44 protein-coding genes, 1 tRNA gene and 2 pseudogenes (2 of these 47 only partly in view) are annotated in these 57,671 nt (G+C 41.2%); 21 read left to right on the top strand and 26 right to left on the bottom strand.

What is annotated here, in order from left to right:
* Together CDG79_RS02140 and CDG79_RS02135 are read left to right on the top strand one after the other, a co-directional pair.
* Positions 1–3,992: the 3' portion of a PAS domain S-box protein gene (locus CDG79_RS02140; RefSeq protein ID WP_094340145.1), read on the top strand. The gene continues 376 nt to the left of window position 1, outside the view; only the last 3,992 of its 4,368 coding nucleotides appear in the window; its start codon lies off the left edge, out of view; it ends in the stop codon at positions 3,990–3,992.
* A 538-nt stretch (positions 3,993–4,530) separates the two neighbouring features.
* Positions 4,531–5,163 carry a LuxR C-terminal-related transcriptional regulator gene (locus CDG79_RS02135; RefSeq protein ID WP_094340184.1) on the top strand — a complete coding sequence of 211 codons (633 nt, stop codon included), beginning with the start codon at positions 4,531–4,533 and terminating at the stop codon, positions 5,161–5,163.
* Positions 5,164–5,322: 159 nt separating this feature from the next.
* Here the strand turns inward: CDG79_RS02135 and CDG79_RS02130 are convergent, their stop codons facing one another.
* Both CDG79_RS02130 and holA read right to left on the bottom strand, forming a co-directional pair.
* Positions 5,323–5,805 carry a DUF4168 domain-containing protein gene (locus CDG79_RS02130; RefSeq protein ID WP_094340143.1) on the bottom strand — a complete coding sequence of 161 codons (483 nt, stop codon included), beginning with the start codon at positions 5,803–5,805 and terminating at the stop codon, positions 5,323–5,325.
* Between the two features lie 109 nt (positions 5,806–5,914).
* A complete protein-coding gene (gene holA / locus CDG79_RS02125) occupies positions 5,915–6,904 on the bottom strand; it encodes a DNA polymerase III subunit delta (RefSeq protein WP_094340140.1) in 990 nt (329 codons plus the stop codon).
* Between the two features lie 166 nt (positions 6,905–7,070).
* Between holA and CDG79_RS02120 the strand changes: the two genes are divergently transcribed.
* The 8 genes and pseudogenes from CDG79_RS02120 to CDG79_RS02080 all read left to right on the top strand — a co-directional run bounded on the left by CDG79_RS02120 (position 7,071) and on the right by CDG79_RS02080 (position 14,387).
* Positions 7,071–7,859 (top strand): DUF1868 domain-containing protein, encoded by a 789-nt coding sequence (locus tag CDG79_RS02120; RefSeq protein ID WP_189524849.1) that lies wholly within the window; start codon positions 7,071–7,073, stop codon positions 7,857–7,859.
* Positions 7,860–8,285: 426 nt separating this feature from the next.
* Positions 8,286–8,645 (top strand): hypothetical protein, encoded by a 360-nt coding sequence (locus CDG79_RS02110; RefSeq protein ID WP_094340135.1) that lies wholly within the window; start codon positions 8,286–8,288, stop codon positions 8,643–8,645.
* Positions 8,646–8,733: 88 nt separating this feature from the next.
* Positions 8,734–8,937 (top strand): annotated as a pseudogene (locus CDG79_RS02105) (phosphate ABC transporter ATP-binding protein); the annotation flags it as partial.
* Between the two features lie 425 nt (positions 8,938–9,362).
* On the top strand, positions 9,363–10,142 hold the full coding sequence (locus tag CDG79_RS02100; RefSeq protein WP_094340132.1) for a phosphate ABC transporter ATP-binding protein: 780 nt from the start codon (positions 9,363–9,365) through the stop codon (positions 10,140–10,142).
* Positions 10,143–10,328: 186 nt separating this feature from the next.
* Positions 10,329–11,606 carry an IS1/IS1595 family N-terminal zinc-binding domain-containing protein gene (locus CDG79_RS02095; RefSeq protein WP_094340130.1) on the top strand — a complete coding sequence of 426 codons (1,278 nt, stop codon included), beginning with the start codon at positions 10,329–10,331 and terminating at the stop codon, positions 11,604–11,606.
* An 81-nt stretch (positions 11,607–11,687) separates the two neighbouring features.
* Positions 11,688–12,392 carry an SDR family oxidoreductase gene (locus tag CDG79_RS02090; RefSeq protein WP_094340128.1) on the top strand — a complete coding sequence of 235 codons (705 nt, stop codon included), beginning with the start codon at positions 11,688–11,690 and terminating at the stop codon, positions 12,390–12,392.
* Between the two features lie 106 nt (positions 12,393–12,498).
* On the top strand, positions 12,499–13,575 hold the full coding sequence (gene hppD / locus CDG79_RS02085) for a 4-hydroxyphenylpyruvate dioxygenase (protein ID WP_094340126.1): 1,077 nt from the start codon (positions 12,499–12,501) through the stop codon (positions 13,573–13,575).
* A 119-nt stretch (positions 13,576–13,694) separates the two neighbouring features.
* Positions 13,695–14,387, top strand: a complete 693-nt coding sequence (locus CDG79_RS02080; RefSeq protein ID WP_094340123.1) for an HAD family hydrolase — start codon at positions 13,695–13,697, stop codon at positions 14,385–14,387.
* 160 nt (positions 14,388–14,547) lie between these two features.
* On the opposite strand, the gene CDG79_RS02075 is transcribed toward CDG79_RS02080, so the two are convergent.
* Entirely contained in the window at positions 14,548–15,174 is a 627-nt protein-coding gene (locus tag CDG79_RS02075) for a CPP1-like family protein (protein WP_094340121.1), read from the bottom strand.
* 646 nt (positions 15,175–15,820) lie between these two features.
* Here CDG79_RS02075 and CDG79_RS02070 point away from each other — a divergent pair.
* Positions 15,821–16,540, top strand: coding sequence for a response regulator transcription factor (locus CDG79_RS02070; protein WP_094329363.1), 720 nt, complete (start codon positions 15,821–15,823; stop codon positions 16,538–16,540).
* Between the two features lie 927 nt (positions 16,541–17,467).
* Here CDG79_RS02070 and CDG79_RS02065 read toward each other — a convergent pair.
* The 6 genes and pseudogenes from CDG79_RS02065 to rsmA all read right to left on the bottom strand — a co-directional run.
* Positions 17,468–17,659 (bottom strand): annotated as a pseudogene (locus CDG79_RS02065) (DUF2811 domain-containing protein); the annotation flags it as partial.
* Between the two features lie 1,026 nt (positions 17,660–18,685).
* Positions 18,686–18,757, bottom strand: a tRNA-Gly gene (locus CDG79_RS02060).
* A 176-nt stretch (positions 18,758–18,933) separates the two neighbouring features.
* Positions 18,934–19,545: a GerMN domain-containing protein gene (locus CDG79_RS02055; protein WP_223277978.1), complete on the bottom strand. Its 612-nt coding sequence runs from the start codon at positions 19,543–19,545 to the stop codon at positions 18,934–18,936.
* 399 nt (positions 19,546–19,944) lie between these two features.
* On the bottom strand, positions 19,945–20,274 hold the full coding sequence (locus tag CDG79_RS02050) for a DUF3082 domain-containing protein (RefSeq protein ID WP_094340115.1): 330 nt from the start codon (positions 20,272–20,274) through the stop codon (positions 19,945–19,947).
* A gap of 70 nt (positions 20,275–20,344) precedes the next feature.
* The gene (ispE, locus tag CDG79_RS02045; protein ID WP_094340113.1) at positions 20,345–21,319 is read right to left on the bottom strand and encodes a 4-(cytidine 5'-diphospho)-2-C-methyl-D-erythritol kinase; all 975 of its coding nucleotides are present in this window, start codon (positions 21,317–21,319) and stop codon (positions 20,345–20,347) included.
* A 52-nt stretch (positions 21,320–21,371) separates the two neighbouring features.
* Entirely contained in the window at positions 21,372–22,220 is an 849-nt protein-coding gene (gene rsmA / locus CDG79_RS02040) for a 16S rRNA (adenine(1518)-N(6)/adenine(1519)-N(6))-dimethyltransferase RsmA (protein WP_094340110.1), read from the bottom strand.
* A 275-nt stretch (positions 22,221–22,495) separates the two neighbouring features.
* Between rsmA and CDG79_RS02035 the strand changes: the two genes are divergently transcribed.
* Positions 22,496–23,830 (top strand): pentapeptide repeat-containing protein, encoded by a 1,335-nt coding sequence (locus CDG79_RS02035; RefSeq protein WP_094340108.1) that lies wholly within the window; start codon positions 22,496–22,498, stop codon positions 23,828–23,830.
* Between the two features lie 10 nt (positions 23,831–23,840).
* On the opposite strand, the gene CDG79_RS02030 is transcribed toward CDG79_RS02035, so the two are convergent.
* The 3 genes from CDG79_RS02030 to CDG79_RS02020 are packed head-to-tail and all read right to left on the bottom strand — an operon-like array spanning position 23,841 to position 26,241.
* On the bottom strand, positions 23,841–24,455 hold the full coding sequence (locus CDG79_RS02030) for a Uma2 family endonuclease (protein WP_094340106.1): 615 nt from the start codon (positions 24,453–24,455) through the stop codon (positions 23,841–23,843).
* Positions 24,456–24,479: 24 nt separating this feature from the next.
* The gene (gene map, locus CDG79_RS02025; RefSeq protein ID WP_094340103.1) at positions 24,480–25,247 is read right to left on the bottom strand and encodes a type I methionyl aminopeptidase; all 768 of its coding nucleotides are present in this window, start codon (positions 25,245–25,247) and stop codon (positions 24,480–24,482) included.
* Positions 25,248–25,257: 10 nt separating this feature from the next.
* Positions 25,258–26,241 (bottom strand): Gfo/Idh/MocA family protein, encoded by a 984-nt coding sequence (locus tag CDG79_RS02020; RefSeq protein WP_223277977.1) that lies wholly within the window; start codon positions 26,239–26,241, stop codon positions 25,258–25,260.
* A gap of 475 nt (positions 26,242–26,716) precedes the next feature.
* Between CDG79_RS02020 and CDG79_RS02015 the strand changes: the two genes are divergently transcribed.
* A complete protein-coding gene (locus tag CDG79_RS02015; RefSeq protein ID WP_094340098.1) occupies positions 26,717–27,016 on the top strand; it encodes a ferredoxin in 300 nt (99 codons plus the stop codon).
* Positions 27,017–27,280: 264 nt separating this feature from the next.
* Here CDG79_RS02015 and CDG79_RS02010 read toward each other — a convergent pair whose 3' ends face one another.
* On the bottom strand, positions 27,281–29,029 hold the full coding sequence (locus tag CDG79_RS02010) for a SpoIID/LytB domain-containing protein (protein WP_094340180.1): 1,749 nt from the start codon (positions 29,027–29,029) through the stop codon (positions 27,281–27,283).
* 115 nt (positions 29,030–29,144) lie between these two features.
* Between CDG79_RS02010 and CDG79_RS02005 the strand changes: the two genes are divergently transcribed.
* Both CDG79_RS02005 and CDG79_RS02000 read left to right on the top strand, forming a co-directional pair.
* Positions 29,145–29,408: a ParB N-terminal domain-containing protein gene (locus CDG79_RS02005; protein ID WP_012410090.1), complete on the top strand. Its 264-nt coding sequence runs from the start codon at positions 29,145–29,147 to the stop codon at positions 29,406–29,408.
* Between the two features lie 117 nt (positions 29,409–29,525).
* Entirely contained in the window at positions 29,526–30,017 is a 492-nt protein-coding gene (locus tag CDG79_RS02000) for a Dps family protein (protein WP_094329375.1), read from the top strand.
* A gap of 354 nt (positions 30,018–30,371) precedes the next feature.
* Here the strand turns inward: CDG79_RS02000 and CDG79_RS01995 are convergent, their stop codons facing one another.
* From CDG79_RS01995 to CDG79_RS01975, 5 genes are all read right to left on the bottom strand, one after another.
* On the bottom strand, positions 30,372–32,012 hold the full coding sequence (locus CDG79_RS01995) for a S8 family peptidase (RefSeq protein WP_094340095.1): 1,641 nt from the start codon (positions 32,010–32,012) through the stop codon (positions 30,372–30,374).
* A 307-nt stretch (positions 32,013–32,319) separates the two neighbouring features.
* Positions 32,320–36,075, bottom strand: coding sequence for a CARDB domain-containing protein (locus CDG79_RS01990; protein ID WP_094340093.1), 3,756 nt, complete (start codon positions 36,073–36,075; stop codon positions 32,320–32,322).
* Between the two features lie 564 nt (positions 36,076–36,639).
* Positions 36,640–39,342, bottom strand: a complete 2,703-nt coding sequence (locus CDG79_RS01985) for a type I secretion system permease/ATPase (RefSeq protein WP_094340091.1) — start codon at positions 39,340–39,342, stop codon at positions 36,640–36,642.
* On the bottom strand, positions 39,291–40,073 hold the full coding sequence (locus CDG79_RS01980; RefSeq protein ID WP_094340088.1) for a peptidylprolyl isomerase: 783 nt from the start codon (positions 40,071–40,073) through the stop codon (positions 39,291–39,293). The genes CDG79_RS01985 and CDG79_RS01980 overlap by 52 nt, the downstream gene beginning before the upstream one ends.
* A 309-nt stretch (positions 40,074–40,382) precedes the next feature.
* The gene (locus tag CDG79_RS01975; RefSeq protein ID WP_094340086.1) at positions 40,383–41,180 is read right to left on the bottom strand and encodes a TIGR00297 family protein; all 798 of its coding nucleotides are present in this window, start codon (positions 41,178–41,180) and stop codon (positions 40,383–40,385) included.
* Between the two features lie 609 nt (positions 41,181–41,789).
* Here CDG79_RS01975 and CDG79_RS01970 point away from each other — a divergent pair.
* Positions 41,790–42,221, top strand: a complete 432-nt coding sequence (locus CDG79_RS01970; protein ID WP_094340085.1) for a VOC family protein — start codon at positions 41,790–41,792, stop codon at positions 42,219–42,221.
* Between the two features lie 122 nt (positions 42,222–42,343).
* On the opposite strand, the gene CDG79_RS01965 is transcribed toward CDG79_RS01970, so the two are convergent.
* A complete protein-coding gene (locus CDG79_RS01965) occupies positions 42,344–42,976 on the bottom strand; it encodes an esterase/lipase family protein (protein ID WP_094340084.1) in 633 nt (210 codons plus the stop codon).
* A gap of 400 nt (positions 42,977–43,376) precedes the next feature.
* Here CDG79_RS01965 and CDG79_RS01960 point away from each other — a divergent pair, with 400 nt between their 5' ends.
* A complete protein-coding gene (locus tag CDG79_RS01960; protein WP_094340083.1) occupies positions 43,377–43,901 on the top strand; it encodes a hypothetical protein in 525 nt (174 codons plus the stop codon).
* Positions 43,902–43,954: 53 nt separating this feature from the next.
* Here the strand turns inward: CDG79_RS01960 and CDG79_RS01955 are convergent, their stop codons facing one another.
* The 6 genes from CDG79_RS01955 to CDG79_RS01930 all read right to left on the bottom strand — a co-directional run bounded on the left by CDG79_RS01955 (position 43,955) and on the right by CDG79_RS01930 (position 51,736).
* Positions 43,955–46,273 (bottom strand): VIT domain-containing protein, encoded by a 2,319-nt coding sequence (locus CDG79_RS01955; protein ID WP_094340082.1) that lies wholly within the window; start codon positions 46,271–46,273, stop codon positions 43,955–43,957.
* Positions 46,274–46,382: 109 nt separating this feature from the next.
* Positions 46,383–47,447, bottom strand: coding sequence for a tetratricopeptide repeat protein (locus CDG79_RS01950; RefSeq protein ID WP_094340178.1), 1,065 nt, complete (start codon positions 47,445–47,447; stop codon positions 46,383–46,385).
* A 64-nt stretch (positions 47,448–47,511) separates the two neighbouring features.
* Positions 47,512–48,240, bottom strand: coding sequence for a 16S rRNA (uracil(1498)-N(3))-methyltransferase (locus CDG79_RS01945; protein WP_094340081.1), 729 nt, complete (start codon positions 48,238–48,240; stop codon positions 47,512–47,514).
* Between the two features lie 13 nt (positions 48,241–48,253).
* Complete coding sequence (locus CDG79_RS01940; protein ID WP_094340080.1) at positions 48,254–48,898, bottom strand: Uma2 family endonuclease; 645 nt, start codon at positions 48,896–48,898, stop codon at positions 48,254–48,256.
* 141 nt (positions 48,899–49,039) lie between these two features.
* Positions 49,040–50,956: a sulfite reductase, ferredoxin dependent gene (gene sir, locus CDG79_RS01935; RefSeq protein ID WP_094340079.1), complete on the bottom strand. Its 1,917-nt coding sequence runs from the start codon at positions 50,954–50,956 to the stop codon at positions 49,040–49,042.
* A gap of 240 nt (positions 50,957–51,196) precedes the next feature.
* Complete coding sequence (locus CDG79_RS01930; RefSeq protein WP_094340078.1) at positions 51,197–51,736, bottom strand: outer membrane beta-barrel protein; 540 nt, start codon at positions 51,734–51,736, stop codon at positions 51,197–51,199.
* Between the two features lie 394 nt (positions 51,737–52,130).
* On the opposite strand from CDG79_RS01930, the gene CDG79_RS01925 reads away from it, so the two are divergent.
* Entirely contained in the window at positions 52,131–53,072 is a 942-nt protein-coding gene (locus CDG79_RS01925) for an ADP-ribosylglycohydrolase family protein (protein WP_094340076.1), read from the top strand.
* Positions 53,073–53,159: 87 nt separating this feature from the next.
* Positions 53,160–53,330 (top strand): hypothetical protein, encoded by a 171-nt coding sequence (locus CDG79_RS42050; RefSeq protein WP_189524851.1) that lies wholly within the window; start codon positions 53,160–53,162, stop codon positions 53,328–53,330.
* A gap of 189 nt (positions 53,331–53,519) precedes the next feature.
* On the opposite strand, the gene CDG79_RS01920 is transcribed toward CDG79_RS42050, so the two are convergent.
* Positions 53,520–55,115 (bottom strand): helix-turn-helix domain-containing protein, encoded by a 1,596-nt coding sequence (locus tag CDG79_RS01920; protein WP_094340074.1) that lies wholly within the window; start codon positions 55,113–55,115, stop codon positions 53,520–53,522.
* Positions 55,116–56,169: 1,054 nt separating this feature from the next.
* On the opposite strand from CDG79_RS01920, the gene fdxB reads away from it, so the two are divergent.
* Together fdxB and CDG79_RS01910 are read left to right on the top strand one after the other, a co-directional pair.
* Positions 56,170–56,463, top strand: a complete 294-nt coding sequence (gene fdxB, locus CDG79_RS01915) for a ferredoxin III, nif-specific (protein ID WP_094327470.1) — start codon at positions 56,170–56,172, stop codon at positions 56,461–56,463.
* 525 nt (positions 56,464–56,988) lie between these two features.
* On the top strand, positions 56,989–57,671 hold the 5' portion of the coding sequence (locus CDG79_RS01910; protein WP_094340071.1) for a cytochrome c oxidase subunit II. It continues 310 nt past the right edge of the window; the window shows 683 of its 993 coding nt (coding positions 1–683); the start codon lies at positions 56,989–56,991; the stop codon falls past the right edge of the window.

The following is a 57,671-nucleotide window of genomic DNA, read 5'->3' as shown; positions in this document are numbered from 1 at the left end:
ATTTATTTGGCTGGAATTTCGGCATTGACGAACTGGTATTTAGTGATTCGCCAACTACAATAGCGACATCACATCCGGGGCGAATGGGGGTGAACACAGCAGTCAACTTTATGCTGGTTAGCGTCGCCCTACAGATTTTGATTAATTCAAAAAACCACCGTAGTTATTGGTATGCCCAGATTATCGCTCTAATCGCTACTTTAATTTCCTTTCAGGCACTCATGGGCTATGCCTACAAAGTGAAAGTTCTCTACGGACTTGCCCCTTATACAACATCAATGGCTTTACATACGACGGTGTTGTTCATCTTACTAAATATGGGTATTCTGTGGGCGCGGGCAGAACAGGGGTTAATGAGGGTAGTTACAAGTGATACTTATGGCGGCTTACTTGCACGTCGTTTATTAATTGCCGCGATCGCAGTACCTTTTATATTGGGGTGGGTAATTGTTGAAGGTCAACGCGCAGGACAATACGATCCGGCTTTTGCAGTATCGGTGTTTGCGATCGTCCTGATTGTAATTTTTACTATTTTGATTTGGCAAAGTGCGGCAGTTATTGAACGCCTCAGCCATCAACGCAATCTTGCTCAGGAAGCACTGAGAACCTACCAGGATAAACTGGCGAGTTTTGTAGATTCTAACGTCATTGGTATTCTGTTTGGCGATGTGTATGGCGGTATCCAGGAGGCAAACGATGAATTCTTGAGGATGATTGGTTACACGCAGGAAGATTTGTCAGGGGGTAGATTAAGTTGGAGCAATATCACACCACCAGAGTATCTATACTTGGATCTGCAAGGTGTCGCTGAAGCACAAGGAAATACTAACGCTACTTGTACACCCTACGAGAAAGAATATATTCGCAAGGATGGTAGCCGTATCCCAGTTTTAGTTGGTTATGTGCTGCTTGGAGAAAACCGGGAAGAGTCAGTAGCGTTTATCCTCGATTTAAGGGAACGCAAGCAAGCAGAAGCAGAGCAACAAAAATTAGTATCACTGGTAGAAAATAGTTCTGACTTTATCGGTATAGCTACCCTTGAGGGTCAATTACTCTATATAAATGATGCAGGTCAAAAGCTGGTAGGGCTTGCTAGCATTGACGAAGTAAGGCAAAAAGTAGTATTAGATTACTTCATGCCCAAAGACAAAGCCTATTTTCAAGAATATATACTGCCAAATGTGCTATTACAAGGGCGTTGGCAGGGAGAATTCTGCTTCCGACACCTCCAAACAGGTCAACCAATACCAGTTGATTACAATATCTTCACTGTTACAGATAACAATACAGGTCAGCCAATTGCCTTAGCAACTGTGACTCGCAATATCAGCGAGCAAAAACAGGCCAAGGAAAAAATCTTACAACTAAATAAGGATCTACAGCGCCGCATTACTGAGTTACAAACTTTATTGGAGGTAATTCCCATTGGAATTGGCATTGCTGAAGATCCACAATGCCAAAATATCAAGGTGAACCCTGCTTTTGCCAAGCAGTTAGGGATATCGTCAGATACTAATGCCTCCCTCAACGTTCCTAGTGACCAAAAATCCACAAGCTTTAAAGTCTACAAAGAGGGAAGGGAACTTTCAGCAGAAGAACTCCCAATGCAATACTCTGCTGCTCATGGTGTCGAAGTTCTAGGTTGCGAACTTGATATAGTCCATGAAAATGGAAAAATTGTCAACCTGCTGGAATCCGTTGCACCCCTATTTGACGAAGAGGGTAAAACTAGAGGAAGCGTTGGTGCATTTTTAGATATTACGGAGCGCAAACAGGCAGAAGAAGTACTTATAAATCAGCAAAAATGGCTGGAGGACGTACTAAATCTGATGCCAAGACCCTTGCTGTTTATTGAACCAGGAACGGCGCGGGTAACTTTTGCCAATCGCTCTGCTAATGAATTAGCTGGGGGCGAATTTCCTAAAGGTGTAGCAGCAAAGGATTATCACACAGTTTACCACTATACAGATGCGGCAGGCGATCGCATTCCCAATGAACAAATGCCAGGAGTACGGGTTGCCCTAGGCGAACGTCTCAATGGGTTGGAGGTAGACTGGCACACTCCCGCAGGTGTGCGCTCTCTACTGATATTTGCTGATACCTTGCCAGCAATGCACGGTCATCCGGCAACTTGTATTTTGGTATTTCAAGAGATTAGCAACCTGAAGGAGGTACAAAAAGCGCTCTCGTTAGGTTACAAAAGGCTAAAGCTACTATTTGACACAGCTAGCGATTTACTCTCAAGCCAACAGCCAGTAGTACTAATCGATAGCGTCTATCGAAAACTAAAAGACCAAATTGGTTTAGATGTTTACTTTAACTATTTGGTTGAGGATAACTCTCAGGTAATGCGACTAGAGTCTTACAGTGGCATTTCCCCAGAAGTGGCAAAGGAAATCGAGTCATTAGCGTTTGGTGAAGAGGTTTGCGGTAATGTAGCCCAGGAGCGTAGTGCCATAGCTCTAGAGAATGTACAGGAATCAACTGACCCAAAAACAGACTTGATTCGTTCTTTAGGCATTACTGCTTATTCTAGTTATCCCTTGATTGCTCAAGGAAGGTTGTTGGGTACTCTTTCTTTTGCCAGTCGGACTCGGTTAAGCTTCACCGAAAATCAAAAGGGGATGATGCAAGCAGTATGCGACCAAATAGCGATCGCAATGGAACGGGCTAGTTTAATTGCTTCTTTGCAAAAACAAACTGAGCAGTTGCAAGAGGCTAACCGGATGAAGGATGAGTTTCTAGGGATATTGTCTCACGAATTGCGATCGCCCCTCAATGCAATTCTGGGCTGGGCGCAACTTCTGCAACGAACCAAGCTTAGTGAAAGCCAAATGGCTAGAGCTACGGAGACAATTGAGCGCAATGCTAAGGCGCAAACCCAGCTAATTGAAGACCTGTTAGATATATCGCGGATGATTAGAGGCAAGTTACGCCTCAATGTCCGTACTTGTAATTTGGTTCCGATGATTGAGTCGAGCCTAGAGACTGTTAGTCTAGCCGCCCAATCTAAGGAAATCGATTTAAGATTTTCCGTTATTTCCTCAAAAGAAACAGCAAATTCAGATTGGGGATTAGGAATCAATCAGGAAAATCTAAAATTTCCTGAAGCACAATTCCAAAGCAATCAAGATTCAGAAGACAGCAAACTTGGCGAAAACTCCCAATTCTTAGTTTCCGGTGATTTCGAGCGTTTGCAGCAAATCATCTGGAATTTACTATCCAATGCCATTAAATTTACACCCACTGGTGGACGGGTAGAGGTGCAATTGTCTGTGGTAAATGGCGAAGAAAAACAACAGATAACAGATAAATATGCCCAAATTCAGGTGATTGACACAGGCATTGGTATCAGTCCTGATTTTATTCCTTACGTCTTCGATCGTTTTCGTCAAGCTGATAGTTCTAGCACTAGAACCTATGGTGGATTAGGACTAGGATTAGCGATCGTGCATCATTTAGTAGAATTACACGGCGGTACTGTCTACGTAAATAGTCCGGGTAAAGAGCAAGGAGCGACGTTTACAGTCAAACTACCACTTCTAAAAAGTACCTCTCTTTCCCCTTTTCCTCCTGTACGTGTGTATCCCTCCCCCCTTTCCTTCGTCTCCCTTCTTGGCGTGCGAGTAGTGGTTGTAGATGACCAAACTGATAGCCGTGAATTTCTCACCACAGTCCTCGAACAGTGCCAAGCCGAAGTTAAAGCAGTAGCATCAGTTCAAGAAGCATTGCAAGTAATTGCACAGTGGAAACCAGATGTTTTAGTCAGCGACATTAGTATGCCTGATGAGGATGGTTATTCTTTAATCCGCAAACTGCGATCGCAACCACCAGAACTAGGGGGAAATATTCCCGCAGCAGCTTTGACAGCTTATGCTAGGGCAGAGGATCGGATGCGAGCTATACAAGAAGGTTATCAGCTACATTTACCCAAACCTATTGAAGCAGCTGAGTTGGCTACAGTGGTTGCCAGCCTTGTCGGGCGGACTTAGAGAAAATGGGGGATTGGGGATTGGGAAGAATTCTTGCTAACTCCCAACTCCCGCCACTCAGCACTGGTTCATGATAAGAATTGGGTAATACCCTTTTTCGCAATATCAAAATTTATATCAAATTCAAAGTTTTTCCCAATTACCAAAAAGCAGTTTTTTTGCAATTTAATGTAGTTGGTAAATCTCTACGTATAAAGTATATTTTTATTCCGGTAGCGACCGTTATTTTGTATTGGTGCGAGGTACACTGTGAGCTTTCTTGCTGCTTAAGGTAAAAGTTGCTTCAATAGGCAACGCAGTGGCTACCCTTAAAAACAATAGGCTTGAGTTAAGACAATTAATTTACATAGAGATAAAAAGTTTTGCCTCTTCCGAAATAGGTAATTTCAGAGTTGTATTTAAATTATGTAATCTGAGTTCATTCAAATAGGCTACATAAATTATGGAATTATGGATTGAGTATTTCAATAAAATTATGTAGAAAAACATACATCTACTGGTTGTAGTTAGCATGATTTTATACATTAAAACACTTCCTATGAGCGCCAAAACAAAAACAGTAGCAGAACTGCAACAGCCAGATAGTATTGACTTACATAACTCGAAGCGAGTTAATTTTTTACAAGAAGTAATTGAAGGCTTAGAAGACGGTATATTAATATTAAGCCAAACTGGTGAAATAGTTCATACGAATGCATCTGCTAATCGCCTTTGTTCTCAATTCAATCAAGGCAATTTCAACCAGAGTTTTGTCCCGTCAGCTATCTGGAGTATTTGTGAATTGTTACTCAGTAGTCGGTATTTATTTTCCGATAAACTTTTGATTCTGTCGGATAAAATTGTCCTTGATAAGTCAAATATTTTTCGGATTAGGGTGAGACTACTAGATTTAGACGGGTTTGAAATGCCTTGTTTATTAGTGACCATAGAAAACCAATGTGAGTCAGTGAAAAATGTAGCACTCACTGAAGTAAAAAAATTTGACCTCACGCCGCGAGAAGCTGAAATTTGGTTTCTCTATCGAAGCAACTATAGCTACAAAGAAATTGCTATAAAGCTTTACATCACCATAAACACTGTGAAGAAGCACATGAAAAATATTCACACCAAGCGACAATCAAACCTATCTGATATATTGACCAATGGGAGCGCGATAAAAATTGATTTATAAAATGGAATAGGTTAATAAGTAATAACCTGTTATCCCCAAAGAAGCATTTTGTGAATCCATCCTTGCAGTTTTTTGTAAATAATCAATAACTAGCCCTTGTTTTTATGCACGGGTAGTTATTTTAAATTTAATCCTATCTAATTTATATACAAGTTTGAACTAAGGAGAATCAGGACTTTTTTGTAGCCGTAATAAGGTGTTATAGACCTGCCGTTTCAAGATATCGTTATTTTGTAGCTCTATAGTAATTTTGTTGAACTGATCGATGCTCAAACCATTATCTTGAACAATTTTTTGAGAACGATTACAGTAATTTACTGCGATATCTTGAGCCTTTCTAGGAAGACCATTTATGCTGTTAGAATCGTTACAAACAATTTTGGGAATTTCTCCATTGCCAATAAGTTTTTTAATTTCTTCAAAGGCATTTTGACGGGCTGGTTCCATTGCTAGTACGGCCTGAGCGTAGCTGTTGATTTGAGTATTGTTAGCTATTGGTGGTGGAGTTTGACTATAAACTTTTGAACTCAATGAAAAAGCGTTAGAAATCACACTTGCAGTAGCGATCGCGCCGAAAAAAAATGATTGGCAAAGGATTCTGTTTCGGCTAGATTGGTAAAATAAATCAGAAATTTTCTTCATATAGTATGTGACACAAAACTACATCAGGGATATTATAAGGACTTTGAATTATTTTCTGAGTTGGAAGTTCCAGCAACTGCTCAATACATCAAGTTTTTATATTTGATAGTCAACATCCTCGGCAGACTTGACAAAGTTCGATGACTTTAGTCTGAAATGTTGACATTTCTGATGCTCCTTGCTTAAGGCTGACTTCTAACTCCAATAGTAGAGGTAAACAAGAGATTAGCTGTTGCACAGAAAGCAGTTTTATTTCTTGCTGGAGGAAGTATATCCGTTTGGGATTACCGATATCAGCAGCAATAGCGATCGCTTGTTGATTGCGCTCACCACTTTCTATCATAATCTTGACCCATAGCCAGGTGCGAAATTGTCCAATCAGTGTGGCAACTATCCGTAATCCTGGCTCGGAAGCATCGATCAAATCTGCTAAGGTTGTCAAAGCTTTCGCTGTATCTCCCGTTCTGATTGCTGCTGCTAATTGTAAGCTATTTTGAGTAGTATTTCTTACTAACTTTGTAACGGTATCTACGTCTAAAGGCTTGTTGCTACCTTGAGCATATAACCGCAATTTCTCTATTTCATTGTAGAGTAAGCGTGTATCATTTCCAACGGATTCCGCCAACAACTGGGCAGTATTGGCAGTTAATTTCACGCCCATAGTCTGGGCTGCTTGATTAACAGATTGCACTAGTAATTCTGTTTTCCAAGGGGGAATGAGGGGAAATTCTCGGAATTCAGTAGCAAATTGCTTTAACAATTTCGTGGATTTGAGGCGTTCATCTGGCTTGTTGCGGCTGGTAAGTAATAAAAATGAGTTTTCGGGAATTACAGGTAGCGATCGCACCAGTTCCGCTAAGACGTTCTCTGGACAGTGCTGACACAGAGTAGTATTTATCAGCCATACCAAGCGCCCACCACCGCCAAAAGTGGGTGTCATCACCTGATTTAACCCCTGGATAGCAGCATCAGCTTGATCTGGGGTGAATGCAGTGTAATTAAAACTTATCCAGTCGGGATCGAGGACGCGATCGCGCAAAAGGGCGATCGCCTTTTCTATAGCAAAATCATCCTCACCCCAGTAAACATAAATTGGCATAGATAAACCTCAATTGGGCATTAGGAAAGAATTCTTATAATTTTTAACTCCTAACTCCCTTATCCTTCAATCATCACACCCAAAAACTAAATACTTTTGAAATCATTCTGTTAATCGGGGTAATTTTCCCTAAAATCTATCAAGTGAGAGCGTGAGGCTATAAAGATTGGACGACAACTATCAAACTTACTTAAATCGGTTAGCACGACTGACCCTGCCAGAAGCCTACAGATCCCAAGCCCAGCATATTCAGGAATCTTCTAAATTTCAGCAACATTCTGGCTTGAGACAAGCAGCGTCCTTTCCTGGCTATACGCTAATTACCCCGCCGGCAGGAGAAGAATCAGAAAACTCTGCTTTCTATGCCAAATTACAGACTTACCAACAGGAACTTTTACAGTTGCCTGTAAACCGTGATTTGATTGTACCTCTACCTCCTGCTAGCTTTCATCTGACTTTAGCGGATTTAATTTGGGACAGTGCTTACCTTGACGCATACGAAAAAAATCCCAAATTTGACGAGGAATTACACTCTCGTTTAGCTGAAATATTTCAGCAATATCAACAATTGATGACAAATAGGAGTCATCCGATTAAATGGCAAATGTTGGGACTGATACTGATGCCAAGAGCTATAGCCGTTTGTTTAGTACCCCAAGATGAACGCTGCTATGAGGAAATTATTAAATTTCGCCGAACAATTTATCAAAATCCCAAGTTAATTGCTTTGGGTATTGAGCAGCATTATCATTTCACAGCCCATGTTACATTAGCCTATTTTGGGGAGGTTTCATCTGACTTAGACCGTACAAGTTTCAGCACAAAGCTTTCTCAATTGAATGAACAATGGCTGTTGAATTTGCCAGAATTCTCGATCGATCGTGTCGAGTTGCGAAAATTTGACAACATGACACACTATTATCGTGAACCAGACTGGCCAATTTTAGATTTTTAAGTCATTAGTTAGTAGTCAGTAGTTTCCAACCGCTGACTACTAATTATGAATTAAGCTGCGTAGCAGCTTAATTGTATAATGGAAAACTAAGCAACTAAGCTAGTATTAGCTATATATGCCAGCAAAAAACTATCTTTCTCAAGAATAGATTGTTCGAGTCTGTATCACAGCTAGAATAATTGTCAAATAAATTGCTAAATGAAGGTGGTCTTATTATTAAGAGTACTCCAAGAAAGAAAATGCCCAATTGTCGTTGCGAGCGAAGCGAAGCAATCGCAGCCCTTGGGATTGCTTCGCTTCGCTCGCAACGACGGGTTTTGGATCATTTATTTTTTGGAACACTCTAAATGGGAGCGCCAGATTAAAAATAAAGGTAATGCTGTTTATTAAACTTAGCTGCATAACAGCTTATTTGGCATTGTACCAATGTTTATTATTGCCGTTCAAGCCAACCTACTATTCTTGCACTTAAATATGCCAAGACGTACAAATGATATGCGAAAACGCATCATCACCGAACTATCTGATGAACAAGAGGCAATGCTTCCTATTTATAGAGACAAGTGGCGATCGATACAAATATCAACTGAATCAATTCAGCAAGAAAAAGCCACAGAGGTAATCAAAGCTGCTTATGCAGTGAGTGATTATCCTGAGCCGGAGATATTATTCTATAGCAGTCCTATGACGGCAATTGAGAAGATTCTTACTATTGAGAACTTTAAAATGTATCTAGGGCGCGATATCCACAGGAAATTCAGTAAAAGACTATTAGATCATGAGTAATCTAATTCCAGCTATCAAAGTTAAAAATATCAGCTTTTACTATGGCACAACCAAAGCAATTGAAAAGGTGTCAATAGATATTTATCATATCCACAGTTTACAGTCAGAGTTGACGATCGCGATCGTTACCCACAATATGCAGCAAGCCGCTCGTGTTTCTGATTTTACGGCTTTTTTTAGCACCGATGAAAGTCGGATTGGTCAAATGGTTGAATTTGGCGCTACAGAGCAAATCTTTAACAATCCACTAGACCCTCGAACCCAAGACTACATTTCAGGGCGTTTTGGTTAAGGTACGTTCTAGGATGACTGATTGATTTTTGTCGAACTATCTGGTGCTAAAGGATACTCATAAAGTGTAGTTTAAAAAAGCTACTAATTTATCTTTATAAAAAAACTAACTCCTCACTATCCATGAGGGGTATATAATTTTGATATTTACATAATTATTTTAAATCGAACCAGCCCAAATCATTTTTAATAAGAAAGGATGGTATGTAGGTCAAGGTGCGAAAGATAAGTATAAAAAGCACGTAAAAGATATATTTTGAAACACAACTTTGATATGAATATCTACTAACAGTTTATCTGCTGTACAACTACTATATAGCTACGTAATTTCCATGAATATCTCCCTTTGGGAGTAACATAGTGAAACAGCATTGCTAAATTGTACTGTTTTACTGAATCGAGTTTTGTTTCACACGTTTTGGGAATATGAGTAAACTAATTCCAGCCATCAGAGTCAAAAACTTTAGCTTATCTTACGACACTCAAAAGATAGTTGAAGGCGTGTCAATGGATATTTATCAAAACCAGGTCACGGCAATTATTGGTTCTAGTGGTTGTGGCAAGTCTACTTTTATTAAATCGTTAAATCGGATGAGCGAATTAGAAGGAGAGGTGAAAGTTGAAGGAAGAGTAGAATTTTTTGGGCAGAGTATTTATGAGCGTCGCGTGAACATCAATCGGTTACGTCGCCAAATTAGTATGGTTTTTCCCAAGCCAAATCTTTTTCCTATGAGCGTTTACGATAATGTTGCTTATGGGGTGAAATTAGTTGGATGGCATCCGAAAGTAGAATTAGATGGAATTGTTGAATCTGCTATCAAATCTGCTGAACTTTGGGATGAAGTCAAAAATAAACTGCACAAATCTGCTTTAGAGCTTTCTGGTGGTCAACAACAAAGATTATGTATTGCTCGTGCTTTAGCAGTCAAACCTAATGTTTTGCTGATGGATGAGCCTTGTTCGGGTCTCGATCCTATGGGTAGTATGAAAATCGAAAATTTAATCCATAATTTGCGTTCTGATTTGACAATTGTGATTGTTAGTCACAATATGCAGCAAGTTACTCGCCTATCTGATTTTACGGCTTTCTTTTATAGTAATGAAAATCGTATTACTCAAATGGTTGAATTTGGTACTACAAATAAAATCTTTACTAACCCTGTGGATTCTCGTACTCGCGACTATGTTTTCGCTCGTGTCAGTTGAAATGTTTCTTAAATTCTAGCTATTCAGAGGGTTAATACATAGTGCAAGCGGAAATGAGGGGTTGAATTGAATTTCCGCTTGCTTTGAGTTTTTCTGGTATTGGGCAATATAAACTGACATTGACAGTATTTTTTTATACTATATATTTAAAGACAAGTATTTGCTCTAGACCACCTGAATCATAAAATGAAATGTCCCCGGTGCGAATCTACTTCATATCGTAAAAATGGTCGTCGGAATGACAAGCAGAATTACCTCTGCAAAAATTGTAGTAAACAATTCCTAGAACCTGCATTCTCTCGTTCCTTAGAAACTGACTTGCTTGCTAACAGCAACGGACACACTAAAGTATCTACGGCTGAAACGACGGAACTTTCTTTAGTAAAAAACCTTCCAGAAGAAAAAATCACAGAGAAAAGCCTTGACTCTTTTAGTTTGACATTAGCTGAACAACTGCTGCAAACGATATTATCGCCTAGTTGGTTAGAATCTGCTGCTTTCAGTCAATTTATCCAAAAAATTCAACAAAAAGCTGAAATAAAGTATGAATTAGAAACAGGGATATCGCTTCTACTTTTGGATGCAGAAAACTTAAAACTAGATATTAATTCAGAATTATTTTTAGCTAGTGTCTGCAAGTATCCCCTCCAATTTAAAATGGCATTTGGTAACTGGAAAAATCCAAGTATTGGAAAGCAAGATATTGAACTATATAACCGTGGTTATCAACTTGTCCATGTGCCAGAGGGTAAGGATAGTGCTGATGCAAAAATGATCGCTTTCGGTGCTTTTATTCTACGTTCTTATCCAACAGTTAAAGAAATATTAGTCTGTTCTAGTGATGGAATTTTAATTCACCTTTGCAACGAACTCCAAAACCAAGGATTAATTGTCTATTGGGTACGTAGGCAAGGGCAAACTTTGCATATAGAAAACCGGAATACTGGCAAATTAACTCATTATTCCTTAGCAATGTTAATAGAAGTTCCATCCTTGGAAAAAGTGGTTGAGCAAATTCAAGATTTAATTAAAAATGAACAAGATTCAATCAATACTCGATTGCACAGGTTAACAACTATTGCAAGTCTATTTCAAGAAAGATCCAATATTACTAATAAATCTAATCATAAGCAACCACAAATTGAGGAAATTATCCCTATTATAGATAATTCATCTGCACAATTTATTCAAGAAGAAGATTCTGCGGAAATTCCTAATGAAAAAACATTAGATAAATTACTATTAAAAATTATTCAAGATATACAAACAAAGTCTCCCCAAACTAAATTGTCTGTGTCCAAACTAGGTTCAGAGTTACAGAAAATAACTGGAGAATCTCCGAATTCAATTATTAAAAAATTAAAGTTAGGTTCCAATTTTACCAAATATTTAGAATCATCTCCCACATTTACATTAAAGGCCAGTGGCAAGGAATATGAAGTAATGCCGCTACTCTCCGAATAGATATTTTCTAGATGTTTACGTACAACCTGAGCTTGTAATTCTGTATTATGTAAAAAGATGTAAATAAATGTAACTAATACAATGCAGGGTAAAGTTGTTCTTATTGTCGGTGCTACTGGTGGTATTGGTTCAGCTTTAACACAAAAACTTGCGCCTACCGGAGTTCGGTTGGTACTAGCTGCCAGAGATGCGGTGCGTTTAACGACACTGGCTGCTGATTTTCCAGGAGAAGTTTTAACTGTTCCCACCGATATTACTGACCCCAAACAGGTAGATACTTTGATAGAAAAGACCATCGCTGAGTTTGGTCAAATTGATATTTTAGTAAATGCAGCTGGTGCTGGTATACTCAAGCCCTACAACAGCATAGAACCCGCTGATTTAGACAAAATGTTAGATGTCAACTTAAAAGGTAGCTTTTACACCACTCAGGCGGCTGCTAAAGAGATGCAAAAGTGCAAGTCTGGTCACATCTGTAATGTAGTAGGAATTCTGGGCAAGCATTCGATGGGGATGGCAGCAGCCTATTCGGCTTCTAAGTTTGGTGTTGTCGGTTTTAGCAAGTGCATGGCAGAAGAACTCAAGCGTTTTGGTATCAAGTTCACGCTATTCTACTTTGGTGGGGTAGATTCTCCTTTCTGGGATAATGTCAACCTAAAAGTAGACCGGAAAAAAATGCTCAGTCCTGAAACTGCTGCCAATGCGATTTTCTTTGCTCTTTCTGCCGAACCGCAAGCTGTACCAATGGAAATTAATATTCAACCTGATAGTCATCTGTTCTTTTAAAGGGGGAGTGCGCCTAGATAATTCTTGCTTAGGAAGGACGTGAAAATCTAGCAAAAAAGGCAAAATTTACAGATATATAAACTGTTATGCTGGATTTTCAATATCTATGAAAATTGATCGCGTTCATTTCTATGTAGAAGATGCCAAAATGTGGCGGGATTGGTTTGTACACCATCTTGGTTTTCAATCAGTAGCCGATCGCAGCAATTCATTTCACACTTGTACAGAAGTGGTGAAAAGTGGTGCTGTTTGCTTTTTTCTATCTTCACCACTGTTACCCACAAGTCCAGTAGCGGAGTTTTTGCGTAACTATCCCCCTGGTGTGGCAGATGTCGCTTTTGCTGTAGAAGATGTAGAAGCTGCGATCGCACTTGCCCAAAAACACGGTGCTACAATCCTCCAACCCATTCAGGAACGCCAGGTAGGTACGGCGTTCATCAAATGTGGCAAAATTGCCGCCTGGGGTGGATTGACTCATACGTTGATAGAAAGGTCATTTGTCAATAGTCATCCGTCATTGGTTTTTGATAAAGGACAAATGACAAATGACAACACTTTTACCGCCATAGATCACGTAGTGTTAAACGTGGCAGTTGGTGAATTGGAAAATGCTGTGGCTTGGTACGAAAAAATCTTAGATTTTCAGCCCCAGCAGGCTTTTAAAATTAAAACCAATCGTTCTGCTTTACACAGCCAGGTGATGGTTTCGCGCAACGGTAGCGTCCAATTACCCATTAATGAACCAGCTTCCAGCAATTCCCAGATTCAGGAATTTTTAGATGTCAACCGGGGGCCAGGAATTCAACATATTGCCTTGCGGACGACTAATCTTGTCAGTGCGATCGCTAAATTTCGTGCCAGTGGTTTATCTTTACTCTCGGTTCCCCAAACCTATTACACTCAACTCAAACAGCGTCCAGGATTGCCTTTATCACTTTTAGAAATTGAGGCGATCGCTCAACAAGAAATTCTCGTGGACTGGCAAGAATATACTTCTTTAGAGGGAGGAAATACCGCACCATTATTATTGCAAATTTTTACCCAGCCAATATTTGAACAGCCGACTTTTTTCTTTGAATTTATTGAACGCCGTTTCCAAGCTAAAGGTTTTGGCGAAGGTAACTTTCGCGCCTTATTTGAAGCTATTGAAAGCGAACAAATCAAACGCGGTACTTTGCAATGATACCTGAGTACAAAATATCAATTGAAAGTCAGTTAGACCCCAAAGAAGTTGACTTTGTAGACCTCGAAAAATAGCCATATATCTGAGATAATTTTAATAAAAATTAACATTTTCCGCCGATGCTAAGACTGATTACTGACTTCGACGGCCCAATTATTGATGTTTCCGAACGCTACTACCGTGTTTATCAATTCTGCTTAGAGAAAACCCGTCGCCCAAACCAAGAAGTGCAAGAACTTCCAAAAGCGGAATTTTGGCAGTTAAAGCGATCGCGCGTTCCCGAAAAACAAATTGCCTTAAATTCAGGATTAGACGAAGCCCAAGCCCAAGAATTTGCCCAGTTGCGGCGGCAAACTGTGCATACAGAAGCTTATTTCAACTATGACACTCTCGCACCTGGTGCTGTGGATGCACTGTTAAAAATTCAACAAGCTGGAATTGATTTAGCAGTTATGACCATGCGCCGAGTTCGAGAACTAGATTATGCTTTTAAAAAATATGATTTAGGGAGATTTTTCCCAGAAAATCGTTGTTATTGCCTGAGTAACGACTACGTTAAAACTCGTGATATTGAAGATAAGCCCTTGTTAATGGCTAGGGCATTACAAGAACTGCCCCCGGCGGCTGATACTTGGATGGTGGGAGATACGGAAGCGGACATCACCGCAGCTAAAAATTATGATATTAAAGTGATGGCTGTGGAATCGGGGATTCGCGATCGCACCCAATTGGAACTCTACCACCCCGACTTAATCGTTAAGGATTTCAGCGCTGCTGTAGATTTAGTCTTAAAACCTAAACGCCTTGTCTAAAAAGGCTTTGTAGCTGCAACAGACAGATTGAATTAATCAGTATTCAGCTTGCAAATTAAAGTAGGAGTCAGAATGGGTATTCTGACTCCTGAACCTCTTATTTGAGAAGAACACACACAAGCCATGTATTCTTTATAGAAACTTGCTTACAGTTGGCGGTTTACCGTAGAAAGCTACTAACCAACCACAACAATATAAACGTCACTACAGTAGAAAACTGATTCGTTCCTAGAGTGATGAATGATATTTGTGGTAAGAGCCAGCTTGCAACTAGTCCCCCAGCGATTAAGCCTATGATTAAACCAATCAGGGTGAACAAGACTGCTCGGCCAAATTTGCCTTCCTTGCGATTGAGAAAGTAAATACTGGTGCCTACCCCAACCACCAATGCTAATTGCAAAACCTGCTCGCCTCCCTCTGGGTAAAACACACTGATAGAACTCAAACCAAGAAACCAAGCTCCTGGTAAAAGTATATCCGCAGGTGTTGGCTGATCTAGTATCCGTTGCAGCCATGCAGGTGACTGCTCACGAGGAGTTGGACTCTCTGTAGGAGGTGATTGCACTCGCAACTCTGGAAACCGGATACGTTCAGGGACTTTAATTTTACCTTCCTGGCGCATCCGTAAGCGATCCATTAAAATCGCATCGTAAGCCGCTTCAATTACTTCTAAATGCTTGGCATCGCCACCATGTTGCTCGAATAGGCGATTACGAGCATCTTGAATTTCATCGAAGCTAGCCTCTTCTGATACCCCAAGTTTTTCGTAGGGATTTTGATCGCTCATGGGAGTTTGTTACTTCAGCCTCAGTCAGCGGCAGTCTTTTGTCGAATAAAAAAACAGCTTTAGGTTTTTTTGGTCGAAACTAAAGTCCCAACCTACTTTGTGCCCTACGAGGATAGTAGCACGTGTTAGTTTGATTTACTTTGTAATTTCAACTATAGTCACTTTAACATATCGCTATAACTCCGTGTATACCCTCATGTCGTTGTCTAATTCTGGCTCTAATCTAGAATTTGAACGGAGAGTACCTAAAATGCATAGTTTTTATGAAGAAATCTACTTTACTGTTTCAAATTTGGCAACTTACAGTGCCTTAGTAGAGTTTTTTTAATTATACTGAATAATCGCTTGTGGTATATATCCGCATATCGATTTAAAATTGAAACGTTTTAAGTTGCCACCTAACTGGGATCAAGAAGGTGCTTTGGTGTCAAGAACTATTGCGGCTAAAGTCAGAGTGCTTATATACTGTGGCTAACATAAGTTTCACGTTCTCATCGCCTACAATCTCGATCGCAGTATTTATTTTTAAACGATCGGGATTCTCATACTGTAGCCATGTAGATTCTTAGTTAGTACCAAAATGGCAACTGCGTTTTTACGCAACCCCTCTTGTTAATCTTACGAATTTTTGTGCAAAATAATGGTCATGGCTCCTGCCAAGATTCTTGTAGTTGACGACGACCCTGCGGTTCGGAATTTAATCCAACGCTTTTTGATTAAGCAGAACTATCAGGTGGAGGCTGCCGAAGATGGAAAGACAGCCTTAAATCTATTTGAGCAGTTTAACCCTGATTTGGTGATTCTAGATGTGAATTTACCAGATGTAACAGGGTTTAACCTCTGCCAAGAGATGCAAAGTCGTAATGGTGTTTTTGTTCTGATGTTGACTAGCCGTGCTGACGAAGCTGACAAAATTCGCGGCTTTGCCAAAGGTGCTGACGACTATCTCACCAAGCCTTTTGGACTAGGAGAGCTAGAAGTCAGAGTCGGAGCTATTCTGAGGCGTCAGCGAGTGATAACTACTGCCGAGCAGAAACGCTTGGTATTTGAAAAACTGATGATCGATCCGGTGCGACGGGAGGTAGCACTTAATAACCAAGCAGTACCTTTAACTGCTCTGGAATTTGACTTGTTGCATTTTTTAGCAAGTCATCCAGGTCGAGTTTGGCGGCGTGCAGAACTAATCCAAGAGGTATGGGACTATGAATATGTCGGCGACCAACGGGTTGTAGATGTACATATTGGTCAAATTCGCAAAAAGATTGAAATTGATGCTAGTCAGCCAGCATTAATTCAAACTGTACGTGGCGTAGGGTATAAGTTTGAATCTCCTGCTCACCCCCAACAGTTGGAAGCCAAGTCCTGAGTTTATAGTCTAGAGTTTTTTAACTCTTGACTGTTGACTCTTGGGGTAATGATTTAGTAAAAGACAAATTTAGACAATCGAACATAGGTAGATATTGCTCAAATACAGACCAGGCTGTTATTTGAGATATTTGTTTATCTATTTAAAATAGTGGACAAGGAAGAGAGTCCACTGGAAAATATTTCTTTTGCTCTGACCGTTTTGGCAGATGTCACGATGCTTAGGATGGAGTTTGTAAGGGCGCATAGCTTGTCAATTTAACCTGAAATCGGCGGTTAGAAACCGCATCAAAAGGAGACAAAACCTTCATTTGCAGGTTTCAAAATAAGGACTTAATCTAGGGTGTTGACTCTGTATCCTTTAGCCCATAAGACTTCATGCAAAAAATATGTCGCCTGTTTTTGACTTAAAGTGCCTGAAGCAGGCACTTTAAGTCAAACAAAAATAACACGAATAATTTTCCCGAAAATTCCCGAAAAATGCACAAAGTCAACAGCCTAGACTTAATCCCCTTATTTTCTCTCAGCACAGCGACCTGGGCTTTGTTTGTGTACCCAGGAATGATTTTTATCTTGGCTCTAAATTGACACCAATGATAGCTATGCACCTCTATAAACGTGTTTATATCCAAAACAAAACCGCTATGTAACAAGTTTTAACAGTCAGCAATTTTAAATCTTGCACTATTACCAATTAGCTTTAGCAACACGAGAAACTATTGGAACCTTTTTAAGATCGGAATCTACCGATCTTTTTTGTTGTAATATTGCGCGGATATGCTTAATCGCTATTGGGTCAAATCCCATTGATGGGGCACGGTAAACCGTGCCCACATTCGGGTATGAGCCAAAATAACGCCCGTACCTATGGGGTGTCTAATAGATTAGCTGTTGCGGGTAAATCGATGACAGGCGTTTCTACTGAGGAGTGGTGGAACAAAGTTTCCAGATAGACTCGGGCAGCACGGCGATCGCTATCTCCATTTTGGAGTAAAAACAATGATAGTGCCGCCGTCAATACCCTGTTCTCATCCCAATCAGGATGGGTTTCTAAGTAGTTTTTTAAGGATTCGTGGAGTGTTTCGGGAATTTCTGTAAAGATGCTAACCGTTGATTTCATGAGATTTTCCTCCTATGAGGATAATCAAGAGGGACAAGTTGCTTGCGGTGAAGTGGCAATCAAGCTTCCTCACCACTCTTTTGCCAGTTCGACAATCTGCGCCTACATCTGGTGGTAATATATTTTACACATTTGATGCCAACGGTTGAACGAATTACAAAAGCAAGCCGAATCATTGTGCGCCAAGAGGGGGTGGGTTTGTCAATGCTGCGAAATGTTAAAAACCATTGTATAAAAAATAAATACGAACGAAATAATCAGCACTTGAGTCTATTTTTCGTTACTTTTATTTATAAAAACTCAGTCATTAAAGTTCCTTGCCACTGTTAATTAACAATCCCCAGCCAGAGGGTAAGAAGCCTATTAGTTCGTTGTCAGCCTGTGGAAAACTGCTAAAATCCCTGTGGAAATCCTGTGGAATGAGTGAGAAAAATAGCAGCCAATGATAAGAATTACAAAAATGTCACGGAACCATGATATTTAAACTTATGAAATTATCTTCTTAATTTCGGCTATCATCGTGGCTGCCTTTGATACATCCCCAAGTTGGAATTTTTGCGTGGTACCGGCTTTACCCCGTTTTATGCCCCTATCTTTTTTGTCAGCTGATTTAGTGTGATAAACCTAGAGGATAAATCACGGATGAAGGAATCATCGGGTTATCCCGTGCGTTTATGACGGCTGGTATTCCTAGTATTCTTGTTTCTTTATGAGCAGAGAATTAATAATGGAATTCTACTGAAATATGCAAGAGCGTCATCTCAACAAAGCGCAAGGGCTACGACAAGCAATGCTAACTACAATGCAAAAGAGCGATCGCCACCATCTGCAAAACTGCTGACTGGCAAACTAGCTTTAACCCTCCCAAAGAAGCTTGGTGGTGGTCATTGCAACTCGAACGCAAGTCAGATAAAATTTGGGATGGGTTTGATTGGTTTTGGAGTGCCGTTTCTGTCTTTAATTTGTTAAAACTGACACCAATTTTTTAGAATTGACAAATAATTAGTTAATTTACCTAAGTTTTAAAGCGGGTGATGGGACTCGAACCCACGACGATCAACATGGGAAGATGACATTCTACCACTGAATTACACCCGCGAATTGCTGCCAGATTACTTAAATATAAAAGTAATTATACCACTATTTACAGCTGTTTTCAACTGGCTAGAATATACCCTATTTTGATAACTGCTGATGGATATCTTTATCTGATAGCTGTTCAGATTGAAAAATCTTTTTAGCTACCTAATGACAGCACTTACTATCATATTTAACTAAAGAACAATGTCCTTACCTGCCTCGGTGAAGCGAACCTCTTTTATATTCCATTGAGCATTACTAGTTAGGGTTTTGCGGAGACTGCCAAACAGAGCAAACTGTTCACAACTAGAAAGAGAAGATAGTTGCCGCTTCGACTCAGGGGATATTCGCAAATCAACTGTAGCAATGCCATTTTTGATATTGACACGATATCCAGACAAGCTAAAATCGCTTGTATCTCGTTTCTCTAAAATCTTACTTACTGCATTTTTCACAGGTTCTTCGGCTGGTATAGAAACCTTTTCGGGAATTAGTTCTTGGCACTGGGCATCACTTGTATATAGTGTGACACTAGTAGTTTTACCAGTAACAGCTTTAGTTGATGAGGAAGGTGTCTCTTCTTTGGGAGATTCTGGAGTACGAGATTTTTCTCTCAACTGAGCTACGCTAGGAATCTGGCTGGGAGTTTGAGAAGAGACGCTATTCGTTGGTGTTGTCGGTGTTATCGTAGGGGATGGCGTTCCGCTTTCAATATTACGAACGGTGGGGTTAGAACTACAACTGCTGAGGCTGACAAAGATTGTCGCAAAAATAAGGGGTAAAAAATATTTTTTGGGTGTGTTCATAATTTTGCTCATACATAAATGATGTTGTTGCTATCAACTTCAGTGTCGCTGGGATTAATTCCGTATAAAATTGTAAATCTTCGGCCAGTCTATAAAGTGTCAACCCGAAATTTGTTAAAGTTGAAGGTTACACTATACACCCAAATTAAAAAATCTCCTTTTCAAAGAGCGATATCTGACAACAAACCACTTTTAAAAAGCTTGACTAAGCTGTTGCGTATTTAATTTGTATATGCGATGCGCTCATGTTGCCCGCACTACAATAATTTTACGTTTTCGTACTATACAATTTAGATGCACATCAGCTTATAAGAAGGACAAGTGCAGCAAAGGAAATAAGGAAATATTGACGCTAAAATATTCTAGACTTTAGTTGTTAATTCCTATTAACCCTAATTGCTAGTTTTCACTACTTTTTTGCTTGGTCAACTCCTGGACTAATAATTGCACTCCCAAAGCCAACAAACCAATTGCTACTATACCAAATATCCCGCTTCCTAAAGCAACTACACCAACAACCAAAGTCCGAACAGCAGAAGAAATCTTAATTACCAATGGATTAATTGAATGAACAGGTTTAGTAGCAAAATTTGTAGCGATCGCAATCATCAGCGAATACATTGCATATCCCATTCCCCCAGAAATTACTGCCCCAGTAAAACAGCGTAAAGGACTCGCTGTTGCCTGTGTTTTAGTTTCTGGTTGTGGTGTTAAATTGTGGTCACTCATACTATTTTCGATTGGGCGATTTGAAATATTCTTGTCTATTGCCTTCGCTTCATTAGCGAAAAATAATTATTTAAATAGACAATGACACTTTAATACCATGTGCGATTGTCCGAGTTACAAACAATTCCAAATCTTCATCAAGAATTGCTTCCCTTACTTGCCGCAAAACTAGTTCTGCCTGCTGTTGAGACTCAAACAGAGCAAATACTGTTGGCCCAGAACCAGACATCATTGTTCCTAAAACGCCTTCTTGATTTGCAAATACTTCTCGTAACTGCAAGACTTGGGGATAGGCTGGCAATACCACGCGCTCTAAATCATTGTGCAATTTTTGGGCAATTTCTCTCGGATCTTTGTCCAGGATAGCTTTAACTATTGCTCCTGAATGAACTGCATTAGCACGTGCTGCCAAGTTATCACTATCTCTAATATAAGAATGACCAAATTGCTGCCGATAGGTTTTGTATGCCCAAGGTGTGGAAACTTCCAGACTGCGGTATTTCCCCAATACTATATGTATAGTATCTAAACTCGGCAGGGGAGAAAGTTGTTCACCCCTACCTGTTGCGATCGCAGTTCCACCCGCTACACAAAAGGGGACATCTGAACCAAGTGTGGCTCCCAACTCCTCTAATTCTGACTGAGTTAATCCCAACTTCCACAGTAAATCTATCCCTACCAGTACAGCTGCTGCATTGGTCGAACCCCCAGCCAACCCAGCCGCTACAGGAATCTGCTTATTGACGGTAATCTCCACACCCCCATATTTAGCAAAGGCTTCGGGAAATTGCTTTACCATTAAATCTGCTGCCCGGTATGCCAGATTACTTTTATCTGTCGGTACTTGTGGGTGGTTGCAGTGAACGCGAATGCTGTCAGTGGTGATAGAACGCACATCAATTTGGTCAGCAAGTCCAATACTTTGAAGTATCATGGCTAACTCGTGATAGCCATCGGCCCGTTGGCGTAGCCCACCGGAGGCATCGCCAATGATTTCCAGATACAAGTTGATTTTAGCAGGGGCAATTAGGCTGTAGGAACGCATTTTATAAGAATGGGGAATGGGGGAATGGGGAATTGGGAATTGGGAATGTCCCCTATTCCCTACTGCCCATTCCTAGTTCATTTGCTAGAATTACCCATTGCTGAACGCTGATATCTTCGGCTCTGGCTTGGGGATTTATTTTTAATTGTTCCAGTAAGTGGCTCAAGCGATCGCGTTCTATAACAGATTGCAAATTATTTCGTAACATTTTGCGCTTGGCACCAAACCCCAATTTTAAGAAAGTCTCTAACTGTCGGGGATTAAGTGCTGGTATTTCTATTTTTCGGGGGCGCAATCGCACCACTGCTGAATCGACTTTTGGCGGTGGATGGAATGCGGCGGCTGGAACGGTGCAAATTAACTCACACTCGGCCAAATACTGTACCCGCACGCTCAACGCCCCAAAGGTTTTTGACCCTGGTTTAGCATACAATCTTTCTGCGACTTCTTTTTGTACCAACAACACTATTGAGTCAAATGGTTCGGGGTTGGGGTTGGCGATCGTACCCAGTAGTTTTTCAATGATTGGCCCTGTAATGTTGTAGGGAATATTGGCTACTACTTTATTTGGCTTTTGGAAATTGGGAAAGGCTACCAAATAAGATGGTAAATCCAGGGTGAGAAAATCGCCTTGCAGCAATAAGAAATTTTCAGTCTTACCCAGTTGTTTTGACAACAGGTGGCATAAGTCGCGGTCTATTTCAACTGCAATCAGAGATTGAACTAAGGGCAATAAACGACGAGTTAGAATGCCGGTTCCGGGGCCAATTTCCAGGACGCGTTCGCCCTTGGCGTTGGCTCCGCCATCGCTTTTTGTACACTCTGCTGCTCGAATAATTGCGTCGAGTGCCTTTTCACTTTTGAGCCAATGTTGAGCAAAGACCTTACGCGGTCGGATCATCTGTATTTATTGCCTAGTCTAGTTTTTCGCTTTTTCTCAAAAATTTATTATAAATTGTGAAATCCGTCTAAAGCGCTAGACTCACTGTAACGGATTTTGAACGGGTCGGGAATGTTGAAAAATCGCTAAAAGGACAATATTGTGGAGGCTTTAGCAAGTTCAACAGATGAAATTTCAGAAACTTTGAATCTAGCGAAGTGAAATCTGAAGTAGTTCATGAATTTTCTGCGGTAGGAACGCTGCATAATTTGGATTGAGGGAGCAAAATAGAAAACATGACAATTGAATCCGATTCCCCTAATCTACCAACCCCAGAACCAGTTCCTGAAAACGACTTGCAACCGGATGACTTTGAGGGTAGTTCAACTGAGAAAAACTTAACCTCAGAAGTACTAGCGGTGATTGGATCTTTACAATCTCCGCAACATACAATTGCTATACAACAAGCCCGTTCCGACTTCAAGCAACCCATTACCAATCAATTCACAGTAAAACCGAGGGCATTGCTAATTACTCTAATAGCGATCGCCATCACCTTCATTGGAATTATCTTCAATAACTGGATCGTCGGCATTATTGGAACGCTGATAGCTTTGCTGTTATCTTTAGCGATATTATTGCCTTGGTTCCAAGAAGTTTTAAACGAGTGGTTTTCACCCCAAGAACGCACCCTGTTTGTGGCCTTTTTGGGACTAATAGTCGCGATCGTTGGCTTGATTCGGTTCACAGGTGTAGGCGATCGCTTACTTGTTGTAGCACGCCAAATTAACTGGGACATTGCTGGTAGCCTAGCAGAATGGTTTGGCGCTTTGGGACAAATTCTCATCGCGATCATTGCCGTTTACGTAGCTTGGCGACAATATGTAATTTCCAAAGACTTGACAATTCAGCAAAATATGCTGACGATTCAGCAAAATATTATCACCCAGCAACAGACAATTGATTCCTATTTCCAAGGCATTTCAGACTTAGTATTAGATGAAGAAGGATTATTAGAAGATTGGCCTCAAGAAAGAGCGATCGCTGAAGGACGCACTGCGGCAATTTTAAGTAGTGTCGATGGTAGTGGTAAAGCGAAAATTCTCCGCTTTCTCTCACGTTCCAAGTTGCTATCACCCTTAAAACGCGATCGGCTATTAGGTCGAGCCATTCTTGATGGGACTGGCGGATATGCAGAAGACCGCCTGGAAGGTTTGCGTGTCATCGATTTAGGCGTAATGTTAGCCGCAGCAGACCTTTCGGGTACTGATTTACGTTGGACTGACCTCAGCGAAGCTAATCTTGTCCGTGCTAACCTGATCGCTTGTGACTTAGTAAAAGCCAACCTCTCCCGCACAATTTTATATAGTGCTAATCTCAGTGGTGCTGACATCAACGGCATTCGTCTATTCTACGGTGTAGTAGATAAAGCATCGCCCCGCAGTCGGACTGAACCACCAGATTATGAAACCGGCGAACAAACTGGCGCTGTGGTGGAAAATGCAGATTTCAGCAATGTGCAACGAATGTCTGAGTCTGCGCGTTGCTACTGTTGCAGTTGGGGTGGCGAAAAAACGAGAGCTACTATCCCTGGTGGTTGTGAAGGTATTCCAAATAGGTTGGGAAGATAGTTATAAAAAATTAGTTAGCCGCATTAAAAATCTGCTGTGCAGTTAAATTTAATTGAGGAAAGGTAGGTGATGAAATCGCGGTGTTACCTTGAAATGGTGTCATTTGATATTCACCATCAACTAATTCGCATACAAAAATAGTGGGTTGTTTGGGATTGCCGATGAACTTTCTTGCACCCAATGCAGCATAATCAGCAATCCAATATTCGGGAATTCCCATTTCTTCATAATCCCTAAGTTTATTGTAGTAATCATCTCGCCAGTTGCTTGAAACAACCTCAATAACTATTGGAACCGATGCTGGTTGGCTGACTGTTGACTGTTTTTGAAAAAGCGGTTCATTGTCGAGATTATCAAGATTTAGCAGCAACACATCAGGCGAATAAGCGGATTCGGCAGAAGGAGTTTTGATCGATACAGTTTTTGGTATAGTGTAGGGAAGATTCAGGCGATCAAACTCGACAGTTAGCTTATGGGCTATGAATCCTACAACTTTTTCATGCGAACCGATTGGGGGTGGCATTTCAATAATTACTCCTTTGTGCAATTCATAGCGTTTTCCATCATTGGGATACCATTCAATAAATTCATTGAAGGTGAGTAATTTTGGCAATACTTGGGTCATAATCTTACCTCCATGCTTTACTTTTTAACCTTCAGGTAGAGTCAGAATTTCAACGCTATCTTCAGTTACAGCTAAGGTATGCTCGCATTGAGCAGAAAGCTTGCGATCGCGCGTTACCGCAGTCCACTTATCGCTGAGAACTTCGACTTCGTAACTACCTTCATTGATCATTGGCTCAATAGTAAAAACCATCCCTGGTCTGAGACGCTTACCCTTACCGCGTGTGCCATAATGCGGAACATCCGGCGCAGTGTGAAAAATATTACTGATGCCGTGTCCAACGAAATCTCGCACTACAGAAAAGCCTTGTCCTTCAGCATACTCTTGAATAGCTGCACCAATATCGCCAATGCGTGCCCCAGGTTTAACTTCAGCAATACCCAGGCGCAAACACTCCTCTGTCACCTCTACCAGCTTTCTCGTTTTTGCCGAAGGAGTACCAACAAAGAATGTCTTGGATGTATCGCCGTGATAACCTTCAACAATGGGCGTTACATCAATATTAATAATGTCACCTTCTTTGAGAATCTGCTTGGCATTGGGAATGCCATGACAAATTACCTCATTTACACTAGTGCAAATCGATTTGGGATAACCCTTATAGCCAAGGGGTGCGCTTTTTGCTCCATGCGCTTGCGTCCAACGTTCGGCTTCATCATTTAGTTCCAGAGTGCTAACCCCTGGTTTGACAAACGGTTCGAGATGCTGGAGAAGTTTGGCTGCTAAACGCCCAGCTTGCCGCATTTTCTCTATTTCTCGTTGGGATAAAATAACAATTAGTTCAGTTTTCATTAACTTTTATCTAGATATCTTTCATAAACATAGTTAACCCTGTCTGTGCAGCCCTTTGGGCTGCATCAGCAACTTTTAAGGTATATAAGCTCTCCTCTGGGGTAACGTACAAAGGAGTACCATCAAAAAGATGGTCTAACACCATACTTGTGTCTTTGGCAAACAAACCCCGGCGAGGGCCAACCTCTATAGTTGTTGTTTCCCCTGGCTGGATGAAAATTCCTGTGTCGCCATCAAAAATTAAACCACCCTTTTCCCCATGAACTTCAAACTTGCGTTCTGATTGCCATATACTTTCACCTTTGCCATAAACTACTTGGGCTAAAAGTCCACTGTTAAAGCAGAGTTGACTAGTGCAAAAACAGGTTTGGTAATATTCTGGTTCTATTTCCCAATATCGCTGGTGACAGTTAACAGTAAATACTTTACCAAATAAATCGGTGAGGCGATGTAGGCGAGACAGCGCCCCAATTAAGGGAAAGCCGAATAACTCGTGGTTATAAGTCCATTTGCGAGGTGCAGGATTTTGGGGATTGATGGTGCTGTAGCGAACATAAAACACTTCACCAATTTTGGCTAAGTTTTGCTTTAAGGCTTGATGCAAACCACCCAAAAGTTCTAAATGTTCTACGTGCAGGAGTTTTTGTTGTGTTTTGGCTAAGGCAATCAGTTCCTCTGCTTCCACTACATCTAACGAAAGGGGATATTCTATAATTACGTGTTTGCCGTTGGTAAGTGCTGCACGAGCGATCGCACCATGATCTCGATTCACAGTGCAAATTACCACCAGGTCTACATCTTCACGCCTTACTAGCTCTTGCCAAGAACTCAACGCTTCAATTTGGTACTCTTTGACAAAGGCTTCTGTTTTTTCTGCGGTATGACCAACAGCTGCAATTAACTGCGATCGCTCATCATGGAGCAATGCCTCAGCCCGGAACTTTGCCGCATACCCAGTACCTACCAAACCTACACGCACTCTTGCTTTTTCCAAAGCTGCTCCTGAATTATACACAATTCTAATATATAAAAATTTGGCACAAATCCATTATCTTACGTGCTTACAAATAGGTTTTTGTTCATCTTTAAATTCTCGGAGTTTTTGGAGGAAATTTTTTGATTTCAAACTTTTTCAAGTTTCTTGATTCTCTTGACAAAAATCTTGTCTTATGAGTGAAAAGTCATTTGGCAAATTTAGATTACATCGAATTTAATCATAGTTCCTTAGCTAAAGGATAGTTTTTTATTATCACAGCCCGACTATGGCAGTAAATACATAAATAAAACTTATTGGGATTAAGCAACTAAATTTCATTACTAATCGGGTTCAATTTCCAGTTACATCGTTTAATTTTTCTCGTAGTATCAGAATTGAAGCAAATATAAACTAGCGGCTAATTCCACAGAACAGCCGCGACCTTTGGCTTAAGATAACTTATACTGCCGTTCACAAAAGAGAGGATTACTCAATGCCAACTTATAAAGTGACACTAATCAATGAGGCTGAAGGGCTGAACACAACCCTTGATGTTGAGGACGATACCTATATTCTAGACGCTGCTGAAGAAGCTGGTATTGACCTGCCTTACTCTTGCCGCGCTGGTGCTTGCTCGACCTGTGCAGGTAAACTCGTATCAGGTACTGTCGATCAAGGCGATCAATCATTCTTAGATGACGATCAAATCGAAGCTGGATACGTATTGACCTGTGTTGCTTACCCAACTTCTAATCTGACAATCGAAACTCACAAAGAAGAAGAACTCTATTAAGAGCAAAACTAAATAGCCAAAAACCTATTTCAATTGGTGATTATAGTTGCTCAACTTCTTAACTGAGCGATCGCTGAAAGTCTCAATCTTAGAAGACTAAACACCAAGTTGTGTGTGCCTCTTAAAGCCACTTTGACAAAAAGCCTGGGATTTACTATTAAGCAGGAACACCAAATTTACTGTGTTCCTGCTTAATTTTTTGTTTGCCTTTTATTAATTCCTGATTCCTACCTAAAGATAGATGCAACTTAAATGGCGATTAGCTTAAAGTTTAATCTCTTTATTAAGAACTCGAATCTCAGTACCAGGATAGTAGAATTGAAGAATTTTTGGACTTGACCAACCTAATTTTGCTAGATTTTGAGCGCCAGTTTGACTTAAGCCAACTCCATGTCCTAATCCACCACCAATAAAAGCGTATCCCCACAGTTCAGCTTTGCCCTTATTCAGAGGTTCTAGGTAAAAAAGCGTACTCGTAGGAGCAGCAAAGGCACTGCGAACTTCGTCTTTGTAGAGAATAAAGGTGCTTTTATCAGTTTTAACTGCGAGTTCAAGGATGCGTCCGCTCTGGCTTCGCTTCACTACTGCCATAGCCTGAATTGTCTTAAATTTGGCATGGGGACTCTTTTTCACCTGCAAAAATTTCTGCAAGTCCTTGATGATATCCTTTAAAGAGGTTTCCTTATGCCAACGAAACGCATCCCACTTGCTCTCATTAAATCCTTGTTGGATATTAATAAATTTCTGGAAGTTCTTTTCATCTGCCAAACTCTGCTTAGACAAGTCCCAAAAATTAGTTGCAGCATCTAGTACAGGGCGCAGATAGGGACGATCGTCGCCATTCCAGACATCGCTGAAGGAAGCAGTAACGCCACCTGTGGTGGAAGAATACAGGGCATCTACTAGTTCGTTTTTATAAGTTACTACCTTACCTCTGGTGGAAGCGATCGCTCGATCTGTTTTAGCAGCCGCTCCATTTAGCCCATAATAAACTTGGCAGTGAGTATCGGCACACAACTGGTAGTTATCTGCGGCAAACCTACGTAAATTTCTTAAAGCATAAGTCCGGGCGAGAATTGCTTGGGCTTCCAGCGCCGCAGTTGGTGCATCCGTGCCTATTTCGTAAGGTACAACCCCACGTAAATAAGTTTCTAAGGGGACTTGGTTAACTAGAGTGTATGTGCCATAGGCATTTGGCTGCAAATTCAGTTGCCCAGCATAAAGACGAGCAAATTCTTGTTTTTCGCTTTTATTCACCCGAATCAAGTTTTTATCAGTGCTGATTTCTAAATCATTTGGGCTATAGCGTTTACCATCTACCACCCAACTAACTTGCGGCACTTGTTTTAAGACTTTAGTATCAAGATATACTTTTTCTTTAGTAGAAGCTTGGATGTTCTGCAAAAGCAAGCGTCGCAGTAAAGGAGTGCTATAAACATCTCGTTTAGCCCAAACCTGCCAGCGTTCTGGCTGGGCTATTTCCACTTCTATTCCCTGAGAACGCCATTTGTTAGCACTATCTTCTGCCGTTTCAAAAGTACGGTATGTGCCTAAAACTACCATTTCTTCAACATCTGGCTGGGGTAAAGCTTGCATGACTGTTTCCAGCTTTACGGGGTTCTTTGTTACCAGGGTTTGCTGCTTGTTGCCCGCTTGAAATTTTAGCTTTAAGCGATCGCCTTTTGTGGGTTCCAGTTGCAGTTTGGCTGTGGGTTGTGAGCCAAATCGCTGTACAATCCCAATTTTCAATTCCATATCCTGGATATTGCTCTCAGGCCCTGATGCAGCAGTCAGCCCCAATAGACAAAATGTTGTCAGCACAGTGTGGGAAAAACGCCAAAACGAAAATTTCATGGCTACCTGATAGCATTCGCACAGCGTCTCGTAGAGAAGCGGTAGTAAGTAATCCTTCGCGTTGGCGGAGCCTCTTCTCGTAGAAAGCCTCTTTTGCCCCTTAATGCGGCGTTGGAGCTGATTTTCCAATTGCCTTGCAGCGCGGTCTTTTTGTCGCATGAGTGCTCCAATGATACCATTACCAGTTTTGCCCCAAATATACATTGCAAAACGAAGTCATAACGACTATGATTTACTTAAAGGTACAAAACAGAACTAGTTGGATAAACTCCTTATGGTTAGAGTCCAAGAAATTCCATTAAATCAGATAAAACGACCATTGCCCCGTGCAAACGATCCAAATAAAGTACAAGCCTTAATGGAATCGATTGCGGAGATTGGGCAGCAAGAACCTATTGATGTCCTAGAAGTAGATGGACAATATTATGGCTTTTCTGGTTGCCATCGGTATGAAGCTTGCCAGCGTTTAGGCAAAGAAACCGTTTTAGCCAGAGTCCGTAAAGCACCCCGCAGCGTTTTAAAGATGCACTTGGCATAGATAATAGGCATGGGGCATGGGGAATGAGGAATGGGGACTTAATTTTCTTGCCAATGCCCAATTCCCAATGCCGAATTTCCAATCCCCAATTACATATAACCTAATTAGGAGAAAATTATGTCATCGAAAGTAACAGTCAAAAATGTAAATATCGGCATTGACGAGGCTAGTAGGGCTAAAATTGCCGAGGGTTTATCTCGTCTGTTGGCTGATACTTATACACTGTATCTGAAAACTCATAATTTCCATTGGAATGTAACGGGGCCGATGTTCCAAACCTTACATTTGATGTTTGAAACCCAGTATACAGAATTAGCCTTAGCAGTTGATTTAATAGCCGAGAGAATTAGAGCCCTTGGCTATCCCGCACCAGGAACCTACAGCGAATATGCCAAACTGAGTTCGATTCCAGAAACACTCGGAGTTCCTAAAGCTGTGGATATGATCCGCTTATTAGTGGAAGGACAAGAAGCCGTAGTCAGAACTGCACGGTCTATTTTCCCCGTCACAGAGGAAGTTAACGACGAACCTACTGCCGATTTATTAACTCAACGGATGCAAGTACACGAAAAGACAGCTTGGATGTTGAGAAGCTTACTGGAAGAATAGGGACTAGTACCGCAAGGCGGAATTCAAAATTCAAAATGACGCTCTCTACGAGACGCTGCGCGTAGCTTGCTTCCCCGCAGGGGTACGCTAGACTAGCTCTAAGCGTTGGCGCAGCCTCTCTAAGAGTTGCCATGCCGTTGGCATTCGCGCAGCGTAAGCGTTTCGTTGATTTTAAATGGTCTATTTATTTCCGCCGTGTTGTAAGCTAATCGGCATTTAAGTTGCATAATCAGGGCGGTTAAGATGCCCACCCCACAAGATATTGAGCAAATTTGAATATGCAAGTTATATGTGTTTTAGCTTACTAGGGTGTGTTTTCAAACTATAACCACAATTGAAAACACGCCCTAGCATTCAGCTAAACTTCCGATCGGAAAAACGTAGGCGTAGCCCGTCGTTCGCGGAGCGTCTCGTAGAGAAGACATCGCTCTCATCAATGGCTAATCCGTTATTACCTTCGGCGGGTATAAGATATTTTGCTGTTTGTGTATTTTTCCGATCTGTTGGAGAATTGAAATCAGAATTACTAGAACTAGCGATGGTTTCTGATGTCAGATATTTTACTGTTTCTGTGTGGATGCCTAGCACCTTGTCGTTAGACATCGCCTGACTCACTAGAGAACTAACATCATAGTTATTAAAACTAGAAATTCTCTGTGACGTGAGATTATTGGCCGTTTGTCCATAGATGCGTAGCAGGTTGTTGTCAGAAATCACCTGCCTTGCTAGAGAACTGACATTAGAAAGATTTAAACTAGGGTTTGTAATTTGTGTACTATTTCCTGCGGTATTTGCAATCGCTTGATTCGCTAGAGAACTGGCATTAGAAAGATTTAAACTAGAGTTTGTAGTTTGTGTACTATTTTCTGCGGTTTCTGCGATAATCTGACGTACTTGAGCATCAGTCAAATTGTGGTTAGCACTAAGCATCAGAGCAACTACACCAGCAACGTGGGGAGTCGCCATAGAAGTACCGCTATAAGTGGCATATTGATTATTTGGAACCGATGAATAGACCTTAACTCCTGGGGCTGTGACGTAAGTGATTTTATTCGTTCCAGAACGGTTAGAGAAGTCGGCCAAATTGTTATTGCTATCTACTGCTCCAACGGCAATTCCCGACTTGGATGCATAGCGGGCAGGATAACCTGGTGATGAGTCACCATCGTTACCTGCTGCCATGACAACAATCACTCCTTTGCTGCTGGCATAGTTAATGGCTGACTCCAGAGTACTGTTGGAAGATGGGCCTCCTAAACTGAGGTTAATCACATTCGCTCCATTATCCACAGCGTAGTGAATACCTTTAGATATGGAACTATAGGAACCAGAGCCAGAGTCATTCAACACTTTGACGGGCATAATCTTGGCATCATAAGCAATACCAGTGACACCGTAGCTATTATTTTCTCCTGCGATCGTGCCGGAAACATGAGTGCCATGACCGTTTTTATCTAGGGTATTGTTGTTTTTATCAGCAAAGTTCCAGCCGGAAACATCGTCAACATAGCCATTACCATCATCATCTATACCGTTACCTGGAATTTCCTTGGTATTCGTCCAGATATTATTTTTTAAATCCTCGTGGTTGTAGTCAACCCCAGTATCTAAAACAGCAACAACGACTCCCTTACCTGTATATCCGTGTGCCCAAACTTCCGGTGCTTTAATGAGGTCTGCTCCCCAATTATTGCCACCAAGATCGGGAACATCAGCAAAGGTATTCTGACCAGCAGCTTTAGCCACTGCTGCTGCTGCATTAATTAAGCCATAGCCGTTGGTGGAGTTATAACTTTCCGTGCTAAAAGCATTAGTCGTAGGGTCACTATTATTTAGCAACTGCACATCAGAATCGCCTGAGTTGTAGCTACTACGTCCGCTTAAGTTGAGGCTAGAGTCATCCTTAGTATTAAATGTATCTAATGAAGAGGTTGAAGTAAAATTTAAGCTTTTATTAGTAGAAAAAAAATTGTTATTCGTCTTATCAGTGAGCATAATTTTTTCTCAAAATCAGCAATGTTTTTTTACAGCTAAAACATTAAAACTTCTGCAAAACAAAAATTTTAATGTGTAAATTAGCCGTCTTGTTAATAATTACTATGAAATCTAATAATAAAATGCTAATTATATTACCAAAAAATATTATGAGAATCGTGTTTTTTCTGAAGAACTACACTGATTTTCACATATTTAAATATGCTTAATTATGAAATAAGCGGCAGAATGAGTGGCGTTTGCTGCTCATTCTGCCGCTTATAGTAATTCTATTTTACTTTTGCTCAACCACATTTAAGGGATTGTTCTATGCCAAGCTATTTGCTGCTGTCGTTGTGACAATCTGACGCACTTGGGCATTAGTTAGACCTTTTTTAGCACTGAGCATCAAAGCTATTACCCCAGCAACGTGAGGAGCCGCCATAGATGTTCCGTCTTCAAAACCATACTTATTACCCGGAAGTGTCGAGTAGATACCGATTCCTAGATACCCGTCGTCATCAAGTGTCAAGTATGCTCCAGGAGCTGTAACGTATGCGAGTGGAGTCGTTCCAGCGCGGTTGGAGAAGTCAGCCAGTGTTCTATTATAAGAGACTGCTCCAACCGCAAGTCCCCATTGATCGGCATAGCGAGCTGGATAGATTGGTGCTGTCCCGCCGTCATTACCTGCTGCTGAGACGACAAATACCCCTTTGCTGGCAGCATATTGAATGGCTGACTGCTCATCACTGTTAGGAGAAGAGCTACCTAAGCTGAGGTTTATGACATTAGCTCCATTATCCACAGCATAACGAATACCTTTGGCGATCGCGCTACTGCTACCTTGACCATCGCTACCGAGAACTTTTACCGGCATAATTTTGGCATTATAGGCAATCCCAGTGACACCAAAGTTATTTTTCACCGCAGCAATAGTACCAGAAACGTGAGTACCATGACCTTCGTCGTCTAATGGATTGTTATTGTTGCCAACGAAGTTCCAACCGTTGACATCATCGATGTAACCATTGCCATCATCATCTTTGCCGTTGCCAGCAATTTCCTTGGTATTTTTCCAGATATTGGCGTTCAAGTCAGGGTGATTGTAATCTACCCCAGTATCTATCACAGCTACAATAACACCCTGACCTGTGTATCCCTTTGCCCAAACTTCCGGTGCTTTAATTGCGTCGGCTCCCCAATTATCACCACCCAAGTCAGGGACATCAGCAAAGGTACTCTGACCTAAAGCTTTCGCTACTGCTGCTGCGGCATTAATTAAACCATAACCTGTAGTTGAGTTAAATCCGCCACCATTGACAGGATTCAAAGTAATTTGTGTGGTAATGTAAACACCGTTGTTACTTTCATTACTTTCAGCAACATTTCCCGGCCCATCGGCTTTCAATATCAGGTAGTATTTACCAGCATTAATTGTAGGAGCAAGGGTAATAGATGTGGAGCGAGAAATAACCGCAGAAGGTGTCAGACTTGCACTCCCCTCAATTTCAGTCCCTAAGCTGATATCATCATCACCAAATGTTGTATCTCGTGAAAGATAAAAACTTGTCTTACTCGCCCCAGCACTGCCATTACCTTGGTTTTTCAGTTGATAATTAACTAGGAGTGTAGTACCAATAGCAGCACTACTAGCAGATGTAGTATTTTGGATGACCAAATCTGGTGCAGTAATTGTAATTGCTTTGGCAACGACGTTGTTGTTTTCATTGCTTTCTCTCAAAGACCCAGAGCCATCTGCTTTATACAGCAGATAGTAATTACCAGTGGTAATGGTGCTAGAAATGGACAAAGATGTAGATTCTGAACTTATGGTAGAGGGTGCAAGGTCGTTCAAGTTATTAACGAAGTCAGAACCTAAATAGACATCATCATTACTGAGGCTTCCATCTTTGGAAAGATAAAAGTATGTAGAGTTAATACTAGCTTTGCCATTACCTTGGTTTTTCACCTGATAGCTGAGTGTGATTGAAGTGCCGATGTTAGCGCTAGCAGGAGCGGCAGGATTTTGGATTAATAAGTCTGGTGCAGCAACCGTAATTGCTTTGGCAGTGACGTTGTTGCTTTCATTACTTTCAAAAATCTCGCCATTGCCATCGGCTTGTAATAGCAGATAGTAGTTTCCAAAAGTGGTACTACTGCTGAGTACGAAAAAGTCAGATTCTGAGCTATAGTAACCACCACCCAATCCAGAATAGAAGTAGTTCTGGTTAGAGGCTAAGAGTGTGTCATCGTTGCTCAAAGCGGCATCTTTAGACAAATAAAACTTTGTTGTACTTGTACCAGCAGTTGCAGTACCTTGATTTGCCAGTTGATAATTGACTGTGATTAAGCTACCGGGGTCAACAAGACTAGGAGCCGAAACATTTTGGATGATTAAGTCTGGTTTGGGGCCATTAATAGCGATCGCTCGGCTGACAATATTATTAGTTTCGTTACTTTCGCCAATATTGCCATTAGCATCGGCTTGATACAACAGATAATAGTTACCTGCGGCGATCGCATTGTTGATAATCAGCGATGCTGTCTCTGAGCTAGTAGCACCTGCGGCTACGGCGTTAACGGTATCAGAGCCGACCAACAGATCGTCATTACTAAAAGCGTTATCCCTGGATAGATAAAACTTGGTGGTAGTTGCAACAGCACCACCAATACCTTGGTTTTTCACCTGATAGCTGAGTTGAATGGTGCCACCAACGGCTGTTGTACTGGGAGCTACAGCGTTTTGTATTATTAAGTCTGCTTGGGTAATTGCGATCGCTTTACTAGCAAAATTGTTGGTTTCATTGCTCTCAACCGCATTCCCTGCACCATCAGCTTGATAGAGCAAGTAATAGTTACCTGTGGCGATCGCATTGTTGATAATCAGCGATGCTGTCTCTGAGCTAGTAGCACCTGCGGCAATAGCGTTAACTCCATCGGAGCCTAACAACACATCATCATTACTAAAAGCGGTATCTTTGGATAGATAAAACTTGGTAGTAGTTGCAACAGCACCACCAACACCTTGATTCTTGACCTGATAGCTTAGTTGAATAGTGCTACCAACGGATGCTGTACTAGGGGCTGAGGTATTTTGAACTATCAGGTCTGATTTTTGAGCTGGAGTAATGGTGATTGCGCCGGCAATACCGTTGTTAGTTTCATTGCTTTCGGCAACATTCCCATCACCATCGGCTACATAAGCTAAGTAATAATTCCCAGCAGTGATGTTACTGCCAAGGGTAAGCGTGGTTGACTCGGAACTATAATTACCCGCAGCAATGCCGCTAACGTAGTCATAGCCCAAGTACACATCTTCATTTCCGATATTTAAATCTTGGGAGAGATAAAACTTGGTGTTGCTAGCAACAGCACTAGCATTGCCTTGGTTTTTGATTTGATAGTTCAGTTGAATGCTACTTCCAGCCGCCGCAGAACTGGGATTTGAGGTATTTTGTACTATCAGGTCTGGTTTAGTAATATTAATTACGTCAGCAACAGCGTTGTTGTTTTCGTTGCTTTCGGCAACATAGTTATAGCCATCGGCTTGATACACCAGATAATAGCTACCTGCGGCAACGCTATTGCCGATGGTGAGTGTGGTTGACTCTGACCTATAGTAACCAGATAAAATGTTATCAACGTAGTCATCACCTAAGAATATATCTTCACTTCCTAAAGAGAGATCCTGAGAGAGATAAAACTTGGTATAACTATAACCAGCAGTGGCATTGCCTTGGTTTTCAATTTCATAGCTTAGTTGAATTGTACTGCCAGGTACGGCAGAACTGGGAGCCGAAACGGTACGTGCTATCAGGTCTGGTTGAATAGCTGCGATCGCTTGAGTATGATTCTTGTTGCTTTTGCTGCTCTTTAAAGCATAATCATCCGTGTAATTTCTACCTCGAAAAGTGTCAATTCCTGTAGAAGTGTAACTACTGCGATCGCTCGATCTAAAACTATTTACATCACTCAGACTGGAGCTAGAGGAGTTCTTAAAATCATTAGATATTTCTGACGATATAAAGCTACTTTTTATACCAGAATTTTCATTAATAGAGTTACGGTCTTTGGTAAAAAACATTAGTAATTTCACCTCGTATATTCAAGTAAATTTGCACGAAAAAAAGTACTCAAATCCAGATATATAAGGGATTGAGCCGGGAAATATTTCTTTGTAAGACAAGTGCTACAAATACACTTAACTATAAGATCGCGTAATTAGCAAGTAAAATTACAGTTTTCTGCATACTTAAGAAATTCAAAAGGCGAATAGAGCAGAACTCCATTCGCCAAACCCGGATTTCTCACCACATCTCTCAAAACCTTGTACTCTTGAGCAGGGGAGCAGAGGAGCAGAGGAGCAGGGGAGCAGGGGAGCAGGGGAGCAAAGGAGAGTTATTGTACAAGTTCTTTCCCCTCTGCCCCTCTGCCCCTCTGCCCCTCTGCATTTCAAGCTTGTGAGAAATGCGGGCAAAGACTATCTTTAAGCCGATTTTCAGGGTATCAAGTAAGCACAAGTTAAAAGCTTGTTAAAGCTACTAGTACACCACGGCGTAAATAAAGCTACCATTTCAAATCAACGAAAGGCTTACGCTGTATTCATTTTGAATTTTGAATTTTGAATTTTGAATTCCGCCTTGCGGTACTAGATATTTGCTTGCTGCCGTTGATATAGTGACCAATACAAACCCTTTTGCTGCAATAACTCTGAGTGAGTACCACGTTCAGCAATTACGCCTTGCTCTAATACCAAAATCAAATCGGCGCGTTTGAGGGGAGCAAAGCGGTGAGCAATCAAGAACACAGTCCGGTTAGCGGAAACTTTTTGCAAGTTTTGTAGTACTTGTTGTTCAGTTTCACTATCCAAAGCGCTAGTAGCTTCATCCAAAACTAAAATCGGCGCTTGGGAAAGAAATAACCTTGCGAGGGCAATACGTTGTCTTTGTCCGCCAGATAAAGCTGTACCGCGTTCACCCACATTGGTTTCGTAACCATAAGGTAATTGACTGATGAAATCGTGTGCTACTGCTAGTCTTGCCGCCTCTACCACTTGCTCTGCGGTAATATCGGGAGTACCGAGAGTGATATTTTCCAAAATGGAACCGTTGAATAAAAAGTCTTCTTGGAGAACTACACTAACTTGTTGCCGCAGTGAGGCTAAATCGGCACTTTTTATATCAAAACCATCAATCAAGATGCGTCCTGATTCAATTTGATAAAGGCGTTGCAATAGTTTAGACAGGGTACTTTTCCCAGAACCGCTACGTCCGACAATGCCAACAAATTGCCCTGGTTCGGCATTGAAAGATATTCCCCGCAGAATTGCTTCAAAGTTCGGCCGGTAGCGGAAAAATACTTGCTCGAAGGTGACTTGTCCTTTCAGGGGTGGTAAAACTAGACCGGTTCCTAGTTCAGCTTCTGGGGAGACGTTGAGAATATCACCAATGCGATCTACAGAAAGTAGCACTTGTTGGAGGGTTTGCCATAACTGTACTAAGCGCAAAAGCGGGCCTGTTACTCTGCCAGATAGCATTTGAAAAGCAACTAGTTGTCCAATTGTCAGCTTTTGTTCGATGACTAATTTGGCTCCAAACCAGAGAATCAGCATGGTGGAAAAATTGGTAAGGAAGTCACCGATATTGCTGCTGATATTGGAGGTAGTAGAGGCTTTAAAACCTGTGCGAATGAAGCGAGCAAATAAGCCTTCCCAGCGATCGCGGGCGACTGGTTCTGCTGCATGGGCTTTAACTGAATGAATCCCAGTGATTGTCTCTACTAAAAAGGATTGACTATCGGCACTCCGGTTAAAGGTTTCGTTCAGCCAGTTACGTAGAATTGGTGTTGCAACTATGGTCAAAGTCGCAAACAGTGGCAATACTGCTAAAGCCACAAAGGTAAGCGGGATATTATAGTAAAACATCAATGCTAGATAGACCACAGCAAAGATGCTATCTAGAATCACAGTTAATGCTGTACCTGTGAGAAACTGACGAATTTGTTCGAGTTCCTGGACTCGTGCTACTGTGTCTCCAACGCGCCGCGACTCAAAATAAGCCAAAGGCAGCCGCATCAGATGGCGAAATAGCTGTGCTGATAAACTTAAATCCAGACGACGGGCTGTATGGGTAAAGATAAATAGCCGCAGGATGCCAAGTATGGACTCAAAGATGGCTACGCATAAAAGTGCGATCGCCATGACATCAAGAGTCGGCAAACTCCCCTGCACCATCACTTTATCAATGACGACTTGGGTAATTAGCGGTGTTGTTAACCCCAAAAGCTGCAAGGTAAAAGATGCTAACAACACTTCTGTTAACAATCCCTTATATTTCCAAACTGCTGGAGTGAACCAACTGAGGTTAAACTTTTCTTGCTGGGATATGAGTTCTACTTGCCACAATCGCCCATCCCACGATGCCTCAACTATCGACTGCGGTAAGCTTTCACAAATGCGATCGGGATTTAGAGGGTTAGCGATAATTAAGCGATCGCCTTTAACTCCATAAGCTACCACCCAAGATGGACTCTGGGGTGAGTCAGAATTCCACAACAGTAAAGCTGGAAATGATAGCTGTCGCAACTCTCCCCAACTCACTTGTAAGCGCCGCAACGATAACCCTAGCTTTTCTCCTGCTTCCACAACCTGTTTTGGGCGTTGTCCTCTGAGTTGACGCTGCACCCATTCCAGTTGCACAGAATTTTCTAACTGTTGCGCCACCATTGTTAAACAGGCAGCAGCTGTATTCCAACTGGCAACAAACGGATAATTTGAGACGATTAAATTGGCGGCTGGGAGTCCTCTTTGGGGTTGGAGGCTGTGAGGGCTGGAAGTCCCCTCTGAGGCTGGTGCTAGTGAAGGAGTGGAAGAGAAGGAAAATGTCTCTCTTTCTCCCTCCATATTCACTGGTAACACTTGCCAAAATTCTTGAATTTGTGGGTTAGAAAATTCTGTCCACAGGGCTGAATCCCAACATACTACTATTACTTCTTTGCTAGCAGCTACAGCTTTAAAATCCGCAGACAGCTTTTGTAAATCACCAAACCAATCCCCCACATCTAGGGCGGCTAAAGGTTTACCAATGCCCTCTTCGCGTAAGCGAACTTTTCCAGCTACAATTAAGAATTGGTAACGCCCAACATCGTTTGACCAAATTTTTTCTCCCAAACGATATTGACGAGTTTGGCACTCATTTTCCAATTGAGATTTTTGTTCGGGAGTTAGCCAGCATAGTGGTGGCTGACTCCAAGGCAAAGAAGCTAGCACTTTTAATCGTAAAGATTCATTATCCAGAATATTTAACTCACTTGTAACTTGACTGTCAGTTTTTGAATTTTCTCTGCTAGCCATTTTTCAAATAACTCATTTTGTAATGCAAGATTTAGTTGAGTATCTTCTAAAGATGCTGGCAGAAATTGTTCTACTCGAAACAAACCATAAGGGCCTTCTCCTTGAGGAGAGTCTTTGCCAACGATTTCTATTGGTCCTACCAATTGTCCAGGACTCGCCACGTCAATAGCTGACCGTAATATATCCGGCATACTTCCTCGGCTAACGATTCCCATCATGCCGTTCACTATTCGGTCATCTGAAAGTGAATACTCTTTAGCTAGTTGCTCAAAACTACCTCCTTCTTCAATTTGGGTGTGGAGTTCGTCTGCCAATTCTCGATTATTAACAACAATCCGAGAAAGTACCACCCGATCCAAAAAAATTTTGCGCTCAATAAAATATTCTTGGAGTTTTGTCTCCGTCACTACAGCTTTCAGCTTCTCTAACTTGTAACCAAAAGTAACCGATGTGTGAAAGGTAGCGTAATCTGTGTTATTAGTCTTTAACCATTCTTGAAAACTTTGGGGGTCAGTGAGTTGATTTTTCAGTCTAAAATCAATAATTGCCTGTTCAGTTATTGCGGTGCCAATCTCAATATCGTTTCGTGTTCGGATTTCTTCCTCAATTACGTACTGACGGAGAATATCCCCAATGAACTGACCCAATTTTCCAGAGGCTTGCAGGTACTTTACAGCTTCCTCAATAGAAATTATTTTGTCATTAATTGTCAAAAACGATAAAGATTCCATGAATTAATTATGTGAAAATGGTTAAACACTTATAGGACTTTTAAATTAAATCATATAAAAATAATCTGGTTGTTGATGAATAAATATGATAAAGATTCCATAAACTAATTGTATGAAAATGGTCAAAAAATTATATAGCTAGAAAATACAATAATTTCCCATGCTTATGTTTACAGTCTAGCGGGGACAAAACAGGATTGAAAATATCAGAGGTAGTGCAGTAGAGGAAAATTCAGGAGTCAGGATAGCGCAGCGTAAAGCCTGCGGCGTAGCATTCCGACTTCTGAGTTATTCTTCAACATCACCGATCTAGTTAATGATATTTACCCATGTCCAGGCAAGTAGCACAGCCGCGATCGCACCGATTAATGTATTAAAAATATTTACTACTTCATTGGTCAGCCAAGTATACTTAGATTGCAGTGTTGCCCCAATTACACTTTCTAAGTTGGTGGCAATAAATGCTGCCAGTATACACCAAGCGACTCCTAATAGATCGATTAAACCAACTCCCCAACCAACAAATGCGATCGCAATAGAAGCTACAATCCCAGCTAAAGTTCCCTCCAAGCTTACCGCTCCTTCTGTACCGCGAGGTACTGGTTTGAGAGTGGTAATCAGAAAGGTGCTTTTACCATAGGCTTTACCGACTTCACTAGCAGTGGTATCAGCCAGCTTGGTACTGAAACTCGCTACATAGCCTAGTAATAATAGGGACTGGGGATTAGGGACTAGAGATTGAAGACTAGGTACAAGAAATCCCGAATTTATTATCCCTACTCCCAAAGCACACAGCGCCCCAGTCAAAGCGGAACCCCAGACATTCTCTGGCCCCCTTGCCCCAGAACGCTTTTCGGCAATTCCTTCAGCCTCTTTCTCTGCCATCCCGATGCGGGTAACGCCAGAACCAACCAGAAAATAGAACATTACTACTGCATATCCTTGCCAGCCTAAAGTTACCCAAATTAGGATGGCTAGAAACCACGCATGAAATGAACCAGCAGGGGTAAGCAGCTTTTTGGGAGCAATCCAAGCTAAACCCAATAAAATTGTGTTTAATACTACTGCCACCAACCAGGGATTAACAGAATCAATTAAGAATGACATCAGCAAATCATGAGTAATTTTGTCTGAACATCAACAGAATAGCGAATTTGTCTACTTATTGCTTAATTTCTGAAACCTCTTCAGGTAAAGTAATATGTTTGTATTACTAACTAAATTGCATAAGCATCATCCTGAAAGCTGAGTGTAAAATTACAAACAACGTTTTATATATACACTGCAATATTGACTAAAGAACGAGGATTAAACAAAATGCAAAACTTTTGTTTAGTTGGGTGGACTCTTCTAGTAACAGATCCAAAGCACTTTATTATGGATGGTGCATTAAGTTCCCAACACACCATCCATAATAAAGTTGTAAGCTATTAAATCTACGTTCCTGAGTGTGTGCCTATGCAAATATAAATTAGTATACCTGCACAAGTGAAAGGAGTCACCCCAAAATAATTAGGTATAAATTATGTAAATGTAAGGCGAAGTCCTTAGCCACAAGGTGCAGTGACTGAAGTTGTAGTCAGTTCCTTGTTTTAGTTATAAAGATAAAGAATATAAGTTATTGTCAATTAAAACTGTGTTCAACTTGACCACAATCAAAATTTAACAGAATCAATTGTAGATAGTAGCAACTACTGAATATTTTTCCCACAATCTATGAGCCAAACTTTATTCCATCTTGCTTTCCCTGTGACTGACATTTCCCAAACAAAAGCATATTACGTGGATGGCTTGGGCTGTATTCCTGGTCGTGAAAACCATCATGCCCTAATTCTCAATCTCTATGGTCATCAGCTAGTGGCTCACGTCACAAAAGAACCTTTGATACCGCAAAAGAGTATCTATCCCAGACACTTTGGGCTAATTTTTACTCAAGAACGTGACTGGCAATACTTACTAGAAAGGGCACAACAACAACAGCTACTTTTTCATGAAGAAACCAAAAATCGCTTTGTCGGTTCTCCTCTTGAGCATCGCACTTTCTTTTTAGAAGATCCCTTTTATAACCTTATGGAGTTCAAGTATTATCGTCACCCAGAGGCGATTTTTGGGAGTTACGAACATACGCAAATTGGGGATAGGATTTAAGTAATTCGTAATTCGTAATTCGTAATTCGTAATTCGTAATTCGTAATGGGCTACGCCCCGCTACGCTGACGTAATTCGTAATTTAAAGATGAGTAGATTCGGCGTGGTAAGCATCTTGGTAACTAACTAGATGCTTTCTTAAGGAAGGGCAGCTTAACATTGTTTGTTAAAGCTGCTTTTACTGCTGCTAAACTCCTTGAGTCTGTTAGCATCCAAGGGTGTAGGGCGACGGGTACTATTACTTCGCTTCCTACGGGCATTTGTGAACTATTGGCTGGGACAATCATCAAATCATAAGGTGTCCAGATAGATGTAAAATCTAGCTGCCCCAATATTACAGCATCAGAATTTAAATCCTTCAGAAAAATGCTGTTAGGGCGCATTTGTACGCAACCAGGACGCTGAGAAGCATAAGCTACCACAGTTCCATGATGGGGTGATGAGATTGTGATAAACCTCTGCACGCGGTTAATTCCTCCCAGTCGCTGGATATAATAACGGCTGACAATTCCTCCCATGCTGAAGCCTACTAAATCTAGGCGCTGTTCTGGTGCAAAGGTAGCTGTAACATAATCCGCTACCTGCTTTGCCAACTTATCCAGACCCACATCACCATTATTAGGAACCAGATCGAGGGAATATACAGACCAACCCTGTAATCCTAAGTAACCCGCCATTTTATGGAAAACTGCCCCCGTATCATCAATGCCGTGTACTAATAACACGGGATTGCGCTGCTGATTTTCAGTATTCATCTCTAAAATCTGGCTGAATTAAGTCTGTAAAAAATGTAACTGAGTACTGTTGCTATCTGCCAACAGTCTATGACACTCCTCCCACTGGTTAAAAGTAAACCGCTTACTTTTCTCCAATCAATAATTTTCAAACGAAGGAGTGTTAATTTTTATAAAGCTTGCTTTCAGAATCTTGCTCTTAGTTACAGTAAAATTTAATAATTAGTTCTCGGTGTATACAGGTCGCAAGTGCTTGCATAAAGAACATTTGCCCTATAGTTTTACTACAATGTTGATTAAGCATAAACCTATAAGGGTTGTCACCAGAATGAGGTGACGCAAGGCAGAAAATGTTACATTTTTTCGTAATTTTTAACAATTACGGTCGAGTTCCAAAATATAACAGGCAGGAGTAATTGTAATGGATTTTATCAAAAAGTTAATTTCAGGTATTCTCGGTTTCATAACTGGGCTGTTACCAGGAAAGAAGAAAAGCAACGGCTACTTCTTAGAATTGGATGAAGCCAAAGATGCTGCCAAAGATGCTGCTAAAGAAGTAGCATCGAACGCGAAGAAAGTAGCAGAGACAGTTACATCGAATGCGAAGAAAGTAACGGCAGCAATTACATCAGAAGCACCAACTCAATCCAAGCCAGATTCGTTGAATGGAACAAAAACCGCCGCACAGAAGGGGAAAGCAAAATCAGCTAAAAATCCCAAACCAGCTGATGTTACGCTAGTCCAGACTGCTGAGGGTCTTAAAGTTGAACCCGGCAAAAATGCAAAAGCCGCAGCAGCCAAAGTCCTCAAAGAGGAGCCAAAAGAAACAACCTTTGCACCTAAATATCTCTCTCCTTCGGTTACTAGCTCAAATGGCCGTCGCCGTCCAGGAGCGAATATGAGTGCTTACCTAGATATGGCACGTCAGATCAAAACCCCTGGTTAAGTCAAAGAGACGCGATAATAGCGTCTCTTTAGTGTTTCTATAGTACTAATAAGTTAAGTGTGAATCTGCAAGGTTAAGACAACTTTGCCAGTTGTAGATGGAGGAACTCTCCAAACTAGGAGCGATCGCTTAATTTTCTCCACTACAACTGCATCTTTTACGGTCGAGGTTTTTTCATCCAAAAGTACTTGTCCGACTCGACCTTTGTTGACGGTAAACTCAAAGACAATTTCACCACTGAAGCCGGAAGGCAAGTTTAGTTGTTCCAAGTGTTGGGTTAGATCGGCGATTCCTATTTCATCCAAGCCCGTAATACTGATGACCTCTAACTGATGGTTGATGGCTGCGTCTGAGATTTCATCTTGTTCCATTTCCTCCAAATCAAAGCTCAAAGAGATACCGACTTCTTTGGCTACTGGAGATGGTGGCGATCGCCTTTTGCGGAGAAAATCTGGAGCTTCTGCTGAGGCTGATGGTGATGGCATTGAGAGTGATATCTTAGGCGCAAAACCACCAGCCGGAGGACTGCCAAATACTCCTTGATAACTAACGGCTTCAGGCATTTCCACTGGCACTTGCATAGATAAATATTCGCTTCCTGGTTCAACCCGCACGTCATCGCTGACAGCCACAAAAGCGGTGTATTGAGAAAGCAGTTGATAAGTTAAGGCTGTTTCTGTAACTGCTTCTACACCAGCTTTAGTTTCAAAACTTACCATTTGATTCATCAAATCCTTGATGCAAGCGCGTCCCCATAACTGCGCTACAGCAAGATTTCCTATTTCTTCAAATTTGAGGTTAAACATTTTTTCATACTGCTTACCGCCCGCAGCGATGCCTGAGATTTGCAGATTACCTCCGACTCTATCCTGTTTGCGACCAAATAAAACTAATGGTTGTTCGCTGAATAAATCAGGCGCTACCTTTGGGTAAATGACAGGCGATTCTGTGTCACCGTGCCAAGAGATTTGAATATTTGTGAGTACGGGGTTGTTAATTTGCCTGTAAAACTTTTCGGCAACTTCTTCTGTGGGTTCATCATGACGAATAATTTGAGATATTCCCCGGCCAATTTCGGCGATGCGATTCAGTAAAAAACGGTTAACTGAACTACCAACACCAAAACTGTAAAGGCGATTTCCTGGTTGTAGATGCTGTTGCACCTCTGCCAAAATTTCATTTTCATTGCCGATGTAGCCATCGGTTAAGAGAACAACACTACGTAATCTTTCGACTGGTGTGGGGAAATTTATGGCTGTACGAATGCCACTGAGCATTTCTGTGCTGCTATTAGCTTGTAAATTGTTAATGTAAGCGATCGCTTGGGCACGATTTTCTGCTGTATTCGGTAGAGGTTTTTTTGATAACTGCCTGACTGTATCGGAAAAATCGATAATTGTGAAAGTATCGTTGGGATTTAACCCATTGATAAATCGCCGCATCAATTCCTGACACTTCCATAACGGATCGCCAGATTGGGAACCGGAAGTATCCACCAAAAATATGACATCTTTGGCGACAATTTCATCAGAGGAATATTCCAAAGCTGGAATTAGATATATTGCAAAGTGTCCGCCGCGATCGTCGGCTTGGGTTAATACTGTGGATTGAGTTTCTTGTCCAGAAACTTGATAGCGGAGAATTAAATCTTTGTTGGGAATTGTATCTTCTCCCGCTAATTGAATCCGCACAATTTCACCTGAGTGTTCAATTTTTAATTGATGGGAAGGAGAACGCACTTCAGAAATTGCTAAACCTGTATCAATTTCGACTGTGACATTAATATTGTGACGCGATCGCATTCCTTCTAGGACTACAGGGGGTGTAATGCGGGAAGCATCAGGAACTCTGTCTGTGTCACCGCTACCATCTATCAGCGTTCCAGGAATATATCTTGGCCCCACAACCATCGGGAAAACAAATTCGTAATTTCCCCCCTCAAATTTTAAACTTTCGGTGTAACGAATTGTGACATCAATTTGTTCGCCAGGTTTGATGTTAGCGAGAGATTGGGTAAAGATGTTGTCTCGTTCTTGTTCTAAAAGTCCGGCGGTACGTCCCTCTTGTTTTGCCTTTTCGTAAATTGCTACAGCTTCTTCACGTTTTTTTATATTACCTTTGATGATGCGATCGCCTATTTTAATTTCCATGTCATCCACCGCCGCCTCATCGGGTAACGGAAAGACATATACTGCTTCTAAAGGCTCCGTAAAGGGATTCTCAAAGCTTTGAATCACCTCAACTCGTGACAAGTTACCTGCAATTTTTGCTAAAACTTCCGTATGCTTGAGCGGAAAAACTAGTTGCTGTCCTTCAGGAGATTGAACATACAAACCTCCTAATTCTTGTTTCTTAGCAGTTGCTGTATTCATAGGTTTGATATAACACTCCTATCTGATTTGTATACTTGCTTCTTCAGCTAGGTAATAAGTAATAGGTAACTGAATTACGAATTACGAATTACGAATTACGAATTACGAATTATCTAACAAACACTAGTCCACTATATAGCTGAAAAGCTGAGTCCCAATTAGTCTGTTCCCTGCGAAACAAATTAATGTGAGACTTGATATTACCCAGCATTTCTGTTTGATCTAGTGTTGTATCTGCAAAAGGTGTAAAATCTGACCAAATTTTAACTTCAGGTAATTGCCGATCAATCCAACTCGATAAACTATTCCAATTAATTCTGATTGTATTTTGGCTAGCTTGAGGAATGATTTCTAAACCTTGCTGGAATTCATAACCGTTATCATCAAATCGGAGAATGCAACGTCTACCAGGTAGGTGTAAATCACAAAACTGGGCATAGTCTTGTGTTTGGGTTTTCCGTTCCAGTTTACCGCGCACGTCGCGATCTACGACTTCCTCAAAAATGGGCAACAGTCCCACTACTCTTGCTGTGACTTCTGACCAATCAAAGGTGAGAGAACCGAGTTGATTTGTGTCATTACGGCAAACAACAGTAGCTTGTGGGGTAGATTCTTGGAAATGTTTGACTTGATAAACTCGAATTTGCTGAATTTGAGCTATTGTTGCCCAAAAGCAAGGAATGCCAGCCTGCTGTAACTGTTTCCCATAAAATTTTAGTTCTCCCACTTGTCCAGTACGATACAACCTCCAGCCACGACTTGGCAGTAATAGCCTTGCAGTGTAGGGATCTAACTGCATAATCTGGGCGAATTTTCGAGATGCTTCTGTTTTGAGTTCGTTACTGAGTGGCTCTAAAACTAGTACGCCGATTTCGGTGTTATTCGGTTCAGATTTTGCTTGGGAAATGGCTCTTTGTCTTTCTTCAAGCTCAATTTCTTGTAATCGTTGCAAACCTTGACGTGCTAGGCTCACTATTTTGGTATTTGTTGTATCTCGCAGCAGTTGCCGATAAACTTTTTCTGCATCCTGATATTTTCTAGATACTTCATACAACCGACCATGATAAAACTGCACCCAAGGATTGTCTGGCGATTCTACTAGCAGCTGTTTGAGTAATTTGGCAGCTGTTTGATAGTCTTTATGGTCAAAGGCGATCGCAACTTGCTCAATCATCGCTTTAAATACACGTTGGAGTGATGTCTCGCGCAAAATCACTTTTGCGTGAGCTATAAATCATTTATACTTCACAACTTGCGGTAATCAAGGATAATGCTACTACTGGGGCTGTAACTGCTCTCAGGATGCGGCGACCAAGGGAAACAGGTTGAAAGCCAGATGCGATCGCATTCTCAATTTCTTCTGTTGTCCATCCTCCCTCTGGCCCAGTAGCAATAACAATCGTTTCTTGTCCTTTGTGCTGTAAGCAATCTTTTAAATGGGGAAACTCACCACGCGCTTCACAGATATATTGCTGGCTGTTTGCAAATGACAGATGACCAATGACTAATGACAAACCCGTATTAAAAGCAACAGGTTCTAAAATTGTTGGTACAAAAGAGCGCTCTGATTGTTCGGCGGCTTCTGTTGCGATGCGCCGCCAGCGTTCGAGCTTTTGAGGACTAGGATGAAGCAAAGTGCGATCGCTCAATACTGGTGCAATACAAGTTACTCCCAACTCCGTACAACACCGCACCACTTCATCAAATCCATTGCCTTTGGGTAACGCCACCATCAGCGTAATTGATACAGGTAATTCTGTTTCTACCAAAAGCGATTCTAAAACCTCAGCTTGTTCCCCTGCTAGCTGCGCTAACCACCATTTTCCCTTACCATCCATTGCAATAAAGCGATCGCCTTCACGCAAGCGCAACACCCGCCCCAAATAATGTTGCTGTTCTTTGGTGAGCAAAATTTGCCCTTGTTGAAATTGAGAGGGTGCGATCGCAATTCTTTGCAGTTGAGACATTTTTCTTAATAAACTATTGCTCTGCTGTAGACATCTGCTGTCTAACCCAAGTACGGAAAGCACGAGTTGCTGCTATTTGTCCAATTTTCTTGCTTTCTTGGATAAATCGGGGAATCTCCGTCACCAGAACGGGTGCAAAAGTGGGACTGCGATCGCTTTGCGAATATTGTCCACTGTTAAGGGCGTAGATTCTCAACACGTTTCCGTTATAACGCCAGAATTCTGGAACTCTCATTGAAGCATAAAGAGCCAACTTGTCTATTTTGGATCTGGAATATTCTACTTCTAGTACCAAATCTGGTGGTGGATCTATACTCAGGTCAATATTTTCTTGGTTGCGAACTAACAATTCATTTTGAATATAGTAGCTACTGTCCGGCTCGGCTCCTCGTTCTAAATCGTCTCGCGTCATAGTTAACGAGCCAGCGCTTTTAACTTCTAAACCAAACTCTTCACACAGCACAAGAACAAAACCTTCAATCAGACGATTTGAGTTCTCGTGTGGCATCTGCGGCGTCATAATTTCTACAATTCCGTTGTCATAAGCTAGCCTTTTATTTCGCTCAGATCCCATATCTGCCAGCATAGCTTTGAATGTCTCCCAGCTGATGTTTTGCAACACATCCCTAGTTTCGGCAAATTTTGCTGTTGTTACCATAGTTCCGTTTTCCTGTGGATGTGTTCCTCATTCAGTGCTAAGTGCTGATTAAATAAACCTACTCAGTACTTTTCAGCAAAGACAGACACAGATAAATTTATCTGTGTCTATCTGTAGTTTAATTATCTTCAATTTTTCGGCTTAGGAAAGATTCTGAAAGTAAACCTCTAACGCTTCAGTCACTAACTGAGTCATCGGCTTACCTTGACTTTCTGCTACTTCCTTCAGCTTGCTATAAACCTCTTCTTTCAAATTCACCCGATGGCGCGATTTATTTGCACCATTGGCTGCTTGGGGTTCATAGGTGGCGCTAAATTCGCGGATGGTATCAAAACCAATGCGATCGCAAAAATCACCAAAGCTTTCCTTCGATTTCCGAGATTTTTTAAAGTAAACAAAAATCGGCTCTAAGAAGCTTTCTAAATCATTATGGTGCAGCTTTTCTGTGTAAGGTTGCGCCAGTCGAGTCTGATTTGGCGAACCCCCTAACCATAATTGGTAAGATTCTGGAGCGCTACCGACAAAAGCCAATTCTGCCAAGTAGGGACGAGCGCAGCCGTTAGGACATCCTGTCATCCTTACCACAAAATGCTCTTTTTTTAAACCTAATTTATCTAATAGAGCGCGAATTCGCTCCAAAATACCTGGTATTGCCCGTTCTGATTCTGTAATTGCCAAGCCGCAAGTGGGCAAAGCCGGACAAGCCATTGCATACCGTACTAAGGGTTCGATTTTACTGGGGTCATCTCCCACACCGTGACGGCTGAGAATGTCTTGAATCGCTTCCTTGCTATCCGGTTCGATATCGTAAAAAATCAGGTTTTGGTTGGATGTGAGGCGGATGGGTAAGTTGAACTGCTCGACAATTTCTCGCAAGGCAGTTTTCAGTTGAAACGAACCTTCATCCTTGACTCGACCATTGTCAATGGAAATTCCTAAGAATAGCTTGCCATCACCTTGTTCATTCCAGCCGAGGAAGTCGTGAAATTTAAACTCTGGCAGTGGTTTGAAGGCTTCGACTGGTTTACCAAAGTATTCTTCAACTTGGGTGCGGAATTTATCTACACCCCAATCGTTGATGAGATATTTTAATCTGGCGTGACGACGATCGGTGCGATCGCCATAATCTCTCTGGGTCGCAACAATCGCTTTCACTACGTTGTAAACGTCATCTTTCGCTACATAACCAATAGGGTCTGCTAACCTAGCGAAAGTTTCTTCTTTCCCGTGTGTCCGTCCTAAGCCGCCACCAGCAAAAATATTAAATCCTTCTAATTGTTTCTTCTTATTGGTAATTACTACCAAAGTCAGGTCTTGGGAATACAAATCTACCGAATTATCCCCTGGCACAGTCACGCAAATTTTGAACTTGCGAGGCATATAGTGAGTGCCATAAATCGGTTCTTCGTTGTCATGGATAATTGTGCCATTTCCATTGCGCTGTCGGGCTGCTTTGACCTCTGGGTTCTCCTCAACACTAATTGCTTTTTCCCCATCTAGCCAAATTTCGTAATAAGCACCTGTCTGCGCTGACAACAAATCAGCAATATTCTGAGCATACTCCCAAGCATACTGATACTCTGGGCGATTCTTAAAGGGGGCTGGTGGAGCCATTACATTGCGGTTGATGTCACCGCAAGCTCCCAAAGTCGAACCCAAGTTATTGACAATTGTGGAAATTGCTGATTTCAGATTCTTCTTTAAAATACCGTGCAGTTGGAAACCTTGACGGGTAGTTGCTCGTAACGTGTGGTTGCCATACTCATCAGCGATTTTATCTAAAGCCAGATACAGCTGCGGAGGTACTAAACCACCCGGATTTTTTGTCCGCAGCATAAACTGGTAATCTTTTTCCTGTCCCTTAGTGCGGTTGTCACGGTTATCCTGCTGGTAAGAACCGTGAAACTTCAAAAGCTGCACCGCATTTTCGGTAAAATGGGTAGTATCTTCAAGAATCTCAGTTGCTACAGGTTCACGCAAAAAATTACTATTTTCCTTGATTCCTTCTACTTTGGAAGGCTTACGGCTAGCGATTGGGGAAGGAGCAGATTTAACCATTAGACTTGTATAGTATTCTCAATAAAGCATTAGGTAGACACCGAATCAGCACCCTTCGGCTACTTGATCCCCGGTAATCCGGCCGGAATAATGAGGAATGATTTAATTTTACCACGGCAAAAGCCGGCTTTGTCAGTGATGTAACACTTAACAAAACCAGCCTTTGGGAGTAGTGAGTTTTTAGTGCTAAGTCCTGAGTACTTAAGTAAAGTATAGAGTGACTGAGGACTCAATAATTTTTTATTTGAAGCGATAGCCAAGACCACCATTGATGGTGACAGCAGAAGCATCGCTATTTTGGTAGGCACCAAGTCCTACTTTAGCGTTAGTGTAGACGAGAAAATTGTTAGCAACTTCCGATTCAACACCAGCACCTACCACTACTGAATCTCTGTTACCTATAGGGGTTGGTGAGCCATCTTTTTCTACAAAAGAATAACCACCAGTTAAATAGGCGTTAGTTCTATTAGCAATAGGCACATCCACAGAAAGTTCTGGGATGATAGCACTTGTCTTATCACTCCAAAGAACATTCCCGCGTGCAGAAAATGGCGTATTTCCTAATTTTGCGCGGCCTGTGACATTGCCACCAAATGTAGCAGCATTGTTGATACCTTGCCCGCCGCTCGTAACGCCAGCTGCAACACCGGCACCAATATAACTAGCGTCAGTACCCTTTTTGGTTTCAGCCGAAGCTTGACCAGCTGATAGAACAAAAGGAGCAACTATTAAGGAAGACAATGCAGAAATTGTGATGAAAGACTTGAGTAAGCGTTTCATAGTTTTTACCAAAATTCGTATTTTTTACTTGTATCTTCCCAGTCGATAATCGGGTGAGAATGTTCCAAATGTTTCCCATATTTTATTAAATGAATGTTGCCATTGATGTATAAAACTTACAGCTTAACTATCTCCGAGAATAATAAATAAGCTGTTATAATTACACTCAATGTCTTTTCATCTGAATTCTTTGTTCCAAAAATAGACGCTTTTAAAACTGGCACAATATTTGGAACTCAAACTATATCGGAATAGTGCAAATAAAATACCCGACTAGCAATTTGTTGCCGAGCTTTTCACAGAGGATGAAAAACTCGGCTGTAGCATCTGTTGCAACAAGCCATAGAGGGAATCTATAAAGTTAATTTTGAGCAGTTATTGTGGAGATTGAATAATGCTAACCGGTGCAAAAACGTTGTCTGGTTTGATGGGTTTATGTGTCGGTGATGCGTTGGGTGTGCCGGTGGAGTTTACTAACCGTGCTGAACGAGTAAAATCTCCAGTGACAACGATGCAGGGTTATGGCACATGGAATCAACCACCAGGAACTTGGTCAGATGATAGTTCGTTAAGCTTTTGCTTGGCAGAATGCCTTTGTAGGGGGTATTCGTTGGATGCCATAGCCAATTCCTTCTGGCGCTGGTACAAGGAGGCTTACTGGACTCCCCGTGGCGATGTCTTTGATATTGGTCAAACTACCCACACAGCAATTATGCGCCTGAAACAGGGAGTTGTTCCCCATCAGGCGGGAGGTAAGGTTGAAAATAGTAATGGCAATGGTTCGCTGATGAGAATCTTGCCAATGGCTTATTGTCATAGAAGCTTAACTTTAGGAGAATTGCTGGCGCGGGTGCATGATGTTTCAGCGATTACCCATGCTCATGCGCGATCGCAAATGGCCTGCGGCATTTATATTAGTATTGCAGTGGCGCTCTTGGAAGGGGCTGACCTTCAAACAGCTTATTTACAAGCACTGCAAGATATCCAAACAATTTATTCTGTTCGAGAATTTTTGTTAGAGAAGCCGCATTTTGGCAGAATTTTTAGTGGTGAGATTGGCAAGTTACCAGTTGAAGAGATTAATTCTGGTGGCTATGTGATTGATACCTTGGAATCATCGCTATGGTGCTTATTAAATAGCTCGTCTTATTCCGAAGCAGTGCTGAAAGCTGTCAACTTAGGCGGAGATACCGATACTACTGCTGCTGTCACCGGTGGGTTAGCGGGAATTTATTATGGGGTGGAAAATATTCCTCAAAAATGGATGAACCAAATTGCCCGTAGACAAGACATTATCTACTTGGCAGAGCGTTTTACAAGGGCTGTCTATAGCTAGTTTGGAATTAGAAATTATACCAAGCGTTTGATTAAGGGCTTTTCGCAAGTAAAATCAGTTGTAGAAAAGTTTTATGCTGGTTGAACAATGCTAACCGATGCAAAAACGTTGTCTGGTTTTTCTTGCATTACTCATGCTCATGCGCGATCGCAAATGGCCTGTGGCATTTATATTAGTATTGCAGTGGCGCTCTTAGCTCGACTTTATCCATTTTTTCGCAATGGGATACTCCTGCGGAGTCGTTGCACGAACGCCTAAGCTGAAACCTATATGGGACAGTCATTTTACTTTTTGATCTTCATCGATAATCTGTGACGTGGAAAAAGTACTTGCCAAAAAGCCAGGGTTTTTGCCGGATAAAGAAAACCAAGTTCTTAATTTTGGATAAAGTCGAGTAAATCAGAAATGGATAAAGTCGAGCTTAGAACCCAAATTCTAAATCCAAAATTAAGATTGACCAATATTCAGCACTTTTCGTAACAGTATTTGGTCTTCTAATTTGGCTTTTAAACGACCATTTTCAATATCTCGAATCCAGCTTTGGCTTTTACCTGTGAGTTTTGCCAATTCTCTTTGGGAGAGATTCAAATTTTTTCGCGCCTGCAAAATCTGTTCGCCCAGTAAATCGTTTGTAGCTTTGGGCTTTCTTTTGGCTTTAGCAGTTCTTGTTTTCTTTTTTTCTGATTCTGATATTTGCTGTTCCCATTCTGGTGGGAGTTCAAAAGCTAAAATCCGCGCATTCATGAGCAGATTCCATTTACCACGGGGGCCTGTGTCTGTGAGGCGAGTTTCAGCACCACCGTCGTTAGTCCAAAATTCTAATGCTTCATCTGGATCTTCGGGAAGATCGATTAACTTCGCCCACAAAGGTTGAATTTCTGGTGGGTATGTAACTGGATCGAAAAGTGGCTTCATTCCATAGTGATTGAGAATTTCTAAATCGCTTTCAAAGGTTCGCAGTAGACGTTTGCGTTCTTCGCGTTGTCTGGACGCAAGGGCGACTTTTTCTTCACCGTAGGCAATACGCAGCAAGGTTGGAATGGTAATGCGTTGTTCTTTGCCCATTTTGGTTTTAAACAGCAACCACATCATTAGTCGGACTGCGCCTTCGTGTTGCTGCCAAATGCTCATAACCGTGGTTAGCAGCGTTTTCGGGAGACTACCGTATTGATAGAATGCGGTTCGCTCTTTACACGCTTGTTTGTTTAAGAAATATTGCGCCCATGCACCTGCTTTGACTTTAAAAGTTAGCCCAATCAGATATTTGCATCCAAGATTATCTTCTTGAAAGTGATGCTGAATATCTACTAAGTGCCATAAGCGGCTGTTTGTAACAGAAAATCCGTTAATTCGACCTTGCTGGGGCCAGTCAATGGAGATAATTAGGGAGCAAGCTTGCTGGACAAGATTTTTCATTAAAGCTAGCTTGGCAGCTTTACTCAAATCTTTGCGTTTCTCCATCCCCAAATATTTCTCGATTTGTCGCTCATCGATCGCAAATTCTTGCTCCCAAGGTTGATCTAAAGCTGTAGCATAACCTGCAAAAATTAGATGTATGCAAGCGGCTCTAATGTCAAGCCCTTCAATTGCTGCTATATCTGTAGCTTTGTCGTTAACTTTAAATGGATCTTGGATGTGAAAAGCGATCGCACCCTTACCTTGATTAACTTGTCGGCTGTAACTGATGTAGCCGTCTTCATCAGTTTCCCAATGTAGGGATGTGCGTTGTGCCAATACATTACACGCTTCCCAAATTGCGATCGCAGAAGCAAATGGATTATTCTTGCCGTTAGAAAACAAGTCTAAACTGGTAGAATCTCTCGGTTCAACTTTGCATCTCCCCTTTTTCGCCTGCCAAGGAATGGGAGACTTAGTTGGACAAGCTATTACACATTGTGGTTCTGAATAATAGCCTTCGCAATTATTACAAAGACCAGGATCAACCCAATATTCATTGTCCTCTATTCTGATTGCACCCGTAGGACATTGGGGGCGGCAGTTGTCACATCCAACGCAACTGTTGTTAGGAATTGTATAAGGCATAAGGCTCTTTTCCCACTCTAATCGTTGAGATGTCTGTCTCAGGTCTCCCCTGGATGAGTCCTGTCTATTCATGACTCGCTACCACATAATCTTTCTGGCGAGAAAAAATTATTCTCACCATATTCACTCCCCACATCCATATTTTGACTTTGCATCCAATCGGAAGCTATTTAAGGCTTTTAAACCGAGCCGGACAAAACTTATTTATTAACTATACATTTCATGAAAAAAATGATTAATTTGTTCGTACCAAGCTTAGTAAGATATCTTAATCTTCATTTAATTACGTATTTAATGAAGACTTGAGATTTAACTATAAAGTGTTTTGAGAACATATTTAACCCTGGCACGATTGGACTTCCTCTGATTTATTAATAATTTTAATATTTAAGGCACGTTCAGATTCTGCCATAAAAATTACAGTTGCTTTATAAATTGATTATGTTTCCTTCATAAATTCATTATATTGATTTAAATGGAAAACCAATATTTATTTTGTCATCATTTATATAAATAGTTGAATCAGATCGAATTGCAAATTGTTGCTTTGAAAAATACATATTGCATATATCAAAATGTAATTAATGAACATTTATTTTTGTATATATGTATACTGTTTATCTAGATTTCTTTGTCTAAAGCTAAAAGTATTTGAAAAATAATATCATCACTTTTATCGATATACTTGCGTTTACATCAGGCTTTACTGGCGAGGGTAGGTTTTAAACCTGTAATTTATGCGTCTCTTTTTTCTATACTTTGCATGGGAATAGCTGATTAGCGGCTGCTGCCTCTAGTCAGATATTGAGTCAGAGACTCAATGAATGCGTTCCCATGCGGAGCATAGGAACGAGGTAAACTTAAGCATTCATAATTATTATTGGCAATGATTTGCATTTATTTTTGATTTAAAAAATGATTTCTCATTGTGTTCAAAGTCATCGATTTTTTATCAAGCGAAAGTGAATTTTGAATACAAAAGAATAAAAGATTAGGATAATATGATGATTAATGCACAAACACATTGATAGGCAAAATTGCCAAGGAATTATTAATGGCACAACTAACAGGTTTGACATTTGGCGGTAAAACTTGGACACCAAAATTCGCTCAAGAAATTGACAAAGATAAATGTATCGGCTGTGGCAGATGTGTTAAAGTCTGCGGGTACAATGTGCTAGGTTTGAAGGCACTCAATGAAGAAGGCGAATTTGTAGAAGACGAAGATGATGAAGAAGTTGAACGGAAAGTAATGGCAGTTACTTCTCCAGAAAACTGTATTGGTTGTGAAGCGTGTTCGCGGATTTGTCCGAAAAATTGCTACACCCATGTTGCAGGAAATAATTAGAGTTTTTAGAGTTAGTCCAAATTGTTGTTAATTCAAGGAGGCACTGTTTGTAAAAAGCGCAAATGCGCTAGGCAAGGTAACTTGAGGGGAATACTAAGTATTTACTGCAACTAAGAAATAGTTCACAGTAAACAAATGCGTAAATCGCAAAATGTCAGCTATTAACAAATTTAAACTTGCTGCTAATATAGCCTAATCAATATTAGGTCAACAGTGCCCTCTTGGAACAACGAGCTTTTTTGAAAGCGGGGGGCTAACTTTTTCATAGGAGTTGAAATATAATTTGTAATTTTCTGGGGGAAGGATATGGAAAAAATCTGGAATTTTCCCCCTTTTTTTATGGCTGCACGTTAGAAAGTTAATAAGTGAAAAGGGAAAAGGGAAAAGGGAAAAGGGAATGGGGACTGGGGACTGGGGACTAGGAAGACAAAGAATAGTTTTTCTAATACCTAATACCTAATCCCCAATCCCCAGTACCCAATACCCAGTACCTATAAAAGACTGTTTACAAAGCAGGTAGCATGTATGCAACAAGTTCCTGTTTCACTATGGACTCTGGTTGCTGGGATAGTAGTTACAGCAATCAGCATTTGGATCGGTCAAAACCACACTCTTATGCCGGTGCAGGCATCGCTACAAGCGCCTTTGGTAGACGGTTTTTTCAACGTCATGTTTACCATTGCGATCGCATTCTTCTTAGTGGTAAAAGGAACTATTGTACTTTTTTTGATTCAGTTTCGTCGCCGCAAGGGTGACGATACCGATGGCGCACGAGTGGAAGGTAACGTTCCCTTAGAAATCTTTTGGACAGCAATTCCAACAGTGATTGTCCTCTGTTTGGGCATCTACAGTGTAGATGTTTTTAACCGAATGGGGGGTTTTGAGCCTGCGGGTCATCCTCATTCAGCCGCTCATGTTGCTCATAAGTCAGGAACCGCGATCGCTGCTACATTAAGCGATACCTCTGAAGCAACAGCTGCTCCAGCGATCGCTCCAACAATCGGTATCGGCGCGTCTCCTCAAACTCTAGGGAAACCAGCCGATTTAGTTGTTGATGTCAAAGGCATACAGTACGCCTGGATATTTAATTACCCTGATAGTGGCATTACCTCTGGGGAATTGCACATTCCCGTCGGTGCTGATGTTCAACTCAACCTTTCAGCACAAGATGTAATTCATTCATTTTGGGTTCCAAACTTCCGCTTGAA

It is taken from the genome of Nostoc sp. 'Peltigera membranacea cyanobiont' 232, from assembly GCF_002245985.1.
Taxonomy (GTDB): domain Bacteria; phylum Cyanobacteriota; class Cyanobacteriia; order Cyanobacteriales; family Nostocaceae; genus Nostoc.
The sequence above is the reverse complement of the archived record's forward strand: the minus strand, read 5'-3'. Positions and strand labels throughout refer to the sequence as shown.

Excerpts from the sequence above, each read along its gene's own strand:
- CDG79_RS02135 (WP_094340184.1), top strand. The coding sequence starts at position 4,531 with ATGAGCGCCAAAACAAAAACAGTAGCAGAACTGCAACAGCCAGATAGT.
- CDG79_RS02130 (WP_094340143.1), bottom strand. The coding sequence starts at position 5,805 with ATGAAGAAAATTTCTGATTTATTTTACCAATCTAGCCGAAACAGAATC.
- holA (WP_094340140.1), bottom strand. The coding sequence starts at position 6,904 with ATGCCAATTTATGTTTACTGGGGTGAGGATGATTTTGCTATAGAAAAG.
- CDG79_RS02110 (WP_094340135.1), top strand. The coding sequence starts at position 8,286 with ATGTTTATTATTGCCGTTCAAGCCAACCTACTATTCTTGCACTTAAAT.
- CDG79_RS02100 (WP_094340132.1), top strand. The coding sequence starts at position 9,363 with ATGAGTAAACTAATTCCAGCCATCAGAGTCAAAAACTTTAGCTTATCT.
- CDG79_RS02095 (WP_094340130.1), top strand. The coding sequence starts at position 10,329 with ATGAAATGTCCCCGGTGCGAATCTACTTCATATCGTAAAAATGGTCGT.
- CDG79_RS02090 (WP_094340128.1), top strand. The coding sequence starts at position 11,688 with ATGCAGGGTAAAGTTGTTCTTATTGTCGGTGCTACTGGTGGTATTGGT.
- hppD (WP_094340126.1), top strand. The coding sequence starts at position 12,499 with ATGAAAATTGATCGCGTTCATTTCTATGTAGAAGATGCCAAAATGTGG.
- CDG79_RS02080 (WP_094340123.1), top strand. The coding sequence starts at position 13,695 with ATGCTAAGACTGATTACTGACTTCGACGGCCCAATTATTGATGTTTCC.
- CDG79_RS02075 (WP_094340121.1), bottom strand. The coding sequence starts at position 15,174 with ATGAGCGATCAAAATCCCTACGAAAAACTTGGGGTATCAGAAGAGGCT.
- CDG79_RS02070 (WP_094329363.1), top strand. The coding sequence starts at position 15,821 with ATGGCTCCTGCCAAGATTCTTGTAGTTGACGACGACCCTGCGGTTCGG.
- CDG79_RS02055 (WP_223277978.1), bottom strand. The coding sequence starts at position 19,545 with ATGAACACACCCAAAAAATATTTTTTACCCCTTATTTTTGCGACAATC.
- CDG79_RS02050 (WP_094340115.1), bottom strand. The coding sequence starts at position 20,274 with ATGAGTGACCACAATTTAACACCACAACCAGAAACTAAAACACAGGCA.
- ispE (WP_094340113.1), bottom strand. The coding sequence starts at position 21,319 with ATGCGTTCCTACAGCCTAATTGCCCCTGCTAAAATCAACTTGTATCTG.
- rsmA (WP_094340110.1), bottom strand. The coding sequence starts at position 22,220 with ATGATCCGACCGCGTAAGGTCTTTGCTCAACATTGGCTCAAAAGTGAA.
- CDG79_RS02035 (WP_094340108.1), top strand. The coding sequence starts at position 22,496 with ATGACAATTGAATCCGATTCCCCTAATCTACCAACCCCAGAACCAGTT.
- CDG79_RS02030 (WP_094340106.1), bottom strand. The coding sequence starts at position 24,455 with ATGACCCAAGTATTGCCAAAATTACTCACCTTCAATGAATTTATTGAA.
- map (WP_094340103.1), bottom strand. The coding sequence starts at position 25,247 with ATGAAAACTGAACTAATTGTTATTTTATCCCAACGAGAAATAGAGAAA.
- CDG79_RS02015 (WP_094340098.1), top strand. The coding sequence starts at position 26,717 with ATGCCAACTTATAAAGTGACACTAATCAATGAGGCTGAAGGGCTGAAC.
- CDG79_RS02010 (WP_094340180.1), bottom strand. The coding sequence starts at position 29,029 with ATGCGACAAAAAGACCGCGCTGCAAGGCAATTGGAAAATCAGCTCCAA.
- CDG79_RS02005 (WP_012410090.1), top strand. The coding sequence starts at position 29,145 with ATGGTTAGAGTCCAAGAAATTCCATTAAATCAGATAAAACGACCATTG.
- CDG79_RS02000 (WP_094329375.1), top strand. The coding sequence starts at position 29,526 with ATGTCATCGAAAGTAACAGTCAAAAATGTAAATATCGGCATTGACGAG.
- CDG79_RS01995 (WP_094340095.1), bottom strand. The coding sequence starts at position 32,012 with ATGCTCACTGATAAGACGAATAACAATTTTTTTTCTACTAATAAAAGC.
- CDG79_RS01990 (WP_094340093.1), bottom strand. The coding sequence starts at position 36,075 with ATGTTTTTTACCAAAGACCGTAACTCTATTAATGAAAATTCTGGTATA.
- CDG79_RS01985 (WP_094340091.1), bottom strand. The coding sequence starts at position 39,342 with ATGGCTAGCAGAGAAAATTCAAAAACTGACAGTCAAGTTACAAGTGAG.
- CDG79_RS01980 (WP_094340088.1), bottom strand. The coding sequence starts at position 40,073 with ATGGAATCTTTATCGTTTTTGACAATTAATGACAAAATAATTTCTATT.
- CDG79_RS01975 (WP_094340086.1), bottom strand. The coding sequence starts at position 41,180 with ATGTCATTCTTAATTGATTCTGTTAATCCCTGGTTGGTGGCAGTAGTA.
- CDG79_RS01970 (WP_094340085.1), top strand. The coding sequence starts at position 41,790 with ATGAGCCAAACTTTATTCCATCTTGCTTTCCCTGTGACTGACATTTCC.
- CDG79_RS01965 (WP_094340084.1), bottom strand. The coding sequence starts at position 42,976 with ATGAATACTGAAAATCAGCAGCGCAATCCCGTGTTATTAGTACACGGC.
- CDG79_RS01960 (WP_094340083.1), top strand. The coding sequence starts at position 43,377 with ATGGATTTTATCAAAAAGTTAATTTCAGGTATTCTCGGTTTCATAACT.
- CDG79_RS01955 (WP_094340082.1), bottom strand. The coding sequence starts at position 46,273 with ATGAATACAGCAACTGCTAAGAAACAAGAATTAGGAGGTTTGTATGTT.
- CDG79_RS01950 (WP_094340178.1), bottom strand. The coding sequence starts at position 47,447 with ATGATTGAGCAAGTTGCGATCGCCTTTGACCATAAAGACTATCAAACA.
- CDG79_RS01945 (WP_094340081.1), bottom strand. The coding sequence starts at position 48,240 with ATGTCTCAACTGCAAAGAATTGCGATCGCACCCTCTCAATTTCAACAA.
- CDG79_RS01940 (WP_094340080.1), bottom strand. The coding sequence starts at position 48,898 with ATGGTAACAACAGCAAAATTTGCCGAAACTAGGGATGTGTTGCAAAAC.
- sir (WP_094340079.1), bottom strand. The coding sequence starts at position 50,956 with ATGGTTAAATCTGCTCCTTCCCCAATCGCTAGCCGTAAGCCTTCCAAA.
- CDG79_RS01930 (WP_094340078.1), bottom strand. The coding sequence starts at position 51,736 with ATGAAACGCTTACTCAAGTCTTTCATCACAATTTCTGCATTGTCTTCC.
- CDG79_RS01925 (WP_094340076.1), top strand. The coding sequence starts at position 52,131 with ATGCTAACCGGTGCAAAAACGTTGTCTGGTTTGATGGGTTTATGTGTC.
- CDG79_RS42050 (WP_189524851.1), top strand. The coding sequence starts at position 53,160 with ATGCTAACCGATGCAAAAACGTTGTCTGGTTTTTCTTGCATTACTCAT.
- CDG79_RS01920 (WP_094340074.1), bottom strand. The coding sequence starts at position 55,115 with ATGCCTTATACAATTCCTAACAACAGTTGCGTTGGATGTGACAACTGC.
- fdxB (WP_094327470.1), top strand. The coding sequence starts at position 56,170 with ATGGCACAACTAACAGGTTTGACATTTGGCGGTAAAACTTGGACACCA.